42 protein-coding genes (1 of these 42 cut by a window edge) are annotated in these 55,095 nt (G+C 67.2%); 30 read left to right on the top strand and 12 right to left on the bottom strand.

The features are described 5' to 3' along the window. Positions 1-253: 253 nt before the first annotated feature. Together WFK61_RS22465 and WFK61_RS22460 are read right to left on the bottom strand one after the other, a co-directional pair. Positions 254-1,264 carry a DUF2891 domain-containing protein gene (locus tag WFK61_RS22465; protein ID WP_336814291.1) on the bottom strand — a complete coding sequence of 337 codons (1,011 nt, stop codon included), beginning with the start codon at positions 1,262-1,264 and terminating at the stop codon, positions 254-256. Then, positions 1,261-2,187 carry a hypothetical protein gene (locus WFK61_RS22460; protein WP_336814290.1) on the bottom strand — a complete coding sequence of 309 codons (927 nt, stop codon included), beginning with the start codon at positions 2,185-2,187 and terminating at the stop codon, positions 1,261-1,263. The genes WFK61_RS22465 and WFK61_RS22460 overlap by 4 nt, the downstream gene beginning before the upstream one ends. Positions 2,188-2,279: 92 nt before the next feature. Between WFK61_RS22460 and WFK61_RS22455 the strand changes: the two genes are divergently transcribed. Together WFK61_RS22455 and WFK61_RS22450 are read left to right on the top strand one after the other, a co-directional pair. After that, complete coding sequence (locus WFK61_RS22455) at positions 2,280-3,188, top strand: LysR family transcriptional regulator (RefSeq protein ID WP_336814289.1); 909 nt, start codon at positions 2,280-2,282, stop codon at positions 3,186-3,188. 142 nt (positions 3,189-3,330) lie between these two features. Beyond that, positions 3,331-4,101 (top strand): HpcH/HpaI aldolase family protein, encoded by a 771-nt coding sequence (locus tag WFK61_RS22450; protein WP_336814288.1) that lies wholly within the window; start codon positions 3,331-3,333, stop codon positions 4,099-4,101. A gap of 250 nt (positions 4,102-4,351) precedes the next feature. On the opposite strand, the gene WFK61_RS22445 is transcribed toward WFK61_RS22450, so the two are convergent. Further along, entirely contained in the window at positions 4,352-5,323 is a 972-nt protein-coding gene (locus tag WFK61_RS22445) for a Bug family tripartite tricarboxylate transporter substrate binding protein (RefSeq protein ID WP_336814287.1), read from the bottom strand. A 196-nt stretch (positions 5,324-5,519) separates the two neighbouring features. Between WFK61_RS22445 and WFK61_RS22440 the strand changes: the two genes are divergently transcribed. The 4 genes from WFK61_RS22440 (at position 5,520) to WFK61_RS22425 (ending at position 9,957) form a co-directional block, all read left to right on the top strand. Next, complete coding sequence (locus WFK61_RS22440; protein WP_336814286.1) at positions 5,520-6,221, top strand: GntR family transcriptional regulator; 702 nt, start codon at positions 5,520-5,522, stop codon at positions 6,219-6,221. Beyond that, positions 6,211-7,128: a dihydrodipicolinate synthase family protein gene (locus WFK61_RS22435; RefSeq protein WP_336814285.1), complete on the top strand. Its 918-nt coding sequence runs from the start codon at positions 6,211-6,213 to the stop codon at positions 7,126-7,128. The genes WFK61_RS22440 and WFK61_RS22435 overlap by 11 nt, the downstream gene beginning before the upstream one ends. A 172-nt stretch (positions 7,129-7,300) precedes the next feature. Next, positions 7,301-9,034, top strand: coding sequence for an L-arabinonate dehydratase (gene araD / locus WFK61_RS22430; RefSeq protein ID WP_336814284.1), 1,734 nt, complete (start codon positions 7,301-7,303; stop codon positions 9,032-9,034). Further along, positions 9,034-9,957 (top strand): 3-hydroxyacyl-CoA dehydrogenase NAD-binding domain-containing protein, encoded by a 924-nt coding sequence (locus WFK61_RS22425; RefSeq protein WP_336814283.1) that lies wholly within the window; start codon positions 9,034-9,036, stop codon positions 9,955-9,957. Before araD ends, WFK61_RS22425 begins: the two co-directional genes overlap by 1 nt. A 3-nt stretch (positions 9,958-9,960) precedes the next feature. On the opposite strand, the gene WFK61_RS22420 is transcribed toward WFK61_RS22425, so the two are convergent. Together WFK61_RS22420 and WFK61_RS22415 are read right to left on the bottom strand one after the other, a co-directional pair. Further along, positions 9,961-11,355, bottom strand: a complete 1,395-nt coding sequence (locus tag WFK61_RS22420; RefSeq protein ID WP_336814282.1) for a DUF2793 domain-containing protein — start codon at positions 11,353-11,355, stop codon at positions 9,961-9,963. 66 nt (positions 11,356-11,421) lie between these two features. After that, a complete protein-coding gene (locus WFK61_RS22415; RefSeq protein WP_336814281.1) occupies positions 11,422-12,171 on the bottom strand; it encodes an aspartate/glutamate racemase family protein in 750 nt (249 codons plus the stop codon). A 267-nt stretch (positions 12,172-12,438) separates the two neighbouring features. Between WFK61_RS22415 and WFK61_RS22410 the strand changes: the two genes are divergently transcribed. Both WFK61_RS22410 and WFK61_RS22405 read left to right on the top strand, forming a co-directional pair. Continuing rightward, on the top strand, positions 12,439-12,813 hold the full coding sequence (locus tag WFK61_RS22410) for a VanZ family protein (protein WP_336814280.1): 375 nt from the start codon (positions 12,439-12,441) through the stop codon (positions 12,811-12,813). A 172-nt stretch (positions 12,814-12,985) separates the two neighbouring features. Continuing rightward, positions 12,986-14,428, top strand: a complete 1,443-nt coding sequence (locus WFK61_RS22405; RefSeq protein WP_336814279.1) for an undecaprenyl-phosphate glucose phosphotransferase — start codon at positions 12,986-12,988, stop codon at positions 14,426-14,428. Positions 14,429-14,542: 114 nt separating this feature from the next. Here the strand turns inward: WFK61_RS22405 and WFK61_RS22400 are convergent, their stop codons facing one another. Beyond that, complete coding sequence (locus WFK61_RS22400) at positions 14,543-14,764, bottom strand: hypothetical protein (RefSeq protein WP_336814278.1); 222 nt, start codon at positions 14,762-14,764, stop codon at positions 14,543-14,545. 87 nt (positions 14,765-14,851) lie between these two features. Beyond that, positions 14,852-15,247, bottom strand: a complete 396-nt coding sequence (locus WFK61_RS22395; RefSeq protein WP_336814277.1) for a (R)-mandelonitrile lyase — start codon at positions 15,245-15,247, stop codon at positions 14,852-14,854. 224 nt (positions 15,248-15,471) lie between these two features. Between WFK61_RS22395 and WFK61_RS22390 the strand changes: the two genes are divergently transcribed. The 6 genes from WFK61_RS22390 to WFK61_RS22365 all read left to right on the top strand — a co-directional run bounded on the left by WFK61_RS22390 (position 15,472) and on the right by WFK61_RS22365 (position 22,928). Then, positions 15,472-17,001, top strand: a complete 1,530-nt coding sequence (locus WFK61_RS22390) for an ABC transporter substrate-binding protein (protein WP_336814276.1) — start codon at positions 15,472-15,474, stop codon at positions 16,999-17,001. Positions 17,002-17,072: 71 nt separating this feature from the next. After that, positions 17,073-18,686: a serine hydrolase domain-containing protein gene (locus WFK61_RS22385; RefSeq protein WP_336814275.1), complete on the top strand. Its 1,614-nt coding sequence runs from the start codon at positions 17,073-17,075 to the stop codon at positions 18,684-18,686. 328 nt (positions 18,687-19,014) lie between these two features. After that, on the top strand, positions 19,015-20,043 hold the full coding sequence (locus tag WFK61_RS22380; RefSeq protein ID WP_336814274.1) for an extracellular solute-binding protein: 1,029 nt from the start codon (positions 19,015-19,017) through the stop codon (positions 20,041-20,043). 70 nt (positions 20,044-20,113) lie between these two features. Further along, complete coding sequence (locus WFK61_RS22375; RefSeq protein ID WP_336814273.1) at positions 20,114-21,292, top strand: ABC transporter ATP-binding protein; 1,179 nt, start codon at positions 20,114-20,116, stop codon at positions 21,290-21,292. After that, positions 21,289-22,125, top strand: a complete 837-nt coding sequence (locus WFK61_RS22370) for an ABC transporter permease (RefSeq protein ID WP_336814272.1) — start codon at positions 21,289-21,291, stop codon at positions 22,123-22,125. Before WFK61_RS22375 ends, WFK61_RS22370 begins: the two co-directional genes overlap by 4 nt. 5 nt (positions 22,126-22,130) lie before the next feature. Continuing rightward, on the top strand, positions 22,131-22,928 hold the full coding sequence (locus WFK61_RS22365; protein ID WP_336814271.1) for an ABC transporter permease: 798 nt from the start codon (positions 22,131-22,133) through the stop codon (positions 22,926-22,928). Here WFK61_RS22365 and WFK61_RS22360 read toward each other — a convergent pair. Then, complete coding sequence (locus WFK61_RS22360) at positions 22,836-23,888, bottom strand: LysR substrate-binding domain-containing protein (RefSeq protein WP_336814270.1); 1,053 nt, start codon at positions 23,886-23,888, stop codon at positions 22,836-22,838. The genes WFK61_RS22365 and WFK61_RS22360 overlap by 93 nt on opposite strands. A gap of 242 nt (positions 23,889-24,130) precedes the next feature. On the opposite strand from WFK61_RS22360, the gene WFK61_RS22355 reads away from it, so the two are divergent. The 16 genes from WFK61_RS22355 to WFK61_RS22280 all read left to right on the top strand — a co-directional run bounded on the left by WFK61_RS22355 (position 24,131) and on the right by WFK61_RS22280 (position 40,214). After that, positions 24,131-25,837: a class I adenylate-forming enzyme family protein gene (locus WFK61_RS22355; protein WP_336814269.1), complete on the top strand. Its 1,707-nt coding sequence runs from the start codon at positions 24,131-24,133 to the stop codon at positions 25,835-25,837. Next, positions 25,834-27,282, top strand: a complete 1,449-nt coding sequence (locus tag WFK61_RS22350) for an amidase (protein WP_336814268.1) — start codon at positions 25,834-25,836, stop codon at positions 27,280-27,282. The genes WFK61_RS22355 and WFK61_RS22350 overlap by 4 nt, the downstream gene beginning before the upstream one ends. After that, positions 27,279-28,124 carry an amidohydrolase family protein gene (locus WFK61_RS22345; protein WP_336814267.1) on the top strand — a complete coding sequence of 282 codons (846 nt, stop codon included), beginning with the start codon at positions 27,279-27,281 and terminating at the stop codon, positions 28,122-28,124. Before WFK61_RS22350 ends, WFK61_RS22345 begins: the two co-directional genes overlap by 4 nt. Positions 28,125-28,230: 106 nt before the next feature. Further along, on the top strand, positions 28,231-29,811 hold the full coding sequence (locus WFK61_RS22340; RefSeq protein ID WP_336814266.1) for an ATP-binding protein: 1,581 nt from the start codon (positions 28,231-28,233) through the stop codon (positions 29,809-29,811). Further along, entirely contained in the window at positions 29,808-30,455 is a 648-nt protein-coding gene (locus WFK61_RS22335) for a response regulator transcription factor (RefSeq protein WP_336814265.1), read from the top strand. The genes WFK61_RS22340 and WFK61_RS22335 overlap by 4 nt, the downstream gene beginning before the upstream one ends. Positions 30,456-30,517: 62 nt before the next feature. Beyond that, positions 30,518-30,925 carry a response regulator transcription factor gene (locus WFK61_RS22330; protein WP_336814264.1) on the top strand — a complete coding sequence of 136 codons (408 nt, stop codon included), beginning with the start codon at positions 30,518-30,520 and terminating at the stop codon, positions 30,923-30,925. 161 nt (positions 30,926-31,086) lie between these two features. Next, the gene (locus WFK61_RS22325) at positions 31,087-31,740 is read left to right on the top strand and encodes a hydrolase (RefSeq protein ID WP_336814263.1); all 654 of its coding nucleotides are present in this window, start codon (positions 31,087-31,089) and stop codon (positions 31,738-31,740) included. A 2-nt stretch (positions 31,741-31,742) separates the two neighbouring features. Then, positions 31,743-32,579 (top strand): alpha/beta fold hydrolase, encoded by an 837-nt coding sequence (locus WFK61_RS22320; RefSeq protein WP_336814262.1) that lies wholly within the window; start codon positions 31,743-31,745, stop codon positions 32,577-32,579. A 62-nt stretch (positions 32,580-32,641) separates the two neighbouring features. After that, on the top strand, positions 32,642-32,911 hold the full coding sequence (locus WFK61_RS22315; protein ID WP_336814261.1) for a XapX domain-containing protein: 270 nt from the start codon (positions 32,642-32,644) through the stop codon (positions 32,909-32,911). After that, positions 32,911-34,908: an amidohydrolase gene (locus WFK61_RS22310; RefSeq protein WP_442896356.1), complete on the top strand. Its 1,998-nt coding sequence runs from the start codon at positions 32,911-32,913 to the stop codon at positions 34,906-34,908. The genes WFK61_RS22315 and WFK61_RS22310 overlap by 1 nt, the downstream gene beginning before the upstream one ends. Beyond that, positions 34,905-35,327, top strand: coding sequence for a DoxX family protein (locus tag WFK61_RS22305; RefSeq protein ID WP_336814260.1), 423 nt, complete (start codon positions 34,905-34,907; stop codon positions 35,325-35,327). Before WFK61_RS22310 ends, WFK61_RS22305 begins: the two co-directional genes overlap by 4 nt. Beyond that, positions 35,324-36,928 carry an MFS transporter gene (locus WFK61_RS22300; protein ID WP_336814259.1) on the top strand — a complete coding sequence of 535 codons (1,605 nt, stop codon included), beginning with the start codon at positions 35,324-35,326 and terminating at the stop codon, positions 36,926-36,928. Before WFK61_RS22305 ends, WFK61_RS22300 begins: the two co-directional genes overlap by 4 nt. 71 nt (positions 36,929-36,999) lie before the next feature. Further along, positions 37,000-37,965 (top strand): LysR family transcriptional regulator, encoded by a 966-nt coding sequence (locus WFK61_RS22295; RefSeq protein WP_336814258.1) that lies wholly within the window; start codon positions 37,000-37,002, stop codon positions 37,963-37,965. A 114-nt stretch (positions 37,966-38,079) separates the two neighbouring features. Continuing rightward, complete coding sequence (locus WFK61_RS22290) at positions 38,080-38,790, top strand: SDR family NAD(P)-dependent oxidoreductase (RefSeq protein ID WP_336814257.1); 711 nt, start codon at positions 38,080-38,082, stop codon at positions 38,788-38,790. Between the two features lie 13 nt (positions 38,791-38,803). Next, complete coding sequence (locus WFK61_RS22285) at positions 38,804-39,034, top strand: tautomerase family protein (RefSeq protein ID WP_336814256.1); 231 nt, start codon at positions 38,804-38,806, stop codon at positions 39,032-39,034. A 124-nt stretch (positions 39,035-39,158) separates the two neighbouring features. Continuing rightward, positions 39,159-40,214 carry an NAD(P)H-dependent flavin oxidoreductase gene (locus tag WFK61_RS22280; protein ID WP_336814255.1) on the top strand — a complete coding sequence of 352 codons (1,056 nt, stop codon included), beginning with the start codon at positions 39,159-39,161 and terminating at the stop codon, positions 40,212-40,214. Positions 40,215-40,272: 58 nt separating this feature from the next. Here the strand turns inward: WFK61_RS22280 and WFK61_RS22275 are convergent, their stop codons facing one another. The 4 genes from WFK61_RS22275 to WFK61_RS22260 all read right to left on the bottom strand — a co-directional run. Further along, entirely contained in the window at positions 40,273-41,619 is a 1,347-nt protein-coding gene (locus tag WFK61_RS22275) for an HlyD family type I secretion periplasmic adaptor subunit (protein WP_336814254.1), read from the bottom strand. 44 nt (positions 41,620-41,663) lie between these two features. Then, positions 41,664-43,688: a calcium-binding protein gene (locus tag WFK61_RS22270; protein ID WP_336814253.1), complete on the bottom strand. Its 2,025-nt coding sequence runs from the start codon at positions 43,686-43,688 to the stop codon at positions 41,664-41,666. Continuing rightward, positions 43,685-45,523: a type I secretion system permease/ATPase gene (locus WFK61_RS22265; RefSeq protein ID WP_336814252.1), complete on the bottom strand. Its 1,839-nt coding sequence runs from the start codon at positions 45,521-45,523 to the stop codon at positions 43,685-43,687. The genes WFK61_RS22270 and WFK61_RS22265 overlap by 4 nt, the downstream gene beginning before the upstream one ends. A 79-nt stretch (positions 45,524-45,602) precedes the next feature. Further along, positions 45,603-55,095 carry the 3' portion of a peroxidase family protein gene (locus WFK61_RS22260; RefSeq protein ID WP_336814251.1) on the bottom strand. Its footprint extends 35 nt past the window's final position, so only the last 9,493 of its 9,528 coding nucleotides appear in the window; its start codon lies off the right edge, out of view; it ends in the stop codon at positions 45,603-45,605.

Raw genomic sequence — 55,095 nt, 5'->3', positions numbered from 1 at the left:
GACGGTCGGCGGGCCGCGCCTGGTCCGGCCGGCCAGCCGGACCAGGCATACCGCTTCCGCGGAACCACACAACAATACCAAAACTCAAACAGACAATTCCGGGGCTTCGCGCAGCGAAGAACCCGGAACCCGCGACTGGGCGGACCGCTGGCCGTTGAACAGCAGATGTCTCACCCGGTCGTGGGTTCCGGGTTCGTGCCTTTGGCACGCCCCGGAATGACAAAGGTAGTGCCGGATCAAATTGCCTGACCGCCTAGCGTTCCTCGATAGCGAGCACCGCGAAACTCGCAAGCCAGTGCTCGCCCATGTAGTCGCCGGCGATATGCGGCAGCCCGGTTTCGAGATGGAGCTTCGCGGCGCCTGCGATGACCGGGCGCCGCGCGTCCCACTCCGGCAACACCGCAGCCAGCGCGCTCCAGCACCAGGCGCGGCTGAGATTGAGCCCGTCGAGATGCGCGATCTTGCCGTCGGTCCGGTCCGTCACCGTCGCCGGCTTGAACAGGATCGCCGGTTGCTGCTGCGCGATGCGCGGCAGGAAGCGCTCGAACCACGGCAGGAAGCGCTCTGCCGGCAGCAGGCGGCGCATGCATTCGGCCTCGATCAGCGCCGAGGACTGGAAATCGTCGCCGCTCGGCTCGCCCCAGGCCGGGCAATCTTCGTCGGCGCCATACCAGCGCAGCGCCGTCTCGCGCAGCAGGGTCAGGAAGGCGCCATCCCCGCTCGCATCGGCATAGTCCGCCGCCATCCGCAGGCCGAAAGCCGTGTTGAAATGCGTGCCGACCCGCACCGGATAGGTCGCGATTGGCAGGAAATCGCGGAAGCGCTGGGCGAAGGCTTCGGCGAGCGGTTCCAACGCCCGGCTCCAGCGTCCGTCATCGAGCCCCTTCAGTTCGGCAGCGAGCTTCAGGAGCCAGCCCCAGCCATAGGGCCGCTTGAAGCCGCGCGCCGTCGGCTGCGCGAGATAGGCGCATTCGACCGCGACCTTCTCCGGGACGAGCTGCGCGTCGAACAGCGCGACGATATCGGCCGCCGCTTCCATCGTCGGATAGCGCCGCAGCAGGCGCGCCAGCATCCAGTAGCTGTGCACGCAGGAATGCCAGTCATAGCTGCCATAGAACACCGGATGCAGCTGGCTCGGCGTCTGCGCATCCTGCGGCCCGGCCAGCGTATGGTCCGGCTTGTTCGGATATTCGCGGCGGACATGGCCGAGCGCGATGCGGGCGAAGCGTTGGGCGATCTCTTCGGTCAACGTGGGGGTGGTCATGAAACGGCTTTCTCCGGCGTGGCCCAGCGTATCAGGAATGCGATCAGGCGGGGGGTCATGTAGATCGGAAACTGCGTCGCGGCGAAGAAAAGCGCCATGGTCGGCGAGGTCGAGGCGCCGAGCGCCGACCAGACCAGCCCGACATTGCGATTGCCGAGGATCAGGCCGATGCCGAGCCGCTCGGCCAAGGTGCCCGGCAACAGCGCCGCGCCAAGCCCCTGCAGGGCGAGGTTGCAGGCAAAGGCGATGATAACGCAGACAAGGGCGGCCATGGGCTCGGCCTCGATCTGGGCGCGCACCCCGGCCATCGTCGACGTCGCGAAGATCAGGAGTGCGGCCAGAACCAGCCCGTCGACCAGGCCGGCATGGCGCTCCAGGGTTGCCGACGCGCACTGCCTCAAAAGCAAGGCGACACCGGCCGCGCCCGCAGTGAGCACGAACAGTCGCAGCGCCAGCTCGACCGGATCGAAGGCGATGCCGGCGAACCAGGCCGCCAGCAGCGGCACGCTCAATGGCGCCAGCGCCATCGACAACAGCGTGACCGCGAGCGGGATCGTCGCGTCGAGCCCCAGCATCCGCGCCACGGCGGCCGTGCCGCCCGATGGCGGCGCACAGACCGCGAGCACCATGGCGAGGGCAAGCTCTGGGCCGACCCCTGTGAGGTGAGCGGCCGCTCCGACCAGCACGGGACAAACCAGCATCACCATGGCGGGCAAGAGCGCCGAGAAGCGCGGTTGTCGCAGCGTCCGTATGAAATCGGCCGCGTTCACACGGAGCAGCGTGCCGAGCACAATGACGAAGATCGACGCCGCCATCGCCGGACGGATAGCCTCGGCCAGTGCCGGAAAGGCAAGCCCGGCAAGCACGCCCACGATCAGTAGGGTCGGTCCGCGCGGTGCGAAGCGCAGAAGGGAATTCGTCATGCGGCGTCCAGATCGTCGATCGTGTCCGGCGCAAGCTAGGTCGGCCGATTTCATTATTGAAATCGATTTTTGATATCTTCATCATTGTTCGAATGAATTTAGCTGCGATCGACCTCAACCTGCTGGTGGCTTTCGAGGCCTTGATGGAGGAGCGCCACGTCACCCGCGCGGCAAGCCGGATCGGCCTGGCCCAGCCCTCGATGAGCAGCGCGCTCCGGCGGCTGCGCGACCTGTTCAGCGACGAACTCTTCCTGCGCGGCCCCGGCGGCATGCAGCCGACCGACAAGGCGCTGGCCCTCGCGCAACCGATCGGCGCGGCGCTGGAGCAGATTCGGGGCGCGCTTGCCCCCGGACAGAGCTTCGATCCCGCGACCTCGCGGCGGCGCTTCGTCATCGCCGTGACGGATTACGGCGACCTCGTCATCGTGCCGGCGCTCGTCGCCTTGCTGCGCCGGGAAGCGCCGGGCATCGACCTCGTCGCCCGCCCGATCACGGATGCGGCAGCGGCGCTGGCGAAGCTCGAACGCGGCGAACTCGACGCCCTGATCGGCGGCCATCTCCCGGATTCATCGACGAGCCTGCGCCGGCGGCTCTTCGACGAACGCTTCGTCTGCATCCGCGATCAGGGGCACGCTGCCCGCTCGGCCGCTCTCGGCATCGGCGAATACGCCGCCCTGCCCCATGCCCTGTTCTCGGCAGCCGGCGGCGATGGGCTGCCGAGCGCGATCGACGACAGGCTGGCGCGCCAAGGCCTGAAACGCCGGATCGCGGTCACGCTGCCGCATGTCGTCGCCGTGCCCTTCGCCGTCGCCGGCACCGATCTCGTCGCGACCATGGCCGAGCGAGTGGCGCGGCGCTTCGCCGAGAGCGCCGGGGTCGCGGTGCTGCCGCTTCCCTTCGAGAGCCCGGCCTTCGCCATCGACCTCGTCCACGCCCGGCGCGCACTCGCGGACCCTGCCCTGCGCTGGCTCGTCGAAGCCGTCGCGAGAGCGGCCGCCTGATCCGCCCTCGGGCTGCAACCCCGCCATCTCCTGCCGCCGGGTCCCCTTGCCCGTTCGGTATGATCTAACCGAGTCAGTGCGCGCCCGCAGGCTCCGGCCGGCCGGGCAGCGTCGCCAATCCAATCGCCCGAGGGGAAACGCCGTGGATCTGCCTGCCAACGCCTTCAAGGCCGCGCTGAAGCGCGGCGAGCTTCAGATCGGATTGTGGAGCAGCCTGTGCAGCCCGATCGTCTCCGAGATCATCAGCCAGAGCGGCTTCGACTGGATCCTGGTCGATACCGAGCATTCCCCGAACGAACCGCCCGACGTTCTCGCCCAGTTGCAGGCCCTGAAGGGCGGCACCGCGACCCCGATCGTCCGCCCGGCCTGGAATGACGCGGTGCTGCTGAAGCGCCTGCTCGATATCGGCGTGCAGGCCGTGCTCGTGCCCTTTGTCCAGAATGCCGAGGAAGCGCGCAAGGCCGTCGCCGCCTGCCGCTATCCGCCCGCCGGCATCCGCGGCATCACCGTCAGCGGCCGCGGCAGCCATTACGGGCGCGTGCCGGACTATCTCAAGCGCGCCGATGGCGAGATCTGCGTGCTGGTGCAGGTCGAGACCGGCGAGGCGCTCGCCCGCATCGAGGAGATCGCCTCGGTCGATGGCGTCGACGGCGTCTTCATCGGCCCTGCCGATCTCTCGGCCTCGCTTGGCCATATCGGCAATCCCGGCCATCCCGAGGTTCAGGCCGCGATCCAGGACGCGGTGAAGCGCCTGACCGCGATCGGCAAGCCGGCCGGTATCCTGACGCCGTCCGAGCCCGATGCGCGCCGCTATATCGAATGGGGCTATCGCTTCGTCGCTGTCGGCTCCGATCTCGGCCTCGTGGCCAAGCATGCCGACGCGCTGGCCAAGGCTTTCACCGGCCAGCGCTGATCAAAGCGCCGGCTGTTTGAGCACTGAGCAAAAAGCGGTCTCGAACTACGCTTGTCATTCCGGGGCGCGCCGCAGGCGCGAACCCGGAACCCACGACTGGGCTGGACATCGCAAAGCCGGCTGTGAAGGGCTGACCCAGTCGTGGGTTCCGGGTTCTTCGCTGCGCGAAGCCCCGGAATGACAAGGGGGCTCTGGTCGGAAGCAATTACGCAATTGCCCCTGCAGCCTTGGCGGACTCCCGCCCCGGCCCTCACTCGATCTTCACATTCGCCTTCTGCGCGACCTCGGCCCAGCGCTTGGTCTCGGAGGCGATATGGGCGGTGAACTGCTCCTGCGAGGACCCGACCGGGTCGACGCCGAGCTTCCTGAGCTGTTCGATCACCGCCGGCTCGCGCATGATAGCCTGCGTCTCGCTGGAGAGCTTGGCGACGATCTCCTTCGGCACGCCGGACGGCGCAAAGAAGCCGTGCCAGGAGCTGGCATCGTAGCCCGGGATGAACTCCGACAGCGCCGGCAGGTCCTTGGCGACATCGAGCCGCTTCGGCGTCGCGGTGGCGAGTGCGCGGATCTTGCCCTCCTGCACATGTGGCCAGGCGATGGTGATGTTATCGAAGGTGATCTGGATCTGGCCGCCGAGCAGGTCCTGCGTCACCTGCCCGCTCGACCGATAGGGCACATGCACCATGTCGGTGCCGGTCGAGACCTTGAACAGCTCGGCCGCCATATGGGTCGAGGTGCCTGCCCCCGAAGAGCCGAACGAGTATTTGCCGGGGTTCTTCTTCAGCAGGTCGATCAATTCCGGCACGGTCTTGGCCGGCAGGTCGATATTGACCATCAGGATGTTCGGCACGCTCGCCACCTGCGAGATCGGCGCGAAATCCTTGATGTGGTCGAAGGGCAGCTTCGCATAGACGGCCGGGTTGATCGCATGGCTCGACACCGTGCCCATGGTCAGCGTGTAGCCGTCGGCCGGCGCACGCGCCACCGTGGCGACGCCGGTATTGCCGCCGGCGCCCGGCCGGTTCTCGACGATGAACTTGCCGCCGAGCCGCTGGCCCAGCCGGTCGGCCAGGATGCGCCCGAGCAGGTCGGTCGTACCGCCGGCCGCGAAGGGCACGACGATGGTGACCACCTTGCTGCCGGGATAGTCGCCCTGCGCGAAGGCGGGGCCTGCCGCAGCCAGGCAGGCGGCGGCGATGATGGTTCTGCGCGTGATACTCATCGGTTCGTCTCCCCGTCGCGGACAATTCCGCCTGCGCCTCATGACGGGCGCTTGTTCCAAGCGATAACACAGGATCACAGATTTGAAATCTGAAATTTCAGATTGCCGGACACGACGCTTTATGCTGTTTGATGGCCATGGCGCATGAGCTGGCAGCCGCGGTGAAGCGGCCTCAGTAGCGCGCCCCGGAAGAACCATGTTGCAGCCTGCCGTCGAACCCGTCGCTCCCGATCTGCTGCGTTCGCTACGCGAGCATGTCCATGAGCGCCTGCGCCGCGCCATCGTCGCCGGCCGCTTCCGCAATGGCGAGCGGCTGAACGAGCGCCACCTTGCCGAGATGCTCGGCGTCAGCACGACGCCGGTGAAGGACGCGATCCGCAAGCTGGAAAGCGAGGGGCTGGTTCGGACGGAGGCGCGCCGTGGCGTCTTCGTCGAGTTCTCGCCGCGGCAGGCCCTGGAAATGGCGCTCGGCCGCGCCGCGCTCGAAAGCGTCATGGCCCATATCGCCGCGAACCACCTGACCGAGGACGGTGCAGCCGAACTCGGCAAGCTGATCGCCGAGATGGAACAGGCGACCGAGCATGGCGATCTCGAGGACCTCGTCGCGCTGAACGAGGCCTATCACCGCGCGATCCACCGCATCTCCGGCTGCACCTATCTGGAGCGCCGCCTCGACGGCCAGCGCATGTACGACCATGCCCAGCGCATCGCCCTGCATTCCGAACCGGACGAGCGCCGGAGAGGCTTCGAGGAACACCGCGGCATCTACGAAGCGCTTCTGGCGCGCGATCCCGCGCGCGCCGAACTCAGGATGCGCCGTCACATCGTCCGCTCGGCGAAGGCCCATGTCAGGCTGGTTTTCGGCGCGGATGCGGAGGGATTGAATTATGACGAATGACAAGGTCCGCCGCGCACTGCGCGGCATTTCCGGCGTTCATGTCACGGCCTGGAAGGCGGATGGCGAGGCCGACTGGGCGCTGACCGGCAGGATCGTCCGGCGCATCGCCGAGGCCGGCATCCACAACATCGTCTCGGCCGGCAATACCGGCGAGTTCTACCCGATGACGACCGCCGAGGTCGAGCGCTCGCACGCGACCGCCGCTGAAGCCGCGGCCGGCAAGGCGCTGGTCACCGCCGGCATCGGCAGATCCCTGCGCGAAGCGGTCGCGACCGGAAAGCTCGCGGCCAAGGCAGGCTGCGATGCCGCGATGGTGCACCACCCGCTCGATCCCTTCGCCGCGCCGCAATCCCAAGCCGACTACATCCTCGCCATCGCCGAAGCGCTGACGATCCCACTCGTCGCCTATATCCGCTCGGACGCGATCGGCGTGAAGGACCTGATCCGGGTCGCGACCCATCCGAATGTCGCCGGCGTGAAATTCGCCTCGAACAACATGATGCTGCTCGCCGATTGCGTGCGCGAGACGGAAGGCTCTTCGGCCAACTGGATCTGCGGCCTCGCCGAGGGCTGGGCTGCGCCCTTCTATGCGCTGGGCGCCCGCGGCTTCACCTCGGGCCTGATCAATGTCGCGCCGGAACGCTCGCTCGCAGTTTGGCGCGCGCTGGAAGCCGGCGATTACGAGACCGCCCGCCGCGAGGTCGATGCCATTGCCGGCTTCGAGAAGCTGCGCACCAAATATGGCAACGGCGCCAATGTCACCGTGGTGAAGGAGGCGCTGGGTCTCCTCGGCACGAATGTCGGCCCGGTCCGTCTCCCCGGCCTGCCCGAGCTGAACGAGGCCGAGCGGGCGGAGCTGCGCGGCATCGTGTCGAGCTGGGGTGGCCAACGCGCGGCCGCGGAATAACCTCTGTCATTCCGGGGCGTCGCGCAGCGATGAACCCGGAACCCACGACCGGGTGAGCCCTTCAAAGAGAGCGGGGATCGCCTCACCCGGTCGTGGGTTCCGGGTTCGGCCCTGCGGACCGCCCCGGAATGACAAACCGTTGAACCAACAAAAAATCACCGAGGAAACGCCCATGTCCGCCCGCCCCCGCAAGACGCCCGAGACTCTGCGCAGCTGGCGCTGGTTCGGCGCGAGCGACCTGCGCTCCTTCGGGCACCGCTCGCGGGCACTGCAGATGGGCTTCGGCCATGAGGAGTTCATGGGCAAGCCGGTCATCGGCATCATCAACACCTGGTCCGAGATAAACCCCTGCCACACCCATCTGCGCGACCGCGCGGAAGCCGTGAAGCGTGCCGTCTGGGCGGCTGGCGGCTTCCCCATCGAAATCCCCGTTATGTCGGTTTCCGAGCAATATCAGAAGCCTACGACGATGCTCTATCGCAACTTCCTGGCGATGGAGACCGAGGAATCGATCCGTTCCCATCCGCTTGACGGCGCCGTCCTGCTCGGCGGCTGCGACAAGTCCACGCCCGCCCTGATCATGGGTGCCTGCAGCGCCGGCCTGCCCTTCATCTTCGTGCCGGCCGGGCCGATGCTGCGCGGCAACTGGGCCGGCAAGGTGCTCGGCTCCGGCGCCGATGTCTGGAAATACTGGGCCGAGAAGGAAGCCGGCAACATCAACGCCGACCAGTGGAAGGACATGGAGAGCGGCATCGCCCGCTCCTACGGCACCTGCATGGTGATGGGCACGGCCGCCACGATGATGAGCCATGCCGAGGTGCTCGGCCTCACCCTGCCCGGCGCCTCCGCCATCCCCGCCGCCGACGCCGCCCATCCGCGCATGGCCGCGATGGCGGGCAAGCGCATCGTCGAGATGGTCTGGGAAGACCTGACGCCCGACCGGATACTGACCCGGAAGAGCTTCGAGAACGCGCTGACCGTGCATATGGCCGTCGCCGGCTCCACCAACGCAATCATCCATCTCGTCGCCATGGCCGGCCGCGCCGGCGTGCCGCTGACACCGGATGATTTCGACGCCTTCTCGCGCAATGTTCCGGTCGTGGCGAACCTGCGCCCTTCCGGCGATTTCCTGATGGAGGATTTCTTCTATGCCGGCGGCCTGCCAGCCCTGCTGAAGCAGCTCGAAAGCAAGCTCCACACCGATGCGATGACGGTGACCGGCAAGCCGATCGCCGAGACCATCGCGCTCGCCCAGGTCTATGACGACAACGTCATCCGCCCGCTCGACAAGCCCGTATCGACAGCCAACGGGCTGGCCGTGCTCAAGGGCAACCTCGCCCCCGATGGCTGCGTCATCAAGCCTTCGGCCGCCGAGCCGCGCCTGCTCAGGCATTCCGGCCCGGCCATCGTCTTCGAGCATTACGATGCGATGATGCAGGCCGTGAACGACGAGAATCTCGACGTCACCGCAGACCACATCATGGTGCTCAAGAACTGCGGCCCGGTCGGCGGTCCCGGCATGCCGGAATGGGGCATGCTGCCGATCCCGAAGAAGCTCTTGAAGCAGGGTGTGCGTGACATGCTGCGCATCTCGGATGCCCGCATGTCCGGCACCAGCTACGGCGCCTGCATCCTTCATGTCGCGCCGGAAGCCTATATCAAGGGCCCGCTCGCCGCGGTGCAGACCGGCGACATCATCAGTGTCGATGTCGAGGCGCGCAGCATCTCGGTCGACCTCACCGAGGCGGAGATCGCCGCCCGCCTCGCCGTCTGGACGCCGCCCGATCGCGACTATCCGCGCGGCTGGGGCAAGATGTCGGCGGCCCATATCCGCCAGGCCGACAAGGGCTGCGATTTCGACTATCTGGAGGGGACGGCGAAGGTGCCGGAACCCGAGATCCACTGATGCAGGATATCCGCGATATCGAGCGCGTCGCCATCATCGGCGCCGGGCTGATCGGCAGCTCCTGGGCCGCGCTCGCCATGGGCCACGGCCTGAACGTCTCGGCCTACGATCCCGCCTCCGGTGCCGAAGAACGATTCCGCCACGCGGTCGATCGTGCCCGCGGGCAGCTCGCCGAGCTCGGGCTCTCCAATACCGGCCAGTATCAATTCACGGATGATCTCGGCGAAGCCCTGCAAGGCGCTGATTTCGTTCAGGAGAATGGGCCGGAGAACGAAGCTTCCAAGCGCGAGCTGCTCGCCCGGCTCGACGCGGCATTGCCACCCGAGGTGATCATCGCCAGCAGCACCTCGGCCCTGCTGCGCAGCGCGATCGTCGCCGATTGCCGGGACAAGCGCCGGGTCATCGTCGCCCATCCCTTCAACCCGCCGCATCTGGTGCCGCTGGTCGAGATCGTCGGCGAGGACGAGGCAGTCGTGGCGCGCGCCGCCGCCTTCTACCGCAGCCTCGACCGGCGCCCGGTCATCCTCCAGCGCGAGATGCCCGGCCATGTCGCCAACCGGCTGGCCTCGGCGCTCTATCGCGAGGCCGTCCATCTGGTCGAGCAGGGCGTCGCCAGCGTCGCCGAGATCGACGCCGCGCTGTGCAACGGCCCCGGCCTGCGCTGGGCGCTGATGGGGCCGCACATGACCTATCATCTCGGCGGCGGCGAAGGCGGCATCGCCGGCTATCTCGCCCATCTCGGGCCGAGCCAGGTCCGGCGCTGGCAATCCCTCGGCACGCCCTCGCTCGACGCGGACACCCAGCACAAGATCATCGAGGGTGTCGCCGAGGAAGCGGCCGGCCGCACGATCGCGCAGCTCGAGGAACGCCGCGACGAAGGGCTGCTTGCCCTGCTGCGCGCCCGCAAGCTCGTCAGCGAGTGAGCCTCACAATTCCGCGTCGAAGGTGATGGCGTCGAAAGCCGCCCTCACCCGCCCCAGCGCCTGCGCGGTGACATAGGCATAGGCCCGCTCGGCCGACTGCGCGACGACGCCCCGGTCGGTACCCTGCACGTTGATCTCCAGCGACACGGTGGCCGTGACGCTCGGCGTCGCCCGCATCGGCACCGGCAGGATCAGGCTCTCCCGGCTCGCAGCCGCAGCGGCCTGATAGGCATCGATCAGCACCTGTCCACCCTGCTTCAGGTAATAGCGCCGGCATAGCATCTGCTCGAGCGAGAGCGGGCGCGCCGCCCAGCCGGTGGCAAGCCGCCCACACTCCAGCTTGACCCGCACGAAGCTGACGGCGCCCGCGCTCGGCGAGAGCCGCACCAGCAGCACGCCGGTATCGCCGACCGCAGGCGTCAGCGTCACCGAGCGGCGCCCTGCCCCGGCCGTGATCGTGCCGGACTGGCTGCCAAGCGTGACCGCGAGACTGCCGCCGGCGAGATCCTCGACCGAGAGCGTCAACGGCAGACTGGCGAAGGACGAAAGCCCCCAGAGCGCCGGCTCGACCGGCTGGATGATCGCACCCGACGTCAACGTGATGGTGAAGCCGCCGAGCGAGAGGTTCGCGCCGCCCGTCGCCGCCTTCCAGCGATCGAAGCCGTAGACGCCGGCCGCCAGCGCACCGCCCGCAAAGCCGCGCTGGTTGACCGCCATGTCGCCGTTGACCAGCAGGTTCGTTCCCACAGCCCAGAGGGAGCCCGGCAAGGCGACGCTTCCCGAGGCCCGGTCGATCGCCAGCGCATCATGCCAGGCCGAGCCATCGGCGCTGACCTTGACCCGGAAGTCGTCGTCGCCGGCGAGGCCGAACTCGGCCCGGCCCGACCAGTTGCTCTGGAACAGCAGGCTCGCCGTGTTGCCCGCCGCGTTCTTGTTGATCTTCAGCCGGTGGTCGTTGCCGGCATGGTTGAACAGGCTCGCCTCCGAGGACACCGCAAGGCGGTTGGTCGTGTCCGCAGTCGCGTTCACGCCCCAGCGCTCGGCGCCAAGGCTGCTGAGCGGGCTGTCGCGGCGCCATTCCGTGCCGGTCCAGAGATTGTGTTCGGCCTCGTCGATCACCCAGGCCTGCCAGCCGGCGCGCGGGGCGAGGAAGGTCCAGCCGCCATCCTCGAACAGCGCGACCTGATCGGTGCGGCCGGAGAAGGCGCCTGTGCCTCCGGCCGGCACGATATAGGCCGAGAGTTCGGTCGGCGACTCCGGCGGCGCGGTCTGCGTCCGGCTGTCGACAGTGAGATGAATCAGGCCGTCGAGCCGGATCAGGGCGTCGTTATGGGTGACGTGCTTCTGGGCCTGCCCGGCGGCGAGCAGCGGCAGGGAAAGACGGGGCGTGTCGGTCATGGGGCCTCGCGGGCGGGGATTTCGGCGAGGCGGATTATCGGGCGGCTGGAAGGACCGGGGATAAGTTCAGCCGAAGCGGCGCGGCCTCAAGCCGGCGTGGAACCAGTTGATCAGCGAATAGATGTCGTGGACGGGCAGCCCGGTCGCCGCCTGCACATCGGCCGCATAGGGCGGCATGTTCGTGCATTCCAGCACGATCGCGCCGACATCGGGATGGCGGGCGACCAGATCGAGCGCCGCTTGCACAACGTCCTGCCGGGCAAGCTCGACATCCATGTCGTCCTTCTCGGCCTTGATCAGGACGCGGAAGAACTCGCGCCCGTTCTCGGTGCCGGTGACGGGCGTGTCGAGCGGCACGCCGGCCGCCTCCAGATGCTTCGGCGTCAGCGACCCTGCCGAGACGGTGACCACGCCGACGCGCTTGCCCGGCGGCAGCGTCGCCTGCACCCAGGGCACCTGCATCAGCGAGGAGGTCGCGACCGGCACGCCGACGGCGGCGGCAAGCTCGCGCTGGAACAGCGAGAGGAAGCCGCAATTGGTGGTGATCGCCTCGGCACCGAGCCGGACGAGGTCGCGCGCCGCCTCGATGAAATCCGGCAGCAGCCCGGCCGCGCCCTTGAGCACCACCTTCTCGGGGCTGGCGCCGCCGACGACGCGATAGAGCACCGGGAAGGGCCAGGTCGTACCGTTGCCCATGTCCCCGGGGATCCGCGGAAAGCGGGCCTCCAGCATCAGGATGCCCAGGGGAACGCCATAGATCGCCTTCCCACCCCGCGCGATCCGCGCCGTCGCGGGCATTGCGGACGAATCGATCATCGAGCCTCCATCTGCGAATGTGCTGACGGCATGCTAGAGCATCGGCCCGAAAAGTGGCACGCGGTTTTCGGGCAAAGCCGATGCAAGATCAAAGCGCTAGAGGATCAGAGCGAAACGCGGCGCGCTTCGGCTGCAACCTCCGCCGCCGCCATCGCTTCGTCGCTTTTGCGTCGTCATAAGATCTGGAGCCGCCCCGCCCCCGCATGTTTCGTCGGTGCCGGTCTCTATCTTGCGCGCCCCGCCTCGCCTTTCGTCCGGAGCCTGGTCTTGGTCCTTTCGCTCGACACGTTTCGTCGCCTCGCCGGGCTTGCAGGCTGGGCTGCGCTGCTCACGATTCTGTTCTCGACGCTTTCGCCAATCGAGGCGCGCCCGCATATCCCGCTCTTCGGGGCGGATGCCGAACGCTTCCTCGCCTACTGCGCTGCAGCGGCGACCTTCTCCTTTGCCTATCCGCGCCGGCGCTGGCTCGTGCTGGGCGGCATCGTCAGTCTGGCGATCGGCCTCGAATGGCTCCAGACGCTGGAAAAGACCCGCCACGGCCTGCCGCATGATGCCATGGTGAAGGTCGCCGGTGCCGCGCTCGGCAGCATCGCCGCCGCCGCTCTCGACGCGATGGCCCTGCGCCTGCGCAAGCCTGCCTGATTCAGTCCGGGGCAGAGATGTCCGGCAACGGGCTGACGTCTCGGCTGAACAGCCCCGCCTGCCCCGATCCGGCACGCATCGCCACGGCATACGCCTTGCCACTTTCCCTCCGTCGATGACCGCGCACCGGCATTTTGTGCCGCAACGGGACATGCGCAGGCCGGGGGAATGAATGAGCGTCGATCATCTGAGCAGGAGGCCACAGGCCCTGCCCGACCATCGGTCGGGACTCTGGCGCCTTTGGCTCGGCCCGCTCACAGCCATGATCGATGCGGCCATGGTCGCCGGGCTCGTCTACATCGTCTCGTTCGCCTACTTCCTCAGCGCCAACGGCCGGCCGGGCGTGGACCGCGCCACGCCGGAGCTGGCCGCGATGCTGGCGACGCTGTTCGTCTTCGTGAACCTGATGCGCAGGCGCTACCAGATCGCCAACTACCTCTCGACACGGGGCCAGATGCGTTCGGCCTTCGCAGTCTGGAACATCACGGTAGTCGTCTTCCTGATCCTGCTGTTCCTCGCCAAGATCGCGGATCACTATTCGCGTGCCGTCATGGTGGCGACCTATTTCTCCGGCATCCCCGTGATGGCCCTGTCCCGCTCGGCGGTCGTGCGGCTGATCGCGGCTGGCAGCCGCGCCGGGCGGATCACCGCCGAACGCGCCTTCCTCATCGGCCGGGAGGCGAACATCATGTCCTTCGTCTCGCGGCACAAGCCCTGGCACATGGGCTTCGCGGTCACCGATGTCGCCTTCCTGCAATCGTCGCGTGAAGCCGGCGGCGCCGCCCTGGCCTCGGATCTCGCCGCCGCCGTGGCGAGCTGCCGGCTCAAGCGGCCGGATGCCGTCTTCATCGCCCTTCCCTGGTCGGACCAGGAGACCATCTCGGCCTGCGTCGATGCCTTCATGAACCTGCCGGTCGCGATCCACCTCGCGCCGGAACCGATCATGGAGCGCTTCGCCAACGCGCATGTCGTTCATACCGGGACGCTGTCCAGCCTGCGCCTGACGCGTCAGCCGCTCTCCACGGGCGAGGTCGCGGCCAAGCGCGCGTTCGACATCGTGGCCGCCTCCTGCGGCATCATCCTGGCCCTGCCGCTGCTTCTCATGATCGCGCTGCTGATCCGGCTCGACTCGCCAGGCCCGGTGCTGTTCCGCCAGCGCCGCTACGGCTTCAACCAGCAGGCTTTCCGCATCTTCAAGTTCCGCACGATGACCACGGTCGATGACGGCAAGGTGATCGTCCAGGCCAAGCGCAACGATCCCCGGATCACGCGTCTCGGCCATCTGCTGCGGCGCTACAATCTCGACGAGTTGCCGCAGCTCCTGAACGTCGTCGCCGGCGACATGTCGCTCGTCGGACCGCGGCCCCATGCGCTGGCGCATGATATCGAATTCGAGCGCAAGATCGCCAATTATGCCCGCCGCCATAACGTGAAGCCCGGCATCACCGGCTGGGCGCAGGTCAACGGCTTCCGCGGCGAAACCGATACCGACGAGAAGATGGCCGGCCGTGTCGCCTACGATCACTGGTATATCGACAACTGGTCGTTCTGGCTGGACATCACGATCCTGATCCGGACCGTCCTGAGCAGGAAGGCGTTCGCCAACGCGCGCTGACGGCGCGGCCGCTGCGCTGGGCTCATCTTACCGTGCCGCGCGAAACTGCCTGCACCGAAGCGGGATACCGCGCCTGCATCAAAATGAAACGGATGAAGTCAGCCCGGCTTCGGATCAGAAGAAGTGGCGCCACGCCGCCCGGCCGAGCCAGAGGCCCCATCCGGCCACGAGAGTCAGGCCGAGCAGCGCCGCGCCGATCATCAGCGAGCGGCCGATCAGGATGCTGACCACGCCGTCCGCGATCTCCGGCTCGTTATCGTTCGCAGCCTGCGGCCGCCGGCCGAAGCTGGGAGCATGAACAGGTGCCGGAAACCGTGGCACGCGCTCGGGTCGCATGGACATCTCTCGTAAAGTTACGCAAACGTTAAACAGATACGCCTAACAATGATCCATTTCGCAACGAAATAAAAGCCAAGATATCCGCTATCCGCCATATTGCGTATCGGAAACCTGCTCCATCCAGTCGACGACCTTGCCGTCCTGAACCTCCTGGATCGCGATATGCGTCATCGCGGTCGCCGGCGAAGCTCCATGCCAGTGCTTCTCGCCCGGCGGAAACCAGACCACGTCGCCGGGCCGGATCTCCAGGATCGGCCCACCCCAACTCTGCACGCGGCCGAGCCCGGCCGTGACGATCAGCGTCTGCCCGAGCGGATGGGTATGCCAGGCCGTGCGGGCGCCCGGCTCGAAGGTGACGCTCGCGCCCTGGACGCGCTCGGCCGCATGGGCGTTGCAGAGCGGGTCGATCCTGACCGTTCCGGTGAACCAGTCCGAGGGCCCTTTCCCGGAAGGCCGGGAGCCTGCGCGCGTGATATCCAAGGGACCTCTCCTCGCCTCGATCGACAATCGCGGGAACCATGCCGCCACCCGGGCCCGGAATCCAGCCCTGCATGACCACTGTCCGCAGTTGGAGCGACGACAGTGGAAACGCTGATCGCTCACAGATGTTTCGCCGAAACCTGCGCCGTGCATCGCTTGACAGCGTTCCGGGCGGATGATTGCCTATTATGGTCTATATAACATAATTACGGAATAAAAAGACGATGAGGAAACTGCTTGCATTCGTGGGGGTCGCCGCGTCGATCTCGCTTTCGACCATCTCGCCAAGCCCTGCACAGCAGGCCGACGGCATCGTCAATGTCGCGGTGATCGGCGAGCCCGCCTCGCTCGATCCGGGCATCAGCGCGACCGACCTCGTCGGCATGATCTCGCAGCATGTCTTCGAGACGCTCTTCACCTTCGACAGCAAGTGGAACGTTACCCCGCTCCTGGCCGAGGCCATGCCGACGATCAGCGCCGACGGCACGGCCTACAAGATCGCGCTCCGCCCCGGCATCAAGTTCCATAACGGCCGCGAGATGACCGCCGAGGACGTCGTCGCCTCGCTGAAGCGCTGGATGGAGGTCGCCTCGCGCGGCAAGCAGACGGCGCTCTACGTCAAGTCGGTCGCGGCGACCGGGCCGAGCGAGGTCACCATCACGCTGAGCCAGCCCTATGCGCCGCTGCTCTCGCTGCTCGCCTTCAACAACTCCGCCGCCGCGATCATGCCGGCCGAGGCCCTGGCGACGCCGCTCAAGGAGGTGATCGGCACCGGTCCCTACCGGCTGAAGGAGCACAAGCCGGACCAGTATGTTCAGCTCGCCCGCTTCGACGGCTACAAGCCGCGCAGCGAGAAGGCCGACGGCTTCGGCGGCGCCCGCATCGCCAAGCTCGACGAGATCCGCTTCGTCCCGGTGCCCGACGCCAATACCCGCGTCGAGGCGGCCATCGCCGGCCAGTACGACTATGTCGACTCCCTGCCCGTCGAAGCTTTCGCGCGGCTGGAGAAGGGCAAGGCCAAGCCGGCCCTGCTGAACAATTTCGGCTGGCCGATCTTCGTGATGAACAACAAGGAAGGCCCGCTCAAGAACGAGAAGGTTCGTCGCGCCGTCCAGGCGGCGCTGAGCGAGGCGGACATGCTGGCCGCCGGCTTCGGCGATCCGAAATTCTATGCCGTCGACGGCGCGATGTATCCGGAAGGCTATGCCTGGCGCAGCGATGTCGGCGTCAAGGGCAATTACAACATCGCCGACGACAAGAAGGCGGCCGCCCTGCTCAAGGAGGCCGGCTACAAGGGCGAGCCGATCCGTATCCTGACCAGCCGCCAGTACGAGTTCCACTACAAGATGGCGCAGGTCGCGCAGATCTATCTGGAGCAGGCCGGCTTCAAGGTCGATCTCCAGGTCAGCGACTGGGCGACCATGATCCAGCGCAACAAGAAGCCGGAGCTCTGGGAAGTCTTCATCACTCACAGCCCCTTCCTGCCGGAGCCGGCGCTCAACTTCATCCTGTCGAAGACGGCCGGCGGCTGGTGGGATACGCCGGAGAAGGAAAAGGCGCTCGATGCCTTCAACAGCGCGACCAGCCAGGACGCCCGCGTCAAGCACTGGGTCGAATTGCAGAAGCTGATCTTCGAGCAGGCCCCGATCGTGAAGATCGGCAATTTCAGCGCACTCTCGGCCGTCGCGCCGGGTCTCACGGGCTTCACCCCGTCGCCCTGGCCGGCCTTCTGGAACGTCGAGATCAAGCGCTAAACCATAAGCGCCGCGTTTCCCCTGGAAACGCGGCGCTTCAACGTCATCAGCCTCCAGCCTAAAAGCCTGCCATGCCCCTCGCCTCTCTCGCCCTCGACCCCGCCACGATCGCCGCCCGCATCGCCCCGCATGTCGCGGCCTGGAATAGCGAGACCTCGCCGGGCATGGTGATCGCCGTCCTCTCCGGCGGCGCGGTCGTGCATGAGGCTGCCTATGGCATGGCCGACCTCGCCAATGGCATTCCGCTCTCCAGCCGCTCGGTTGTGCGTATCGCCTCGCAGAGCAAGCAGTTCACGACATGGCTGCTGCTGGCGCTGGAGCGCGAGGGCCGCCTCTCCCTGCAGGACGATGTCCGCACCCATCTGCCCTGGCTGCCCGATTACGGTCGGACGATCACCCTGCATCACCTCGCCTCGAACACCTCGGGCCTGCGCGACATCCTCGAGATGATGACGATCGGCGGTGTGCCGATCCTCGCGCCCTCCTCGCGCCGATACGCCTGCGACGTCGTCGGCCGGCAGAGCGAGCTCAATTTCGAGCCGGGCTACGACCTGCTCTACAGCAACAGCAATTTCCTGCTGCTCTCCGAAATCCTGGAGAAGGTGTCGGGCCAGAGCTTCAACGACCTCCTGAAGGAGCGCATCACCGGCCCGCTCGGCATGCACGACACCGCCTTGATGCCGCGCGACGACGTGATCCTGCCGCGGCTCGCCGGGCATCACCGCCGCGGCCCCGATGGCAATTGGCTGAAGGCCGCCTGGGGCATCGCCATCGGCGGCGAAGGCGGCATGGTCTCGACGCTGCACGATATGATCATCTGGCAGCAGAACCTGCGGCAGCCGAAGATCGGCGACGCCCAGATGATCGCGCGCATGGAAGATGCCGGCGTGACGATCAACGGCGTCCCCTCGCCCTATGGCTACGGGCTGGTGCGCGACTACGGCACGCTCGGCGAGGCGGTCGGCCATGGCGGCTGGATCGCCGGCGCGCGTTCGGAATCGGTGCGCTTCAAGGAGGCCGATCTCGGCATCGTCCTGCTCGCCAACCATGACGATTGCGCGCCCTATGTCCTCGCCCGCTCGATCGCCCGCGACCTGCTGGGTGAAGCCGATGAAGGACGAAAGCAGGATTTCGACCTCCCCGTCGGCACCTATCGCGACGAAGCCGGCGACGATGCCTTCCAGATCGAGCTCCGCCAGGGCCAGCCCTATCTGGTGATGAACATGGGCGGCGCGCCACTGCTGCCCGTCGGTGATGGAAGCTGGCAGCCGCAGGCCTCGATCCCGGCTTTCGCGCTGAAGCTGGAAGCTGGCGGAGCCCTCTCTGCCACGCGCTTCGGCCGCACGCGCCACTTCGTTCCGATCGTGCCGACCGCGACCCCGCTCGACCGCTTCGCCGGCAGACGCTTCGCGGCGCAGTCTGGCGCCTTCTGCGGCGAGACCCGCAAGGCCGGCTCGGAATTGCATCTCACCCTGTCCTCACCCGAGGGCAGCCAGCGCGTCAGGCTCGTCGCTCATGGCGATGATTTCTTCTTCGCTCACCCCGTCAGCACCGAGGTTCATGACCAGTGGCGCGTCTGCCCCTGGGTGCTGCCCTGGCTGTTCACCGTCCGCATCACGAAGGATCGCCTGGTCATCAACAGCGATCGCACCAAGCGGTTGGTGCTGGGGGAGGTCGGCCTGTAGGCACTCGGACGCCCCGCCCAAAGCTCCCCCCTTGTCATTCCGGGGCTTCGCGTAAGCGAAGAACCCGGAACCCACGGCCGGGCGAGCCCCTAGCAACCGAACACGTCATACCTCACCCGGTCGTGGGTTCCGGGTTCGCGCCTGCGGCGCGCCCCGGAATGACATAACGCGGACCTGAAAGTATGCCGCCCACCCTAGCTCCCACTCATTCATAACTTCCTGGAATGAAGTTCGGATTCCTTTGAATTTGCAATGAGGGTTGGCACGCGGGAGGCTCCCGTCATCGAGGCCGCGCAGAACGGCCCGCACGAGAATCGGGAGCCATCAGATGAAACCATGGGTGTTCGCCTTGTCGATGCTGGCCGCCAGCGCCAGCCCGAGCGCGGCCGAAGTCATTCACGCGACCTGGGGCGGTGGCGGCGCAGCCGTGCTGCGCGAGCATTTCCAGGTTCCGTTCACCCAGAAGACGGGCATCGCCGCCCGCATGGCCGAGGTGCCGAACACGGCCGGCGCCGTCCGCTCGCCCTCCGCCTCGCAATATAACGTGGTCGAGGTCACCTATTTCGAGGCGATCGGTCTCGCCAAGTCGAACCTGCTCGAAGCCTTCGAGGACAAGGAAATCCCCGCGATCGCCAACCTGCCGAAGGAACTCGTCGTCCGGAACAAGGACGGCAAGATCGTCGGCCTCGCCACGCATTTCGGCTATTACGGCATCGCCTTCAACAACACGCTGGCCAAGGCCTCGGATTTCCAGTCCTGGAACGACCTCACCGACGCCCGCTGGAAGGGCAAGCTGGCGGTCACGCGCCCGGTCTACGCGACCTCCTACGACCTCACCATCCTCGCCCATGCCAATGGCGGCGGCGCGGCCAAGATCGAGCCCGGCATCGAGCCGCTGAAGGCGATCTTCGCCAATTCGCTGACGACCTATACCTCGCTCGCCCATATGAACACGCTGCTGACACGGGGCGAGGTCACGGCCGCGCCGTTCTACTCGACGCGCGTCTGGAGCCTGCGCCGCGACGGCCAGAAGACCATCGAGCTGGCGATCCCCAAGGAGGGCGCGCTGATGCTGCCCTATGTCGTCGTGGTGCCGAAGGGCTCCGCCGAACGGGCGCAGACCATCACCTATCTCAACGAACTTCTGGATGCCGCCGCGCAGACCCGCATCTCCGGCCAGAACGGCTCGATACCCACCAATAACAAGGCCGTCTTGCCGCCCGAATATGAGCAGGATCTCGGCATGACCCGCGAGGCGCTGATGAAGAAGATGTATATTCCCGATTGGAATGTCATCGTCAGCGACTATGAGGATCGGCTCAACCGGGTCGAGCAGATCGCCGCCGGCAAGCGCTAGATTTCAGCGCTGAAGTCGCGATCCGCCGCACACCTCCTCATTCCACTCGCTTACCCGGCGGATTCGATCGATGTCCCCTGCCCAGCCTGAAGCCCTCGCGCAGGCCGCGCCCTCCCGTGCGGCCCGCGGTTCCATCCATGTCGCCGGCGTCGCCAAGGCCTATGGCGCGACGACGGTGCTCTCCGGCCTCGATCTCGCGGTCGAAGCCGGAACCTTCGTCACGCTGCTCGGCCCCTCCGGCTGCGGCAAGACCACCTTGCTGCGCCTGATCGCCGGCTTCATCCAACCCACCGCCGGCAGGATCGCGATCGACGGGCGCGACATGGCGGGGCTGCCACCGCAGCGCCGACCGATCGGCATGGTCTTCCAGAACCTCGCGCTGTTCCCGCATTTCTCGGTCGAGGAGAACGTCGCCTACGGCCTGCGCCTGCGCAACGTGCCGGAGAAGGAGCTGCGCCGGAAGGTCGGCACCTTCCTCGATCTCGTCGGCCTCGGTCATCTCGGCAGCCGTCGCATCTCGCAGCTCTCCGGCGGGCAGAAGCAACGCGTGGCGCTGGCCCGTTCACTGGTGCTCGAACCCTCGATCCTGCTGCTCGACGAGCCGCTCTCGGCGCTCGACCTGCAGCTCCGCAAGCAGCTGCAGGTCGCCCTCAAGGAAATCCAGCGCGAGCTCGGCACCACCTTCGTCTTCGTCACCCACGACCAGGAAGAAGCGACCCTGATGTCGGATCGCATCGTGGTGATGAGCGCAGGCCTGATCCAGCAATACGACACGCCGCCCGCGATCTATTCGCAGCCCGCCAATCTCTTCGTCGCCAAGTTCGTCGGCGAGCTCAACGAGGTCCCCGGCCGCATCGCAGGAGTGACAGGCAACACCATCGAGATCGATGGCCCCGACGGCCGTCATGCCCTGCCGGCGAGCGGCCTGCGCGGCTTCTCGCCTGTCCCCGCCGCGCCTTGCGTGATCGGCCTGCGCCCCGAGCGCATCACGATCCTGCCGCCGGATGCCGATGCCAGCGGGCGCATCACGCTGCCCGGCACCGTCATCGAGCGCATCGCGCTCGGCCCGGTCCTGCGCTTCATCCTGCGCTGCGGCGAGCAGCGGCTCGTCGCGGTGCGATTGGCCAGTGACGGCGCCGCCCTGCCGGAAGCCGGCGCCGCCTGCCGCATCGCCTTCGATCCTGCCGATGCGCAGATCTTCGAACCCCTCGCGGCGCCGGCGGCCGCGAGCTTCGGAGAGAAGCCATGACGGAGACGCAGCCTGCCTCGCCGGCCAAGGCGCTGCTGCTCCTGCCGGTCCTCGTCCTGCTCGGCCTGTTCTTCGCCTCGGTCTTCCAGCTCTTCTCGAACGGCTTCGCCGATGCCGATGGCTGGTCGCTGCGCTATTTCCGCCAGATACTCAACCGCAGCGACTATCAGGTCATCTTCGCGCGGACGATCCTGTCATCGCTGACGGTGGCCCTGCTCTCGGTCGCCTTGTCCTATCCGATCGCGCTGCTGCTCTGGCGGCTCGAACGCTGGCGCAACACGCTCCTGATCGTGGTTCTCGTGCCCTGGCTCGTCAGCCTGGTCGTGCGCACCTATGGCTGGCTCGTGCTGCTCGGCCCCAAGGGCGTCATCAACGGCATGCTCGCCTGGACCGGCATCATCGAGCAGCCGCTGGCGCTGATGTTCAACGACCTCGGCATCATCATCGGCCTGACCCACGTTCTGATCCCCTTCGCGGTGATCTCGATCCTGTCCTCGCTATTGGCGATCGAGAGCAATCTGGAGGAGGCCTCCGGCGTGCTGGGCGCGAGCCGCTTCCAGACCTTCCGGCGCATCGTGCTGCCGCTGTCGCTGCCGGGCGCCTTCACGGCGCTGATCGTGATCTTCCTGGCGAGCATCGGCGCGATCGTCACGCCGATCGTGCTCGGCGGCATGTCACACCAGTTCGTCGGATCGCAGATTTACCAGGAGGTCATGTACACCTTCAATCTGAACAAGGCCGCCGCCTGGTCGATCTGCCTGCTCGCCATCAGCTTCCTGTCGCTGCTCCTGCTGAAGGCCATCGAGCGCCGGCTGATCGGAACCCTGGAGTGAGCGTGATGACGGCAAATCCCAAACTCTCGACCTGGGCCGGCATCCTGCTGCTCATCTCGCTGCCGGCGCCGATCCTGATCATCATCGGCGCCTCCTTCAGCGACACCAGCTATATCCAGTTCCCACCGGAAGGCCTGAGCCTGCGCTGGTATCGCGATGCGCTGTTCGATCCGCGCTGGCCGCGTGCCTTCGCGATCAGCGTCGGCATCGCGGCGGTGACGGCGGTGATCGTCACTATCGTCAACTTCATGGCCGCCTATTACACGCAGCGCCACGCACCGAAGCTCGCGACCTGGCTGGAACTGGCGATCTTCTCGCCGCTGTTCTTCCCGCATGCCGCGATGGGCGTCGCCATGGTCGCGCTCGTCGCCCAGTTCGGGCTGATCGGCACGGCGCCGGGCATCGTGCTCGCCCATCTCATCGTGACGCTGCCCTTCTCCTACCGGCCGATCCATATCGCCCTGCGCAGCCTCGACCCCGATCTGGTGCGCGCCGCCAATGTGATGGGCGCGAGCGAATGGCGCGCGCTCAAGGACATCGTCATCCCGATGTGCCGGTCAGGCATCCTGACCTCGCTGCTCTTCGCCGGGATCATCTCCTTTGACGAGGTCACCGTGACGATGTTCCTGATCGGGCCGAACATCTCGACCCTGCCGGTCCAGATTTTCTCCTTCGTCCAGGATTCGGCGACGCCGGTGCTGGCCGCGATCTCAACGATCAGCGTGCTGATCACCTTCCTCGCGGTCATCATCCTCGATCGCGTCGCCGGGCTCACCTTCTTCGTCCGCCACGACGGCGCCTGACCCGGCGCCGTCGCGCGTGCGCCGCTGCGGCAGGCGCACGGTCAGGCTGTCAGCGGCGCGCGGATCGTCGCCATTGGCGAGCGCGACGATCCGCCCTCGAAGTTCGGCGAGGAAGGCCTTGGTCAGGGGCGAAACCGGCCGGTTGCGCGAGACGATGGCGTTGAAAGTGAAGGCGATGGTCGGCTCGAAACGGCGCGCCACCAGATCCGGCCAGAAGCCCTGATGCACCGTCATCGGCTCGACGATGGCAATGCCGAAGCCGCGTGAGACGAGTGCGTTCGCCTCGACCGAGGAGAACACCTCCGCCCGCATCTTGCGCGAGATGCGCTGCTGCTCGAACACCGCATCGGTCAGGTGCCGCATCCGGCTGTTGCGGGTGAAGGAGATGAACTCCGCGCCTTCGAGATCGCGCGGCACGATTACGTCCCGCGACGCCAGCGGATGGTCCCGCCGCATCACGCAGACCGCATCGGCATGGAAGAGCGGCTCGGTCAGCAGGTCCGGGTGATGGAAATGGCTGACCGAGAAGCCGATATCGACATTCTGGCCGAGCACGTCGCTGCCGACGACGCTGGAGACGTCGAGCGTCACCGAGATCGCCGGATTGGTTTCGGCGAAGGCAACGAGCGCATCCGCCACCAGCGTATGGCCGATCGAGGCCGCCGAGACGATCCTGAGTTCGCCTGAGCGCAGGTCGCGCAGGTCACGCGCGAAGCGCTCGACATCGCTCAGCGAGGCGAAGAGCCGGCGCACCTCCTTGTAGAGCAACTGGGCCTGATGCGTCGGGATCAGGCGCTTGCGCTTGCGCTCGAACAGGGTGAGCGCGAGGTCGATTTCGAGTCCCGCCAGGATCTTGCTCATCGCCGGCTGCGACAGCCGCATCCGCTCGGCCGCGGCCGTGACGCTGCCGGTCTCCATGAACTGGATATAGGCTTCGAGCTGTCGATGGGTGATCCGCATGCAGGACTCCGCCGCTGGCTTCGGATCGAATATAACCAGCAGGCATGTTTTCTAGTCAAAAAGAAATTTGCGGCGCCCTGCCAGCAGCGGAATAGTGCGAGCCGGGCCCGACGGAAAACTGGAAAACACGCCAGAGACCGGAAATGCCTCGCAATCCCGCCACGCTCTCAATCGCAATCGACCACCGACGGAAAACATAACTTCCAGACCTGTTCGACGCGAACATGCCTTTCGAGATGCCAATGCCGCCCCTGCCCGCCGAGACCGAAACGCCCGTCTGGGCAGATGCCTATGTGGCGCACCTGGCCGCGCTCGATGTCGAGGCGCGGCATCGCGAGATGGAGCGCTTCAGCTTCCCCCGCAATATCGGCACCTTGCTGCGCGAGGCGGCCACCGAGACGCCGGAGGCGCTCGCCTGGAATTTCTTCGAAACCGGCGAGACGATCACCTATGCGGCGCTCGACAAGGCTGTCGACCGGATGGCGGTGGCGCTCGCCTCCTTCGGCGTGACGCGCGGCATGAAGGTTGGCGTGATGCTGCCGAACTGCCCGCAGATGCCGATCGTCTGGCTTGGGCTGGCGCGGATCGGCGCGGTGATGGTGCCGGTCAACCTGCGCTATACCGGCCGCGAGCTCGCTTATGTGCTCGGCGATGCCGGCGCCGAAGCGTTGGTCATCCATGACGAATGCGGCCCGCAATATCGCGAGGCGGTCGAGGTGGCCGAAGCCGGGAAGTTCCCGCAGCTCCACCGCATCCTGCGCATGGCCGCCGAGGAGGCACAGGAGAGCCTGTTGCCGCCGGGCGCCATGACTCTTGAGGCTCTCGTCGCTTCGGTGCCGGAAGGCGCGCGGCATGACGGGCCTGAGCCCGCCCATGACGACCTCATGAACATCCAGTACACCTCGGGCACGACCGGCTTCCCTAAGGGCTGCATGCTGACGCACCGCTATTGGCTCGGCGCCGGCTTCGTGAACGGCTTCCGCGATGCCCGCCGCTTCCGGCGCGTGCTCGCCTCGACGCCGTTCTTCTACATGGACCCGCAATGGCTATTGCTGCTGTGCTTCTACCAGCGCGGCACGCTTTTCGTCGCGAAGCGCCAGAGCGCCAGCCGCTTCGCCGCCTGGCTGCGCGAGCACCGCATCCATTTCTGCCTGTTCCCGGAGATCGTCTTCAAACAGCCGGAGACGCCGGATGACGGCAAGACGGAATTGATGCGGGCCAACATCTACGGCCACCGCAAGGAGATCAACGCGGCTTTGCGCCAGCGCTTCAACGCCCCGGCGATGGAGGCCTTCGGCATGACCGAGGTCGGCCCCGGCCTCTACATGCCGCTCGATGCGCTCCACATGGTCGGCTCCGGCTCCTGCGGCATCCCCGCCCCGTTCCGGCAGGGACGCGTCGTCGACGAGGAGGGCAAGGACGTCCCGCGCGGCGAGATCGGCGAGCTGGTGCTCAAGGGCACCGGCCTGATGCTCGGCTACTACAATCGCCCCGAGGCCAATCGCGACAGCTTCTTCGGCGAATGGTTCCGCACCGGCGATCTCTTCCGGCAGGACGCGGAGGGCTATTTCTACATCGTCGGCCGGCTCAAGGACATGGTGCGGCGCGCCGGCGAGAACATCGCGGCCCGCGAGGTCGAGACCGTGCTGCGCAACATGGACGAGATCGAGGAGGTCGCGGTCGTTCCGGTGCCGGACGACCTGCGCGGCGAGGAGGTCAAGGCCTATGTCCTGCCCGCCGCCGGCCTCAGCGGCAGCGACGACCTGATCGGCCGGATCAGCAGGCATTGCGAGGCCAATCTCGCCGCCTTCAAGATCCCCCGCTACATCGCCTTCGTCGACGACATCCCGCGCACCGCGTCGCAGAAAGTCGCGAAGACGGCCTTGACGGCCGGCGTCGCCGACCTGCGTCTCGGCGCCTTCGACAGGGTGGAAGGAATCTGGCGATGAGCATGCCCCTCTGGAGCCGCAGCGCGGCCGAACTCCTGCCCGAGCTGCGCTCCGGCGCGCTCAAGGCCGAGACGCTGATGCAGTCCGTGCTCGGCCAGATCGAGGCCCGCAACGGGCCGGTCAACGCCTTCTCCCATGTCGCGACCGAAAGCGCGCTCGCCGACGCCCGCGAGGCCGACCGCAAGCTCGCTGAAGGCGCCGCGCCCGGCCCGCTCCACGGCCTGCCCTTCAGCGTCAAGGACCTCGTCGCCGTCGCCGGCATGCCGCTCGAATACGCCTCGCATGCCTTCGCCGGACAGGTTGCCGATACGGATGCCGAGGCTGTCGCGCGCCTGCGCCGGGCCGGCGCGATCCCCTTCGCGAAATCGACCACTCCGGAATTCGGCCACAAGGTGCTGACCGATTCCCCGCGCCAGGGCATCAGCCGCAATCCCTGGAACACCGATTACAGCTGCGGCGGCTCCAGCGGCGGCGCGGCCATCGCGGCCGCGATGGGCTTCGGCCCGCTTCATCTCACCTCGGACGGTGCCGGCTCCGGCCGCATCCCGGCCTCCTGCTGCGGCATTGTCGGCCTGAAGCCGAGCTGGGGCGCGGTGCCGCACGAGACCACGACGGACCTGTTCGGCTCGCTCACCTGCCTAGGCCAGATGGGCCGCACGGTCGCCGATGTCGCGCTGATGTTCAACGCGATGAAGGGCCCCGACCGACGCGACCCGCTCTCGTTCGGCGGTTCGGCCGAGCCTGCCCGGCTCCCCGATGATCCCGTCGCAGCCCTCAAGGGCCTGCGCTTCCGCTACGCGCCGCGGACGCTCAACCGCTGGGTCGCCCCGGCGGTCGAGACGGCCGTCGGCGAGACGGTCGAACGCCTGCTGACAGCCGGCGCCGAGCAAGTGGTGATGCTGGACGATATCGTCTTCGACACGCCGTCCGCCCTGGTGCTGATGCGCGCCTACCAGCATGCCCGCTTCGGCGCATTGCTGGACGAGCACGGCGCGCGCATGGACCGCACCGCCCGCCTCGGCCTGACGATGCAGCCGGAAACCCAGACCTATACGCGCCTCGCCCATGCCCAGCGGGCCCGTTCCGAGATCTACCGGCAGGTGGAACGCCTCTTCGACGGCGCCGATATCTTCATCACGCCCACCGTCGCGACGCCGGCCCTGCCCATCGGCCAGCAATCCGACGGCCCACTCGTCGTCGACGGCATCGACCACGGCCCGCTGCGCGACGCCTGGTACCCCTACACCATCCCCTACAACGCGAGCGGGCACCCCGCCCTCTCCGTTCCCTGCGGCATGAGCCCGGACGGCCTGCCGGTCGGCCTCCAGATCGTCGGCCGCTGGCATTCGGAAGCCCGGCTGCTGGCGGTCGCCGCAGCGATCGAAGCCCTGAAGCCATGGGCTGCGGCATGGCCCGCCCTCTCCGGCAAGGAGCAGCATTCGTGATCATCGACTATGGCAGCCGCCCGCCGCTCCCCGCCTTCGGCCCGAAGGGCGCCGAGCATCTCAAGCGCTACCGGCAGGTCTATGCCGCCAGCGAAACCGCGGCCGAGCCGCAGCAGGACCTCGCCGGCTATCTCGCCGAATACGACAAGGCCGGCGTCACGCATGTCTGCGTCAAGGCGCGTGATCTCGAGACGACCTATGGCTGGCGCATCAGCAACGAGGATGTCGCCGATTTCTGCCGCGAGCAGGGACCCCGTTTCATCGGCTTCGCCGGCGTCGACCCCAACAAGGGCATGACCGCCGTGCGCGAGCTCGACCATGCCGTGCGCGTGCTCGGCCTGCGCGGGCTCAACCTGCAATGCTTCGAGCATCATCTCGCGATCAACGACCGGCGGATGTACCCGCTCTATGCCAAATGCATCGAGCTCGACATCCCCGTGAATATCCATTGCTCGATCAATTTCGCGACCTCGACCCTGATGCGCTACGGCCATCCATCCCTGCTCGACGAGGTGATGGTCGATTTTCCGGAGTTGCGGGTCTGCGCCTCGCCGCCGGGCTTCCCCTGGGTGCATGAGCTGATCGGCGTAGCCTGGCGCCACCCGAATGTCAGCATCGGCCTCGTCGCCGTCCGGCCGAAATACCTGCAGGTCGCGGGCTCCGGCTACGAGCCACTGCTGCAATATGGCCGCACCGTGCTCAAGGACCGCATCATCTTCGGCAGCGCCTATCCGCTCGGCCCGATCGCGCGCACGATTGCCGAGATCAGGGCGCTCCCGATCGGCGAGGAGGTGGAGAAGCTCTGGCTCCACGACAACGCCAAGCGCTTCCTGCGCCTTTAGCCACCGCACGCCAGCCGCTGCCATCGGCGCCGGGAGATTGACGCGGGCCGGCTGATCGTGCGGGAACTCTCGCCAGTCCGGTCCGGACGCGATTCAGGGCGAGGCGATGACCGCAGCAACCGAGCGCTCGCCGCTGGCATCCCCGCCCACGCCGCGCCAGAATCTTCTGGCCGGAGGGCTGATCGCGCTGCTGATCGGCGTGCTCGCCGTGACCATCCCCTATGCGCGTCAGCCGACGATCGGCACCGAACCTTTCGTCGCGGCCTATGCCGCGGCGATCTTCATCGTCGAGTTGACCGCGTCCGCCCTGCTCTTCGCGCAGTTCGCCATCCAGCGCTCGCGGGCGATCCTGCTTCTCGCAGCCGGCTTCCTGTTCTCGGCCCTGCTCGCGATTCCCTGGGCCCTGACCTTCCCCGGCGTCTTCACGGCGCTCGCACCGGAGCCGAACCTGCAGGCAACTGCAACGATCGCCGCCCTGCGCCGCCTGTGCTTCCCGCTCTTCGTCCTCGCCTATGCGCTGCTCAGCCGGCGGCCCTGGCCCGGTCCCACGGGGCGCGTCCTCACCGGCACCATCCTCGCGACCATGGTCGCAGCCCTGGCCTGCAGCCTGCTCATCGTCACCAATGCCGCGACACTGCCGTCCTTCATGGTGGATGCCCGCAGCGTCGCCCGGCTCTGGGGCTATGTGCCCGCCGCCGCCGTTGCGCTCTACATCGCCGGTCTCGCGGCACTGGCCGCACGCAAGCGCTCCACCCTCGATCTCTGGCTGATGGTCCTGCTCGTCACGCTGCTGACCGAGATCGTGCTGATCTCCTATTTCAGCGCGGCGGTCAGGCTCAGCGTCGGCTGGTGGGCGGGGCGCATCTACGGCCTGATCTCGGCCGGCATCGTGCTGCTGGTGCTGCTCTCGGAGGCGACGACGGTCCATGCCCGGCTCGCCCGCGCCGAGATCGCCGAGCGCCGGGCCCGCCAGAACCGCTTGACCGCGACCGAGGCGCTCTCGGCCTCCATCGCCCATGAGGTCAACCAGCCGCTGGCCAGCATGGTGACCAATGCCTCGGCCGGATTGCGCTGGCTCGACCGCGAGCAGCCGCAGATCGACGAGATCCGGGCAGCCCTGGAACGCATCGTCGCGGATGGCCACCGCGCCAACCGCATCGTCGCCGGCATCCGCGCGATGTTCGTCAAGCCGACGCAGGAACGGGCCCCGCTCGATCTCAACCGGATGATTACCGTGACCCTCCGGCAGCTCGCCGGCGATGTCCGGCTCGCGCGCGTCGAGGTGAGGACGGCGTTCGACGACGACCTGCCGCCCGTGATCGGCAACGCCCTGCAGCTCGAACAGGTCCTCTGCAACCTGATCGACAACGCGGTCGATGCGATGTGCGCGACGCCCGGCCAGCGCCTGCTGCTGCTGAGTTCGCGGCGCCAGCCCCATGGCGAGGTGCTCGTCGCCATCGCCGACAATGGCAGCGGTTTGGCAGAGGCCGGACGCGACCGTATATTCGAGCCGTTCTTCACGACGAAACCGAACGGCATGGGGATGGGCCTGATGTTCTGCCGCACCGTGATCGAGGCCCATGGCGGACGGCTCTGGGCGTCGGATAACCAGCCGCGCGGCGCGGTCTTCCAGTTCACCTTGCCGGCGACGGCCGGGCTTCCTGCCGGCGAGAGTGCCGCGCCATGACGGCAGACAGTTCCATCGTCTATGTGGTCGATGACGATCCGGCGATGCGCGCCTCGCTGGAAAGCCTGCTGCGCTCGGTCGGCCATGACGTACTCTGTTTCGAGACCGCGCCGGCCTTCGCGGCGGCAATCCGCCCTGACCGGCCGGGCTGCCTCGTGCTCGATGTCCGGCTGCCGGGCCTCAGCGGGCTGGAATTCCAGCGCGAGCTTGGCCGCTCGGCCAACCCGCTGCCGATCGTATTCATCACCGGCCATGGCGATGTGCCGATGTCGGTGGCGGCGATGAAAGCCGGCGCCGTCGAGTTCCTGACCAAGCCCTTCCGCGACCAGGACCTGCTGGACGGCGTCCATCGCGCCCTCGCGCTGAACCGGCAGGAGCGCGCCAGGGCGGCCGCCCTCGCCGAATTGCAGGGCCGCGTCGCGACCATGACGCCGCGCGAGCGGGAAATCCTGCCGCTGGTCGCCGCCGGCCAGATGAACAAGCAGATCGCGCAGGCGCTGGGACTGAGCGAAGTCACGATCAAGGTCCATCGGGCGCAGGTCATGCACAAGCTGCGCGCGACCTCGCTCGCCGATCTCGTGCGGATCGCCGACCGGCTCGCCCTCGATGGCTCCGGGAACAGGCAGGGCGATACCCGGGTATAATTGTCCTCGCCGCGCATCAAAAGCAGGATGGCCGGACCAGATGCCCCAAGGGATCGGTTCGGATGGCCGGGCTTCCGCTGATTGCCATTGTCGATGACGATGCCTCTGCCCGCGCCGCGATGGTGGCCCTGGTCGAGGCTCTCGGCTTCCAGGCCCGCGGCTTCGCCGCCGCCGACGCATTCTTGACCTCCGGCGCGCTCGGCGCGGCCTTCGCCGTCATCGCCGATCATCGCATGCCCGGCATGAGCGGGCTCGAACTCTGTCTCGAAGCGAAGGCGCGCTCGCCTTCCGTACTGGCCATCCTGATCACGGCCTATCCCGACCAGACCACGGAACGGCATGCCCGTCGCAGCGGCATCGACGGCTATCTGCCCAAGCCCTGCAACCCCGAGGCCCTGCTGGCCTCCCTTCGTCCGAAACCCACCGAGCCTCTGCCGGACGGCGCGTCCCGGCGCCCGGCTTATCCCTAGGCAGGGGCTCACCGACACCTCCGGATAATTGCTCCGACGGGTACGCGTTGCGTACCACTGCACATCATCGGGCTTCGGATCGAAACGCCATACTTCACCGGTCCGGCGACCGGGACCCGCCAAGCCCTCTCCGACCTGTTCGCACAAAAGGGGGATACGATATGCCGACCGCCAAAGCCGCTCCGGGCAAGCTCCTGCTGACGCCGCAGGACCACACGCTGATTATGATCGACTTCCAGTCGCAGATGGCCTTCGCGACCAAGTCGATCGACGCCGTCCAGCTGCGCAACAACGCGGCCCTCGTCGCGCATGCCGCGGCCGGCTTCGGCGCCTCGACCATCCTGACCACGGTCGCCGAGAAGAGCTTCTCCGGCCCGATGTTCGAGGAGATCGGCCGCGCCTTCCCCGGCCAGAAGATGCTCGACCGCACCTCGATGAACACCTGGGAGGATGCCGGCGTCATCGCCCGCGTCAACGAGATCGGCAAGGGCCGCATCGTGCTCGCCGGCCTCTGGACCAGCGTCTGCATCGTCGGCCCGGCGCTGTCGGCGATCGACCAGGGCTTCGAGGTCTATGTCATCGCCGATGCCTGCGGCGACGTCTCCGACGAGGCGCATGAGCGCGCCATGGAGCGCATGGTCCAGGCCGGTGCGCGGCCGATGACTTCGTTGCAGTATCTGCTCGAGCTCCAGCGCGACTGGGCTCGCTCCGCAACCTACGACCTGACCACGGGAATCGCGAAGAACTTCGGCGGCGCCTACGGGCTCGGCATCATCTACGCGAAGACCATGTTCGGCGCTCAGGAAGGACACTGACCATGCCATTCGTCACGACGAAGGACGGCGTCGAGATCTTCTACAAGGACTGGGGGCCGAAGGACGCCCAGCCGATCATGTTCCACCATGGCTGGCCACTGAGCAGCGACGACTGGGACGCCCAGATGCTGTTCTTCCTGCACAAGGGCTATCGCGTCGTCGCCAGCGACCGGCGCGGCCATGGCCGCTCGGCCCAGGTCTGGGACGGCCATGACATGGACCACTACGCGGCCGACGCCTCGGCCGTCGTCGAGCATCTCGATCTCCGCAACTCCGTCCATATCGGCCACTCGACCGGCGGCGGCCAGGTCGCGCGCTATGTCGCCAGGCATGGCGAGCCGCAGGGCCGCGTTGCCAAGGCGGTGCTGGTCTCGGCCGTGCCGCCGCTCATGGTCAAGACGGCCGGCAATCCCGGCGGCCTGCCGATCGAGGTCTTCGACGGCTTCCGCAAGGCGCTCGCCGACAACCGGGCGCAGTTCTTCCTCGATGTCCCGACCGGGCCGTTCTACGGCTACAATCGGCCGGGCGCGAAGGTCGACGAAGGCGTGATCCGGAACTGGTGGCGCCAGGGCATGATGGGCAGCGCCAAGGCCCATTACGACGGCATCAAGGCCTTCTCCGAGACCGACCAGACCGGCGACCTCAAGGCGATCGGCGTGCCGACGCTGGTGTTCCACGGCGACGACGACCAGATCGTGCCGATCGGCGCCTCCGCGCATGAGTCGATCAAGCATCTGAAGAACGGCACGCTCAAGGTCTATCCGGGCTATCCGCACGGCATGCTGACCACCCATGCCGAGGTGCTCAACGCCGACCTGCTCGCCTTCGTGAAGGCTTAAGCCCGGCCGATTACCCGCTCCGGGGCGGCCCCGCCGCCCCGGTCGCAGCCGTGGGGGATGCGATGAAGCTCTACCTGTTCTCGCTCGGCGCCGGCCTGCTGGTCGGCGTCCTCTACAGCCTCATGAACGTCCGCTCGCCGGCCCCGCCGGTGATCGCGCTGGTCGGGCTGCTCGGCATTCTCGCCGGCGAACAGATCGTGCCGATCGCCAAGAGGCTGTTCTCGGGTCAGGGCCTCAGCCTCGGCTGGCTGCAGCGCGAATGCGGCGAGCATGTCTTCGGCGCGCTCCCGGCACGCCAGCCCACCGACGACAAGGACAAGGACCAGGCCTGATGAGCCCGACGCGTCGCCAGACCACCTTCGGCGCCGCAGCCGGCGCCCTGACCGGCCTGCTCGGCAGCGCCAACGCCCAAACGCCTGGCCCGCAATCCACCGGCCCTGGAGCCCGCCCGATGACCGCCGATCTCATTCTCCGCAATGGCCGATTCACGACGCTCGATCGCGCCAATCCGACCGCGAGCGCCGTCGCGGTCAAGGACGGAGTCTTCCTCGCCGTCGGCAGCGAGGCCGAGGTTATGGCCCATGCCGGGCCGGACACCAGAACCATCGACCTCAAGGGCCGCAGCGCCTTGCCGGGCCTGATCGACAACCATCTCCACATCATCCGCGGCGGCCTGAACTTCAACATGGAGCTGCGCTGGGATGGCGTGCGCTCGCTCGCTGATGCCATGAACATGCTCAAGCGCCAGGTCGCGGTGACACCGCCGCCGCAATGGGTGCGCGTCGTCGGCGGCTTCACCGAGCACCAGTTCGCCGAGAAGCGCCTGCCGACCATCGATGAGCTCAACGCGGTCGCGCCCAACACGCCGGTCTTCATCCTGCATCTCTATGACCGTGCCCTGCTCAACGGCGCGGCGCTCCGGGCGGTCGGCTACAGCAAGGATACGCCGCAGCCGCCGGGCGGCGAGATCACCCGCGACGCCAACGGCAATCCGACCGGCCTGCTACTGGCGCGGCCGAACGCCGCGATCCTCTATGCGACGCTGGCCAAGGGACCGAAGCTTCCCTTCGAGTATCAGGTCAACTCGACGCGCCATTTCATGCGCGAGCTCAACCGGCTCGGCGTCACCGGCGCGATCGACGCCGGCGGCGGCTTCCAGAACTACCCGGACGACTACGCCGTCATCCAGAAGCTCTCGGACGACAACCAGCTCACCATCCGCCTTGCCTACAACCTGTTCACGCAGAAGCCGAAGCAGGAGAAGGACGACTTCCTCAACTGGACGAAAACCTCGAAATACAAGCAGGGCAGCGATTATTTCCGGCATAACGGCGCCGGCGAGATGCTCGTCTTCTCCGCCGCCGATTTCGAGGATTTCCGCGAGCCGCGGCCAGACATGCCCCCCGAGATGGAGGGTGATCTCGAAGGCGTGGTGCGCATCCTGGCCGAGAACCGCTGGCCCTGGCGCCTGCACGCCACCTATGACGAGACGATCTCGCGCGCGCTCGACGTCTTCGAGAAGGTCGACAAGGATATCCCGCTCAAGGGGCTGAACTGGTTCTTCGATCATGCCGAGACGATCTCGGAACGCTCGATCGATCGCATAGCCGCGCTCGGCGGCGGCGTCGCCGTGCAGCATCGCATGGCCTATCAGGGCGAGTATTTCGTCGAGCGCTACGGCGCGGCCGCGGCCGAGGCGACCCCGCCGGTGGCGCGGATGCTGGAGAAGGGTGTCAGGACCTCCGCCGGCACCGACGCGACCCGCGTCGCCTCCTACAATCCTTGGGTCGCGCTCGCCTGGATGGTCACCGGCAAGACCGTCGGCGGCATGCGCATGACGCCGCAGCGCAACTGCCTCGATCGCGAGACGGCGCTGCGGATGATGACCGAGAAGGTCACCTGGTTCTCCAACGAGGAAGGCAAGAAGGGCCGGATCGCCATCGGCCAGTTCGCCGACCTCATCGTACCCGATCGCGATTTCTTCGCCTGCCCGGAAGAGGAGATCTCCTTCATCAGCGCCGATCTCACCGTCGTCGGCGGCAAGGTGGTTTATGGCGCCCGCGATTTCGCCAGCGCCGACCAGAGCGCCCCGCCGCCGGCCATGCCGGACTGGTCGCCGGTGCGCACCTTCAAGGGCTACGGCGCCTGGGGCGAGCCGGAGGGCGCCGGCAAGAACTCCCTGCGCCGCGCGGCTCTGAACACTTGCGGCTGCGCCAGTTCCTGCGGCGTCCATGGCCATGACCATGCCGGCGCCTGGTCGAGCAAATTGCCGGTCGCCGATCTCCGCAGCTTCTGGGGCGCCCTCGGCTGCGCCTGCTGGGCGGTATGAGCATGGCTGCGACCGATGCCGCCCCACGGACCGGCGCGCTGCGCTGGTTCGCGCTGCTCCTGCTCTGCGCCGCCTATATCCAGGGGCCGCTGACCAAGATCCTCGATTTTCCGGGCGCGCTCGCCGAGATGACCCATTTCGGCCTGACCCCGGCGCCGCTCTTCGCGGTCGGCGTGATCGTCTTCGAACTTACCGCCACCGCGATGATCCTGACCGGGCGCTGGCGCTGGCTCGCCGCGCTGGCGCTCGCCGGCTTCACACTCGCCGCGACCTTCATCGCCATCCGCTTCTGGGAGATGCCGGCGGGCCAGGGGCGGATGATGGCGACGAACAGCTTCTTCGAGCATCTCGGCCTGATCGGCGGCTTCATCATCGTCGCGCTCGACGATCTCGGGCGGCGGAAGGGTGCGGCGACATGAGCACCGAAGCAGCCTCCGGCTTCGCGCCGCTGCGCCAGAAGGTCTTCGCCGTGCTCTGGGCGGCGACGATCATCGGCAATATCGGCTCCTTCATGCGCGACGTCGCCAGCGCCTGGCTGGTGACGGACCTCTCCGGGGCGCCTGCCGCGGTCGCGCTGGTCCAGGCGGCGGCGACATTGCCGATCTTCCTGCTGGCGATCCCGGCCGGCGTGCTCTCCGACATCCTCGACCGCCGCAAATTCCTGATCGCGATCCAGGTCCTGCTCGGCTGCGTCAGCCTCGCGCTGATGGCGCTGGCGAGCCTGGGCCAGCTCAGCGTACCCGCGCTCGTGGGTCTCACCTTCCTCGGCGGCGTCGGCGCGGCATTGATGGCACCGACCTGGCAGGCGATCGTGCCCGAGCTCGTCGGCAAGGCCGATCTCAAGAGCGCGGTTGCCCTGAACTCGCTCGGCATCAACATCTCGCGCGCCATCGGCCCGGCTTTGGGTGGATTGATCCTCGCCGCCTTCGGCGCCGGCATGACCTATGGCGCCGACGTCGCGAGCTACGTCATCGTCATCGCCGCGCTGTTCTGGTGGCGCCGCCCGCCCGGCGCTGACGATGCGCTGAGCGAGCGCTTCGCCGGGGCCTTCCGCGCCGGCCTCCGCTATGCCCGGGCGAGCCGCGAACTCCATGTCGTGCTTTTGCGCGCCGCGATCTTCTTCGCCTGCGCCAGCGCCGTCTGGGCGCTGCTGCCGCTGGTGGCGCGCAACCTGCTCGGCGGGGGCGCCGGCTTCTATGGCGTCCTGCTCGGCGCGGTCGGTGCCGGCGCGATCGGCGGCGCCATCATGCTGCCGCGCCTGCGCGCCCGGCTCGATGCCGACGGGCTCCTGCTGCTCTCGGCCGCCCTGACCGCCGCCGTCATGGCGCTGCTGACGCTCGGACCGCCGCAATGGCTTGCCGTCGCGATCCTGCTCCTGCTCGGCGCGGCCTGGATCGTGGCCCTGACGACGCTCAACGGCGTGGCGCAGGCGATCCTGCCGAACTGGGTGCGCGGCCGGGCGCTCGCGGTCTATCTCACCGTATTCAACGGCGCGATGACCGCCGGCAGTCTCGGCTGGGGGGCGGTGGCGGAGGCTGCCGGCATCCGCGTAACGCTGCTGGCCGCTGCCGCCGCGCTCGTGATCGCAGGCCTCGTCATGCACAGGGTCAAGCTGCCGGCAGGCGAAGCCGACCTCGCCCCCTCCAACCATTGGCCAGAGCCGCTGGTCGCGGCGGAGGTTCCCAACGACCGCGGCCCCGTCCTGATCCTGATCGAATACCGCGTGCCGGCCGCCGACCGCGAGGCGTTCCTGCGGGCGATCCATGCGCTCTCGGTCGAGCGTCGCCGTGACGGCGCCTATGGCTGGGGCGTCACCGAGGACACCGCCGATCCGGAGAAGCTGGTCGAATGGTTCATGGTCTCGTCCTGGGCCGAGCATCTGCGCCAGCATCGCCGCGTCTCCAAGGCCGATGCCGACCTGCAAGGCGAGGTCAGGCGCTTCCATGTCGGGGAGGAAGGCCCGGTCGTGCGGCATTTCCTCCATCTGGAGGCTCCGCCCGCAGCCGTTCGGCAACCGTAACGGCAGGCCGCCAGCGCTTGACAGACGGTCGAAATCACGGAGGCTGAGCGCCAAGAGGCTGCTGGCACCGGATGGATCGCATCGACGCGATGAAGGTTTTCATCGCCGCGCTGAATGAGGGGAGCCTCGCCGGGGCGGGCCGGCGGCTCGGTCGCTCGCCGGCCGCGGTGAGCCGTGCCGTCGCTTTCCTTGAACAGCAGGTCGGCGCGACGCTGCTCCATCGCACCACTCGGGCAATCAGGTTGAGCGAGACCGGAGAGCGCTACGCCGCCGCCTGCCGTCGCGTCCTCGCCGAACTGCAGGAGGCGGAGGCCGTAGGCGCCGGCGAGCGCATCGCGCCGCGCGGCACCTTGACCATCACGGCGCCGCCGGTCAGCGGCGAGGAAATCCTGCGACCGATCATCGAAGACTTCATCGCTGCTTTTCCGGCCGTTTCGGTCGATCTCGTTCTGCTCGTACGCGGCGCCAACCTCGTCGAGGAAGGCATCGACATCGCCCTGCGCATCCTGGAACTGCCGGATTCGTCGATGACCGCGATCCGCATCGGCGGCGACGTACGGCCGGTGATCGTGGCCGCGCCGCGCTATCTCAGCCAGCATCCGCGGATCGGCGAGCCCGGCGACCTCGCCAAGCACAGCATCATCGCCTGCACGGATTTCGGGCGCGACGCCTGGACCTTTCCGCCGCCGAGAGGCGGCTCCGTGCCGCGTTCCGTCCCGTTCAGGCCACGCCTTGTCGTCAACAGCGTGCGGGCCGCCCTGGGCGCCGCTGTCTCCGGGCTCGGCGTCACCCGCCTGCTCACCTACCATGTCGCCGAGCGCGTGCAGGACGGCTCGCTCCAGCTCCTGCTCCGGGATGCCGAGCCTCCAGCCAGGCCTGTCAATCTCGTGATGCCACAGGGGCGCACTAACGTGCCCAAGGTCAGGGCCTTCCTCGACTTCGCCGTGCCGCGCCTGCGTGCGGGTTTCGCGCGGCTTTCAGCCGACTCGGCCGCTATGCGTCCTGAGCCCACACTCTTCCGCACGAAGGAAGAATGACTGCCGGACATCGGGCATTCAGCCGAAAACTGAAATCCCCAAAAATGATCCTCATCAGGCCGGAAGGGCCGGGCAGCGGCCATTCGACCGGCTGCCGCAGAGAAGAGGGTCATCATGAGCAACGAACGAAAGGTCGCCATCGTCACCGGCGCCTCGCAAGGCATCGGCGCCGCGCTGGTGAAGGGTTTCCGCGACCGTGACTACCGCGTCGTGGCGACATCGCGCTCGATCAGCCAGGGCAGCGACCCCGACATCCTGGCCGTTCCCGGCGACATCGCCGACCCGTCGACAGCCGAGGCAGTGGTCGGTGAGGCGTTGGCCCGGTACGGGCGCGTCGACACGCTGGTCAACAATGCCGGCATCTTTATCGCCAAGCCCTTCGCCGACTACACCACGGCCGATTTCGAGGCGAAGATCGCGACCAACCTCGCCGGCTTCTTTCACATGACGCAGCAGGCGACGGTGGCGATGCTGAAGCAGGGCTCCGGCCATATCGTCAGCATCACCACCAGCCTGAGCGATCACGCCATCGCCGGCGTGCCGACCGTGCTCGCCAACTTGACCAAGGGCGGCATCAACTCGGCGACCAAGGCGCTGGCGATCGAATATGCTCAGTCGGGCCTGCGTGTGAACGCGGTCTCGCCGGGCGTGATCAAGACGCCGATGCATGCGCCGCAGACCCATGAGTTCCTCGCCGGCCTGCATCCGGTGAAGCGGATGGGCGAAATCAGGGACATCGTCGATGCGGTGCTGTTCCTGGAGAGTGCGGGCTTCGTCACCGGCGAAATCCTGCATGTCGATGGCGGCCAGAGCGCCGGCCACTAAGGGAGGAAGAATCATGCCGATCGTCACCATCCAGATCACGCGCGAGGGCTCCGGCCCCGGCCGGAGCGCAGCCACCGCCGAGGAGAAGGCGAAGCTCATCGCCGGCACCAGCCAGCTCCTGCTGGACGTGCTCGGCAAGCCGCTCGACGCAACCTTCGTCGTGATCGAAGAGGTCGAGCTCGACAACTGGGGCTGGGGCGGCCTGCCCGTGCCCGAATATCGCAAGCGATGCGCGGCGCGTTAACGACAGGCCGCGATCCCGGGGCTTGCCGAATCCTGCACGGCGGATGCGCTGAGCTTCGCCTTTGAAATCGACGGCCCGGACCGGAGACTGGCACCGGGCCATCCAACCTGCGTGGGGAACCATCATGACCGGCACGACGCAATCGCGGCTGCTCGACCTGTTCGGCATCGAGCTGCCGATCATCCAGGGCCCCATGGCGGTGGCAACGACGCCGCAGATGGTGATCGCGGTCAGCGAAGCCGGCGGCCTCGGCTCGCTCGCCAGCGCACAATATGACGAAGCCGGCCTGCGCGCTGTGCTGGACACGGTGCGCGCCGGCACACGCCGGCCGATCAATCTCAATTTCTTCTGCCACACCACCCCTGCCCCCGCCCCTGATCGGCAGGCGGCCTGGCTCGATCGCCTCGCCGGCTACTATGCCGAGGCCGGGCTCGACCGCGACATGCCGAAGCCCGCGACAGGACGCACGCCCTTCGACGCGACCTCGGCCGGCGTCGTTGAGGATTATCGCCCGGAGGTGGTCTCCTTCCATTTCGGCCTGCCTGCGCCCGATCTGCTCGAACGGGTGAAGCGGACCGGGGCCAAGGTCATCTCGGCCGCGACCACCGTCGCCGAGGCGCGCTGGCTCGCCGAACGCGGGGTCGATGCGGTGATTGCCATGGGGGCCGAGGCCGGCGGCCATCGCGCCGCCTTCCTGACCGACCGGATGTCCGAACAGATCGGCACCTTCGCGCTGGTGCCGCAGATCGCCGATGCGGTCTCCGTGCCGGTGATCGCTTCGGGAGGAATCGTCGAGCGGCGCGGCGTCACTGCCGCCTTTGCGCTGGGCGCCGCCGCGGTGCAGGTCGGCACGGCCTATCTCTTCACGCCGGAGGCCGGCATCTCCGCCGTCTATCGCAAGGCGCTGGGCATGCGCGAGCGGCCGACGGCGATCACCAATCTGTTCACCGGCCGGCCGGCGCGCGGCATCGTCAATCGATTGATGTCGGAGGTCGGCCCGCTCTCGGACATCGCCCCTCCTTTCCCCACCGCCGGCACCATGCTCGCACCGCTGCGGAGCGCGGCGGAAGCGGCAGGCCGCGACGATTTCAGCCTGCTCTGGGCCGGGCAGGCCTTCCCGCTCGCCAGGCCGATGTCCGCGGCCGAACTGACCCTGGCGCTCGCCGGCCGCACGGGATGAAGCCGGTGCAGCCTCGCACGTCGCAGGCGAGATAGCCGGTCAGCCGAGCCCGTGCCGTTCACCGCTCCCGGAAGACGCGCTCCGCGTGGTCCAGCAGCGGCTTGACGAGATAGGACAGCGCGGTGCGGTCCTCGGTCGAGATGAAGACCTCGACAGGCATGCCGGGCAGCAGGCGACGGTCACCGAGCGCGATCGCCGCCTCCTCGATCTGGACCTCGCCGACATAGAAGTTCTGGCCGTTCACCGGGTCCTTCGTGGTTGCCGGCGAGATATGGGTCAGCTTGCCGGAGACCTCCGGCGTGGTGTTGCGGTTGAAGGCAGAGAAGCGCATCCGTGCCGTCTGCCCGACATGAACCTGATCGATGTCGCTGGGCGCGATGCGGACTTCGACGACCAGCTTGGCGCTCTGCGGCACGATCGTGGCCAGCCGCGCCGCCGGGGTGATGACGCCGCCGACGGTGAAGATCAGCAGCTCGTTGACCGTCCCGGCGATCGGGGAACGGATTTCCATGCGCGCCAGCCGGTCCTCGTTGGCGACGCGCCTGTCGCTCAGCTCGGAGACCTTGGCCTCGACCTGGCGCAATTCGCGCTGGGCCTCGGTGCGGGCCGTCTCGTCGATCGCGATGATCTGGAGACGGGCGTCGCTGATGCGCAGCTTGGCGCGGGCGAGCGTGGCATCGATCTCGCCGCGTTCGCCGAGCAGCCTCGCCCATTCGCGGTTGATGTTGAAGACCTTGACGCCGTCGATGAAGCCCTTCTGGAACAGGCTGAGGTACTTGGCGCGCTCGAGATCGACGAGCCTGAGCTCCTCGACCTTCGCGACCTGCCGCGATTCCAGCCCGCGGATTTCCTCACCCGACTGGACGATCGAGATTTCCAGCTGCTCCTTGCGGCTGTCGCGGTTGGCCTTGTTGCCGGTGAAGAGACGGGTCTCGCCCTCGCGGATATGCTCGACCTCGTCGGACAGTGCCGAAATCTCGGTCGGAAAAGCCACGCTCGCCAGATTGTCGCGCTCGGCGATCAGCCGGGCCTTGCGGCCGAGATTCTCGGCCAGCTGCGACCGGATGATCGAGAGCTCGGCCCGGGTCTGGACATCGTCGAGCCGGAAAAGAACCTGGCCTTCGTCGACGCGATCTCCCTGGCGCACGGCGATCGACTGGATGATGCCGCCGTCGCGATGCTGCACCTCCTTCAGGTTCTGGTCGATCTTGACCGCACCTTGCGTGACGACGGCGCCGTTCAGCGCTGCATTCGCCGCCCAGCCCCCGCAGCCGAGAACCAGGAGCAGCGCGACGGCCGCACCGGTGACGACATGGCCGCGCAGGCTGAAATTCAGGCGGCGCGCTTGCGCCTTCTTGTCCGCCTTGCCCGACACGGCGGCGAAATCGTGGTTATGAGCGTTCATCGGCATTGTCCCCTCGCCGGCCGTTCATGCGGCCGGTCTCTGCCTCAGACGTAATAGAGCTTGTGATTGCCGTAGATCTCGACCGAGAAGTCCGTGGCGTCGCTCTCCTCGACATAGACATCGACATAGGTGCGCTCGTTCTCGCCGATCTTCTCGATACGGAAGCGGAACGGGCGATCATCGCCGCTGTCGCCATAGGCCTGCTCGAAGCCATCGGAATCCCCGCCCTGGTCGTCGTCGCCGTCGTCGTCATCGTCGCGCGAACGGAGCTGGTATTGCTTGATGACGATGCGATCGCCGGCCTCCAGATCGAGGATCTGATGGACGAGGTCGTCGGTGCGCGCAGCATCGTCATCCACGGCGAAGACGAAGCGGTCATTGCCGTCACCACCGGTGAGCGTCGCGGCCTTTTCCCCGACGATGAGACAATCATCGCCGCTGCCGCCGAGGATGGCCTCGAAATCGATCACTGTGTCCTTGCCGATCTCGATCCCGACCGCCTTGCCGCGCTTCAGATCGACGGTGACGCCCTGCTCGGTCGCCGAGAGGTCGAGCGTGTCCCACCCTTCCCCGCCGTCATAGCAATCGTCGGCGGCATCGCTGGTCGCCACGACCCAGTCGTTGCCCTTTCCGCCGGACACCTGATCGCTGTCGGCGCCGCCGTCGAGAAAATCATCGCCGTCGTCACCCTTGATCTCGTCGCAGCCTTCCTGGCCGAAGAGCCGATCGGGACCAGCGCCGCCGCGCGCGCTGTCATTGCCGGGGCCGGCGAGAACGAGATCGGGCCCATCGCCGGCATCGATCTCGTCATGGCCGGGGCCGGCGTCGATGATGTCGCTGCCGGGGCCGCCAGTGATGGTGTCGTTGCCGTCCCGGCCATAGATCATGTCGTCGCCGTCGCCGCCATGCAGGCTGTCATTGCCGGCGCCGCCGTCGATGACGTCGTTGCCGGCGCCGCCGAAGACGATGTCGTTGCCCTCCCCGGCATTGATATGATCGTTGCCGGCACCGCCGACGATATGGTCGTCGCCAGCACCGGTCACGACGATGTCGTTGCCGCCGCGCGCATCGATCACGTCGTCGCCGCCAAGGCCTGCGATCTGGTCGGCGCATTCGCTGCCGAGCAGGATGTCGTCGCCCGAAGTACCGGTCACATCGAGGAACTCGAGCACGCGCAACGTCGCCGTCTGCTGCACGAGAGCCTCGCCGTCGCTGATCCAGTAGGTCAGCGTCACCGCGCCGTACCAGCCGCTCTGCGGCTTGAAGACCCAGCCGCCCTCGGTTGCGGTCAGCTGGCCACGGGACGCCTGGATTCCGACGATGGAGAGCGGGTCGGCATCGGCATCCGTCGCGCCGGCCAGCAGCGCGAGGCTGGCGATCATCAGCGTCTGGCAGCCGCCGATATCGACGAGCTGGACGGGGCCGGACACGCGAGGCGCGCGATTGCGCGGCTGTTCCGGCGTATCGTCATCGCCATCACCATCGCCCGGCCCCGGGCCGGAGCTGCCTCCACCTCCGCCACCCGAGCCACCGCCCTCCGATCCGCCGCCTGAAACGGCGGTGAAGACAAAGCCGCGCCCGCCATTGTCGTTATTGGCCGAGAAGCTAAGCCCGGCCTCGAAGATCGGCGAGGGATAGCGCGGCAGAGGCAGCTGGTCGTAGTCGATCAAGCGCGAGTCGATATTGAGGAAGTCCGGCAGCCCCGGCACCGCGACGCCCGGGCCGCCCGTGCCGATCGCCTTGACCCCGGGCGGCTCCTTGCCGAGCGCGCCGGTTTCGTCGACGTCCTTCTCCCCATCCGGCCGCTGCTCCTCGCCTTCGGCGACGCTGGGTTTGCGGGCGGCTTCCCCGGCCTGGGCTTTGTCCTCTGCGGCGGGGGGCGCCGACGCATCGGTCTTCGCCTGGCCGGGGAACAGGCTTTTGAGGTAGAGCACGACCGCCGTGAACGCGAGTGCGAACACGCCTGGCCAGCGCGGCTTCGCGGCGGGCTCCTCCTGCGCCTTCCGATAGATCTGGGCGGCGTCGGGAAGCTGCGGCTCGGTGGGTTTGGCTGCTTTGATCGAGATCATGCCGGCACCCGTCCGTGTAGGGCGGCCGGATGCTCACCGAGACCGACGGCCCGTGGCATGGAAACGCTGCGCTCGGCGCTGGCCGCAGGCGCGGAGGAAGCAGGAGCCGGCGCGCCGGGCGCGGCCGGAGCTCCGGCGCGCTGCTGCATCGGCGCGAGGATCTTGTCGCGCGGGCCGAAGGCAACGAGCTTGCCGCCCTGGATCAGGCCGACATCGTCGACCGCCTGCAGCGCGCTGGGGCGATGCGCCACGATGATGACGATGCCGCCGCGCGCCTTGACCTGCTCGATCGCGGCCGTGAGCGCGGCCTCCCCCTCGCCGTCGAGATTGGAATTGGGCTCGTCCATGATGACGAGGAAGGGGTTGTCGTAGAGCGCCCTGGCGAGCCCGATCCTCTGGCGCTGGCCGGCGGAGAGAGCCGTGCCCTGCGGCCCGAGCTGGGTCTTGTAGCCCAGCGGCAGGCGCAGGATCATCTCGTGGATGCCGGCGGCGGTCGCAGCCTCGACAACCTTGGCGGGCTCGGCCGACTCGGCGAGGCGCGAGATGTTCTCCTCGACCGTGGCATCGAGCAGCGCGACCTCCTGCGGCAGATAGCCGAGATGGCGGCCGATCGTCTCCTCCGGCCACTGTTCCAGCTCGGCGCCATCGAGTCGGACGGCTCCGCGCAGGATCGGCCAGATGCCGGTGATCGCCCGGACGAGCGTGGTCTTGCCGCCGCCGCTCGGCCCGATGATGCCGACCGCCTTGCCGGCCTGAACGTCGAAGCTCGTGTCGCTCAGCAGCACCTGGCCGCTGCCCGGCGCGGCGACGGTGATCTTGTCGATCTTCAGCGACTGGCGCGGCGCCGGCAGCTCCATCGGCTCGACCGCCTTGCTGAGCGCCGTCATCGTCTCGCGCAGGCGCTGGAAGGCCATGCGCGCCGCCACGAACGGCTTCCAGTTGGCGATCGCCTGATCGACGGGCGCGAGCGCGCGGGAGGAGGCGACGGAAGCCGCGATGATCGCGCCGGCCGAAAGCTCGCCCTTGATCGTGAGATAGGCGCCGAGCCCCAGCGTCGCCGATTGCAGCACCATGCGCAGCACGCGCGAGATCGCGCCGAAGGTGCCGCCGAGATCGCTGGAGCGGGTCTGAAGCAGGAGATGCTCGCGATTGATCTCGTCGAAGCGCGCGACGGCGCGGGGCGCGAAGCCCATCGCCTTCAGCACCTCGGCGTTGCGGGCATTGCTGTCGGCGATCGCGCCGCGCGCGACGGCCGCCTGCCGCGTCTCGTTGTTGATGCGGCGCGTCAGCACCTCGCTGAGCAAGGTCAGGAAGGTCAGCACGATGGCACCGGCGAGCGTCAGCCCGCCGAGCCAGGGGTGCAGGAAATAGACGAAGGCGAGATAGAGCGGGATCCACGGAAGGTCGAACAGGGCACCGGGCCCCTGCCCGCCGAGAAAGCTGCGAACGGTGTCGACGTCGCGCCCCCGTTCCATCGCCTCCGCCGTCGAGAAGCCCAGACGCGGCATGTCGATGGTGACGCGGTGGGCGATCGGCGCGATCTCGTTGTCGAACCGCGCGCCGACACGGACCAGCACCTGCGAGCGGATGACGTCGAAACAGCCCTGGAAGAGATAGAGGCCGATGGCGAGCGCCGAGAGCGCCGCCAGCGTCTGGATGCTGCCGCTCGTCAGGGCCCGGTCATAGACCTGCATCATGTAGAAGGACCCGGTCAGGGCCAGAAGGTTGATGAGGCCCGAGACCACGAACAGGAAGATGGCGATGCCGCGCAGGCCGCGCGTCAGCCGGGCGGCGTCGCGCTTGCGGGCGGATGAAAGCGTCTTGGACGGTGCCATTCTGGCCCCCGTAAAATGCTGGTGATGGAGGTGGACGGGTGGGCGGCCCCCTCGGTCCGCCCACCCGCTGCCGGTTCGATCAGACGATGAAGCTGTTGGCCGTCAGGTTGTGACTGCCCTTCAGGTTGATCTGGAACTCGGCATCCGTCGCCGCATCGACGTTGCCCTTGACGATCGTGTACTCGCCATCGGCCCGGGTCTCGTAGGTGACCGTGAGCTGGGCCGCGGTGGTGAAGCTCCCGCCATTGGCCAGAGTGAAGCTCTGGTTGCCGGCCTGGCTGGCATCCGCGTCGATGGCGCTGAGGTCGAGGCGATCGCCCGGCTGGAAGTCGAGGATCGTGTCGCCATCCGCACCCACGGTGCTCAGGAAGCGGAAGGTATCGTTGCCAGTACCGCCCTCCATCACGTTCACCGCGTCGCTGGCCGTGATCACGTCGCTGCCCGAGCCGGTCGCGACATTCTCGACGCTCCACAACGTATCGCTGCCGCTCTGGCTGCTCGCCGCGCTGCCGCGTCCACCAAGGCCGTTGCCGAGATCGACGGTGAGGTTCGCCGTGATCGCCGAGAAGTCGAGCGTGTCGCTGCCGTTGCCGCCGTCGATCTCATCACCGAAATAGGTGTCGTCACCGTCGCCGACCGCTGCGACGATGAGATCGTCGCCGCCGCCCGCAACCACCGTGTCGTTGCCGGCACCGGCATCGATCAGGTCGTTGCCCGCTCCGCCGAAGATCCGGTCGTTGCCGGCCTCGCCATAGAGCATGTCGACACCGCCGCCACCGAAGACCTGATCGTCGCCAGCTCCGGCGAAGACCACGTCACGCCCGTCGCCGGCATCGATGAAGTCGGCTCCGTCGCCTGCCGAGATCGCATCGGCACCGGCATCGCCGATCAGGGTGTCGTCGCCAGCGAGACCGATGAGGTTGTCGGCATTCGCCGTGCCGATCAGGACGTCCGCCGCGGCCGTGCCGGTGCGCAGGGCGCCGCCGGTCGACGGGTTCGGATTGGGCGCCGGCGTGCCGGGGCCGTCATCGTCCTCGTCATCGTCGCCGCAACCGCAGGACGGATCATCATCGTCCTCGTCGTCCTCACCGTCGTCATCCTCATCGTCGTCTTCGTCGTCGTCGTCTTCGTCGTCCTCATCATCCTCGTCGTCATCGTCGCCGGAGCCGACGGGATCATCATCCTCGTCATCTTCGTCGTCATCATCCTCGTCTTCGTCGTCATCGCCGGGATTGGTCGGCGTGCCGTCGTCGTCCTCATCGTCCTCGTCGTCGTCCTCGCCGCCATTGCCGGCGTCGTCCTCGTCATCCACTTCGAAGATGTGCTCGGCCAGATCGGTCAGGCCGGTATTGCGGGCGACGATGTCGGAGAACTCCTGGCCGTCGATGAACTCTTCATAGAAGTCGAAGGCTTCGAGGCGGTCCTTGTAGTAGAACCGATCGGCTTCCTGCAGGCGGTCGAACTGCTCGTGCAGGACGACCCAGAAGGTCTGGCCGACGATGCCGCCATTGACGTGCTGCTCGGCGAGGCCACCCAGCCAGAAATCGACCCGGTCGATGCCCTTCACGGTGTTGCCGTTGACGAGCTGGATGTCGGGATTCGCGGCGACGAAGGCTGCCAGCTTCGCCGGCGTGTCGAGCACGAGGTCGGGATAGGCTTGCTTGAACTGCGCGATCACCGCGTCGCTCAGGCCGTTGCGCTGCTGGAAATCCTCCCAGGACTGGTAGGCCGACATGTTGCCGGCGAACCCGACCGCTTCCCGGACATAGGAGTTCGTCGAGGTCGCGAGGTCGTTGCGGATCTGGTTCAGCGTTCCCAGGCCGACATCGCGGCCGCGGGCCAGGTTGAAGGAGAACAGATCGGCCTGGATGCGGACGAGGTCGTTGCGGACCGCGTCGACGATGTTGAAGTCGACATCCTCGGCCGGCTGCGCCGCGACACCCTGCAGGATCGCGCCGACGCCGTACTGCGCATAGCCGGGCTGCGGGACGTAGCCGGGAGGCAGCGGGTTCGGGAAGGCGGAGGCGTCGTTGGTCGGGTTCAGGAAGGCATCGACGAGGCTGACCTGCTTGGGCTGCCCGTTGGCATCCATCACCGTCAGAGTCTGGCCGATCAGCGAGTGACCGAAGCGGAAGGCCGCCGCGGCGAACTCGTGGCTGACACCGGCATCGGCCTCGGCATTGTAGCCGTCATGGCCATGGTCGCCGCCGGTGCTGCCGTCGCGAGACCGCAATCCGCCGAGCAGGGTGTCGGCGTATTCGTTGAACACGACGCGCTGGTACTCAGCCTCGTTGATGATCTTGGCCGCGTCGAAGAGCTCCTGCTCCGTCCCCTCGAAACCGGCGGCCTCGAGCTGTTCGGCATGGAAGTTGTGGTTCCGCGCCCAGATGGTGTGCATCGAGGTGAGCGCGAAGTTCTCGTTGGTGCGGCCGTCGCCGGCGACATAATGGTCGAGCAGGCTGATGAAGGGATTGCTGTCGAGCAGCAGGGCCTGGCCGGACCCCATGAAATTGGCGGCCAGCTTCGAATAGACCTGCGGATCGAACCCACCGAACTGATCGACCAGATCGCCCGTGACGCCCTCCGAGATCGGATAGTTGGAGTAATAGTCGCGGAAGGCGATCTGGCCACCAGGCAGCGACGGGTCGTGGAAGACCGTGTTGTTGACCCAATGATGCTGGATCGCCTCGCGCAGCGTCGGCAGCAGGCTGAAGGTCGGGTTCGACGGGTCGGGCGCTCCCTTCAGCAGATGCGAGGTCAGGCCGCCATTGCCGTCGCCTTCGCGCAGGAACTGCGTGACGAGGTTGTGCGAGCCATAGGCCTGATTCTGGTCGACATAGGCCGAGGTCTTGTTGAGGTGCTGCGGCACGCCGCCCTCGGTGGCGTAGACCTCGCCGCGGGTCAGGTCGGCCGGGTTGCCCTGGCCGGGATGGCCGGTGCCGGGCGCGCCGATCTGGATCGTGCCGTTGGCGGCATTCTTCGGCAGGAAGTCGAGGCCGTGATCGACATACTGGCCGAACGCCATGAAGAAGATGTTGGCGTCGTTGCCGGCATGCGGCAGGCCTGCCTCCTGCGCCCCCAGAATGTTCGAGATCGCCCGGGGATCGAGCCCGTCATAGATCGGGTTGAGGTCGCGATTGCCGATCGAGGCATCGGCCGCGCCGTAGCGCGCATCCGTCAGCCGGATGAAGGGCGTGTCGGCCTGGCCGGAATGCGGGTTCTCCTCGTTGTTGCCGTGTCCGGAAACCTCGCGCGGTCCAAGCGCGCCTTCGGCATCGTCGTCATCGTCGAACGGCAGCTGGCCGTTGACCAGCTTCTTGAGGCCCTCCAGATCGCGCGCCGTCATCTCGAAGGCGCCGCGCGGCAGCTCCTGCTCCTCGCGGATTACCGGAATCCCGGCTGAGGCGAAGGTGATTGAGTGCGTGCCGTTCGAGAGCGTCGTCGTGCCGTTCGCGTTGGCTGTGCTGGTATAGTCGGCGAGCGAGGTTCCCTGAGCCAGCTCGATCACGTCCTGCGGCCGCAATGTGCCGACGACGGTGTCGTTGCCGCCGTTCGAGCGGAAGACGATGCGGTGGGCAGATTGCAGGCTGGAGATGTCGACCGTATCGTTGCCGGACTCGCCGTTGATGGTGATAGTGCTGAAAGACAGGCTGGTAGGCGAGAAGTCGCCGACCGCCTGGACCGTGTCGGTGCCCTGCCCCGTGTTGATCGTGATCTCTTCGATGTTGTCGAGTTCCGCGATCACGTTGCCGTTGCGGGTGATGACGATCTCCGTTTCCGGACGCAACGTCGCGAGGAGCGCGGCCGGCACGGAGGCACGGGCGTAAACCACGAAGTTCTCTGCGGTCGCGTTGCCGTTCACGACGAAGCGATCGAGGGCGCCGGCGCCACCATCGACGAAGTCGCGGCCGTCGGTGCCGGTCTCGATCACGATTGGCCCCAGCACGAAGGCCGTCGCCGTCCAGTTGATCGTATCGTTACCTGCCCCGGCGAAGATGATGTCGTTGCCGCCGCCGCCGTTGAAGGTGCTGTTGGCGCCGTCGCCGATCAGAATGTTGGCGCCACCGTTGCCGTCGATCGCTCCCGCCACGTCGCGGGTGACGGTCGCCTGGCCGCTGGCCGTCGCCGCTCCGTCGCTCGCGGTGTAGTTGAAGGTGCCGTTGGCGGCGGCGTTGTCCGTCACGGTGACGGAGCCTGGGTTCGCCGCGAGGCTGACGGAGGTCAGCGTATTGCCGGCCACGGCCACCGCGGTCACATCGAGAGCCGTTCCCTCCGGATCGGCGTCGTTCACCAGCAGCGCCCACTCCGGCACCACGAAGGGGGCCGTCCCAGCGTTGGTGAAGATCGAGTCGTTGGTCACACTCGGCGCGTCGTTGACCGGCGTGACGTGGATCGTCGTCGTGGCGACGTTGCTGTCGAGCAGCGTGTCGGCGACGGTGACCTGCACGATCCGGTCGACCGGGCTCGGGTTCTGCGAGTTGTTGCTGAAGGTGACTGCCTGGATGGCCGCCTGGTAGTTGGCGATGCTCTCCACGCCCGTCATCACGATGGTCACAACGCCCGGGACCGAGGTGTCGATCGTGCGGGTGATCGTGCCCGGAAGATCGGTGGGTGCCGCCAGCGAGTCGCCCGGCTGTGCGTTGGTGAGCACGATCCTAGCGGAGCTGATGAGCCCGGAATTCTCGACGATGCCGGGCAGCGACGCGATCGCGACCGCGTTGCCGTCCTCGACGAAGGTCACCTCGTGGTTGATGCTCGCCGCGGCGGCAGGCACTTGGACCGCGATCGACAGGTTGTCGATCGTGACCGAATCCTGGCCCGAATTGTTGTTTGTCCCGCTGACCGTGAAGCGGATGATGCCGTTGGCCGTGAACGGTCCTTCGAGCTGGATGGTCGCCGTGCCGGTGCCCGAATCGCCGTCGATCACCTCGACGGGCGCGAAGTTGACGCCGTCGGCCGCGAAGAAGACCGTGACGATCTCGCCCGCGTCGAAGCTGTTCTCCGCGTAGCTGAAGGAGAGGGTGGCCGCACCGACCCCGCTGAGATCGACGCTGCGCTGGATCGTCGCGTTGCCGAGCCCGGTGTCGTTGTCGTTGTCGCCGAAGCGCAGGGCGCCGCCGGTCATCCGGATCTGACCCGTCACCGCGGTGGCGCTGCCGTCGTCACCGCTTTCGCTCCAGTTCGTCGCCCAGCCGCGCGTGCCGTTCGAGCCCGCGAAGCCGCCGCTGGCGAAGTTGTCGGCGCTGTTGCCGCCGGGGTCGAAGGCGTTGAGCCGGAGCCGGGGCGGGGTCAGCTCGATGGTCTGGTCGGCGAACTGCAGCAGCTCGACGTTACGGACCTTGTCGGTGCCGTCGGAGGCCAGGCCGGCGGTGACGGTGATGTGGCTGACGAGGAGCGAGCCGTCGGCGTCCCGCGTGATGGTGTAGTTCGCGAAGTCGTCGCCGAAGACCGCGGTGTCGATGCCGCCGTCATTCTCCGGGGTGAGGATCTCGCGGACGATGTTGAGCTGGGCAGGGTTGATCGCGCCGGACAGCATCAGGCTGGTCAGCGGCTTACCGACCCAGGAGTCGAAGACGGCGAGCTGCTGGGGAGTGAACTCCGCCCTCTGCTCGGGGGTGAGCACGAGCCGGACCGGATCGCCGAGCTTGTCCACCGTCGCGATTTCGGTCTCGCCGTCGCTGATCGCGATGCGCACGTTGAGCCAGGCGTCGCCGTCGATCACGTCGTCGCCGCCGCGGCCCTCGATCGTGTCGCTGCCGGCGCCGCCGAGCAGGATGTTGCCGTCGTCGAAGGCGACGACCGCCTCGAGATCAACATTGGGGCCGGTGGGAGCGGGCGCGGCCCAACTGCCGAGGATCTCCCTCAGGCCGGTGATGCGATTGACGCCTGCCTGGCTAAGCTGGTGGCCGACCATCGTGTTCTCGGCACCGGCAAGGCCGCCGGCCCCCTCGGCACCGCCCTCCCCGTCTCCCTGGTCGGGAGCGGCGCGGTTGTCGCCCTTCAGCGAGTCGTTCTTGTCCCAGCCCGAGAGCGCTTCCACCGCGTCGAAGCGATCGCGCAGGATGTCCTGCTGGTCGGTGGTGAAGATCGGGACGAGGAGGTCCGAATCCGCCGCCTGCGAATTGCCCTTGTGGATCGCCCAGTCGAAGCCGAGCATGCCCTCGTTGCGCATCACGCTCTCGCCCTGGACCATGATGTCGTCGCCGGATTCGGCGTCGAAATCATGTTCGTCGGTGCCGGCGAACATCACGTCGTGACCGAGGATGGTCGAGTTGAAGAACAGTTCGGAATTGTCGCCGGCCGTCGTGTCGAAGCCGCCCCCGCCCTCGATCCAGTCGTCGCCCTCGTTGCCGAGCAGGAAGTCGCCGCCCTCGCCGCCGAGGATGAAGTCGTCGCCGAGGCCGCCGAAGGCCTCCTTGCCGTCCGGCCCGGTGATCAGGACGTCCTTGCCCTCGTTGCCGAAGATCAGGGCCAGGCCGCTGCCGCCATGGATGACGTCGTTCCCGGCCTCGCCATGCAGCATGTCGACTTCGCCGATATCGGTGCCGCTATTGGTGATGATGTCGTCGCCGTCGCCGCCATGGATCTTGTCGACGCCGTAGCCGGCCTCGATCCGGTCGTTGCCGCCACGGCCCCAGACGGTGTCGTCGCCGCCGCCGGCCACGATGATGTCGTTTTCCGTCGTGCCCTGGATCAGGACGTGATCAGCCGTGTTGACGCGCACCGAGCGCGCAATCTGCACACCCACGGTGTTGTTGGCGAGGAGGACGTCGCCGTTGTTGTCTGTGACGAAGGTGCCGTTGGAGTTCCGCTTATATTCGATCAGGTTGCCGTTGGCGTCGCGGCGCTCGACGAAGGCTGAGAGCGCCTGGAGGAACGGGTCCTCCTGGACGGCCTCCGGGATCCCGAACTTCGCCTGGTCGCGGGCATCCATGTAGATGACGTGATCAGGAACCGAGAAGATGTCGCCCGGGAGAGCGTAACCCGTCTCGCCGAGATCGGTGTTGTTCAGCACCATCTTGGCGAAGGAGTTGTTCTCGAGCTCGTTGAGGAAGTTCAGGCCCTGGACGCGCGACAGATAGTAGAAGCGGTCGCCGTTCTGCAGGTTTTCGAGCTGGAGTTCGAACACGAAGGAGAAGGTCGAGCCGAGCATGCCGCCGAAGGGCATCTTCTTCTCGGCCAGGCCGCCGACCCAGAGGTCGACGAGATTGAGGCCGCCGAGCGTGCCCTCCGGATCGGGATCTTCACCCGGCGTCGTGCTGGTATAGCCGGCGGCCCATTTGCCGGTGGCATTGAGGAAATCGAGGCGGTCGGCCGGCGCACCCTCACCGCCGAAGACGAGCTTCATCGCCGCGTCGCGCTTGGCGTCGACGGTCGTCGCGCCCGTGATCGTCTCGTGCGTGCCATAGGCCGCGATGAAGTTCACGATCGAGGCCGGGTTCTTCAGGTTGAGGGCGAAATCGGTCCAGCTCGTATAGGGATCGAGCTGGCTGTCGCCATTGGCGATCGTCCTGAACTGCGCGCGCGCCTCGTTCAGCGAGGGCATACCGGTGTCGCGGCCGCGAGCGATATTGATCGCCGCGAGGTCGAGCGGGATGCCGACGAGCTGGTTGCGCAGGACATGCGTCACGAACTCGTCGATCTCGTTGCCGACCTGGCTGGTCATGCCGCGCACGATCGCGCCGGCGGCCTTGTCGTGGTCGATCGTCGCGGAGCCGAAGGCAAGCGGGTTCAGGAAGGCGTTGAACAGCTTGAGGCTGCCAGAATCTGAACCGTTGGCATCGACGATATCGACGGTCTCGCGCAGCATCGAATGGCCGAAGCGATAGATGACATGCGCGAACTCGGCGAAGATGGCCGGATTGATATCGGTCGACGGGTTGAAGACGAAGGCGTCCACATCCGGCTGGACCTTGCGGGCGAACTCCTCGAAGACGAGGTGCTGATACTGCATCTCGGTCGTGAAACGGGCCGCCTGGAACAAGCGTTCGCCGTCCCATTGCAAGGTTGCGAGATTGGCAGGCAGCGCGGTGATCGGCGCCTGAAGCCATTCGCTGATGAAGGCGAGATCGCCCGAGGCGAGCACCTTGGTCTTGATCTGATCGACGGTATTGTTGTGCTCCGAGTGGAACACATGGTGCACCGCCGAGAGGCCGATATTCTCGTTGCCGCGCCCGTCGCCGGTGACATAGTGGGCGTCGAGCAACTCGTCGTCATACGATGTTTGCCGGCCACGGTTGTCGAACCCGCCAGAATATCCGACAGCGGAATCACTGTCCTCCTGCAATATCCCACCGATCGAGACCGGAACGGCGGCGTGAGCGATGTCGTCGATGAAGGCATGGCCGGTACGCAGCGCTCCCGTCGTGGGCACGAGTGCGAGAGGATTGCCCTCGACGAGGATATCGTCCCCGCCTCCGAAGGCGCCGTCTCCGCCCAGACCCATCACGATCTGCGGGAAGCCGTGGTCCCCGCGAACAAACTCACCGTATTCGTCCACGGCAAAGAGCGGGATGTTGCCGATATCGGCGTCGGTCAGATCGAAGCCGAGCAGCTTCGCCTGATCCTTGACGTCTTTCCAGGTCGCGAGACCGCTCTCGCCGGAGAGCAGCTTGCCGGTCGCAAGCGGCACGCCCGTCGAGAAATCATACTCGCGCATGAACAGCTGCTTCGACGCCGTCGAGCTGTAGGTCTGGTTCTGGTCGACGAAGGGGGTCGTCAGGTTGTCCGCACCGGGCGTGGTGCGCGTCAACACCATGAAATTGGTGTGTGGCGAGTCCGGCCTGTAGAGCGGATCGTCCGGGCTTAGCGGGATATAGATCGCGTCCCCCTTCTTGGCGACGAGATCGAGGCCGTGATCGAAGAACTGGCCGAACAGCGTGAACCAGGAATTGAAAGGAGCCGACAGGCCTTCGTCCGGCGCGACATTCGGCAGGATGATGGTGTGGGTCGTCTGCTCGAATTCGATGCCATAGTCCTCGGCGAGGTCTATGGTCGCGGCAAGCGCGGTCGCGGCCTGAGCTTCGAGAAGCAGCGCTTCAGCGTTCAGCGGGGCCCAGCTCGGCAGCGGCTGGCCCTGAGGATCGAAATTCGCCGGAGCGTTGGCGATCGCCCGCGCCGCGGCCGCTGCCTTGACGGGGGCGTACTCGTCGTTGATGTCGATCAGCGCCGACCGGAGCGCTTCGCCGCTCAGGCCTGCATGCACCAGAGCCGCGTAGATCGCCGCCGGGTTCGCGAGGGTTTGGTCGACGATCAGGTTTGAGATCAACCGCGGATCGGCATCGACAACGGGGCCGGATGATTCATAAATGTCGCGATAGGATAGCTCGGCCAGATGGATGAAGGAGTTGTCGGCGGCGCCCCATTGGTCGCGGCCCGCGACCATGTTGTTGTAGCTGCCATCGACGGTCCGCAGGCCGTAGGGGGCGAGCGGGTGGCTGATGGCCAGAACCGCTCCATCGTCAGTCGACTGAACGACATCGCCGGCCGCGTTGACATAAATCTCGTCGAGCGGTGTTGGGTCGGAGGAATGCGCTCCGGAATGCGCTTCGGCGATCTTGATCTGGCGGAGG

The organism is Allobosea sp. MMO-172, from assembly GCF_037147855.1.
GTDB lineage: Bacteria > Pseudomonadota > Alphaproteobacteria > Rhizobiales > Beijerinckiaceae > Allobosea.
The sequence above is the reverse complement of the archived record's forward strand: the minus strand, read 5'-3'. Positions and strand labels throughout refer to the sequence as shown.

Excerpts from the sequence above, each read along its gene's own strand:
- WFK61_RS22335 (WP_336814265.1), top strand. The coding sequence starts at position 29,808 with ATGACGGCAGACAGTTCCATCGTCTATGTGGTCGATGACGATCCGGCG.
- WFK61_RS22340 (WP_336814266.1), top strand. The coding sequence starts at position 28,231 with ATGACCGCAGCAACCGAGCGCTCGCCGCTGGCATCCCCGCCCACGCCG.
- WFK61_RS22320 (WP_336814262.1), top strand. The coding sequence starts at position 31,743 with ATGCCATTCGTCACGACGAAGGACGGCGTCGAGATCTTCTACAAGGAC.
- WFK61_RS22275 (WP_336814254.1), bottom strand. The coding sequence starts at position 41,619 with ATGAACGCTCATAACCACGATTTCGCCGCCGTGTCGGGCAAGGCGGAC.
- WFK61_RS22390 (WP_336814276.1), top strand. The coding sequence starts at position 15,472 with ATGAGGAAACTGCTTGCATTCGTGGGGGTCGCCGCGTCGATCTCGCTT.
- WFK61_RS22415 (WP_336814281.1), bottom strand. The coding sequence starts at position 12,171 with ATGATCGATTCGTCCGCAATGCCCGCGACGGCGCGGATCGCGCGGGGT.
- WFK61_RS22315 (WP_336814261.1), top strand. The coding sequence starts at position 32,642 with ATGAAGCTCTACCTGTTCTCGCTCGGCGCCGGCCTGCTGGTCGGCGTC.
- WFK61_RS22380 (WP_336814274.1), top strand. The coding sequence starts at position 19,015 with ATGAAACCATGGGTGTTCGCCTTGTCGATGCTGGCCGCCAGCGCCAGC.
- WFK61_RS22360 (WP_336814270.1), bottom strand. The coding sequence starts at position 23,888 with ATGCGGATCACCCATCGACAGCTCGAAGCCTATATCCAGTTCATGGAG.
- WFK61_RS22365 (WP_336814271.1), top strand. The coding sequence starts at position 22,131 with ATGACGGCAAATCCCAAACTCTCGACCTGGGCCGGCATCCTGCTGCTC.
- WFK61_RS22300 (WP_336814259.1), top strand. The coding sequence starts at position 35,324 with ATGAGCACCGAAGCAGCCTCCGGCTTCGCGCCGCTGCGCCAGAAGGTC.
- WFK61_RS22355 (WP_336814269.1), top strand. The coding sequence starts at position 24,131 with ATGCCGCCCCTGCCCGCCGAGACCGAAACGCCCGTCTGGGCAGATGCC.
- WFK61_RS22435 (WP_336814285.1), top strand. The coding sequence starts at position 6,211 with ATGACGAATGACAAGGTCCGCCGCGCACTGCGCGGCATTTCCGGCGTT.
- WFK61_RS22385 (WP_336814275.1), top strand. The coding sequence starts at position 17,073 with ATGCCCCTCGCCTCTCTCGCCCTCGACCCCGCCACGATCGCCGCCCGC.
- WFK61_RS22265 (WP_336814252.1), bottom strand. The coding sequence starts at position 45,523 with ATGGCACCGTCCAAGACGCTTTCATCCGCCCGCAAGCGCGACGCCGCC.
- WFK61_RS22420 (WP_336814282.1), bottom strand. The coding sequence starts at position 11,355 with ATGACCGACACGCCCCGTCTTTCCCTGCCGCTGCTCGCCGCCGGGCAG.
- WFK61_RS22350 (WP_336814268.1), top strand. The coding sequence starts at position 25,834 with ATGAGCATGCCCCTCTGGAGCCGCAGCGCGGCCGAACTCCTGCCCGAG.
- araD (WP_336814284.1), top strand. The coding sequence starts at position 7,301 with ATGTCCGCCCGCCCCCGCAAGACGCCCGAGACTCTGCGCAGCTGGCGC.
- WFK61_RS22440 (WP_336814286.1), top strand. The coding sequence starts at position 5,520 with ATGTTGCAGCCTGCCGTCGAACCCGTCGCTCCCGATCTGCTGCGTTCG.
- WFK61_RS22400 (WP_336814278.1), bottom strand. The coding sequence starts at position 14,764 with ATGCGACCCGAGCGCGTGCCACGGTTTCCGGCACCTGTTCATGCTCCC.
- WFK61_RS22370 (WP_336814272.1), top strand. The coding sequence starts at position 21,289 with ATGACGGAGACGCAGCCTGCCTCGCCGGCCAAGGCGCTGCTGCTCCTG.
- WFK61_RS22270 (WP_336814253.1), bottom strand. The coding sequence starts at position 43,688 with ATGATCTCGATCAAAGCAGCCAAACCCACCGAGCCGCAGCTTCCCGAC.
- WFK61_RS22425 (WP_336814283.1), top strand. The coding sequence starts at position 9,034 with ATGCAGGATATCCGCGATATCGAGCGCGTCGCCATCATCGGCGCCGGG.
- WFK61_RS22375 (WP_336814273.1), top strand. The coding sequence starts at position 20,114 with ATGTCCCCTGCCCAGCCTGAAGCCCTCGCGCAGGCCGCGCCCTCCCGT.
- WFK61_RS22305 (WP_336814260.1), top strand. The coding sequence starts at position 34,905 with ATGAGCATGGCTGCGACCGATGCCGCCCCACGGACCGGCGCGCTGCGC.
- WFK61_RS22460 (WP_336814290.1), bottom strand. The coding sequence starts at position 2,187 with ATGACGAATTCCCTTCTGCGCTTCGCACCGCGCGGACCGACCCTACTG.
- WFK61_RS22330 (WP_336814264.1), top strand. The coding sequence starts at position 30,518 with ATGGCCGGGCTTCCGCTGATTGCCATTGTCGATGACGATGCCTCTGCC.
- WFK61_RS22455 (WP_336814289.1), top strand. The coding sequence starts at position 2,280 with ATGAATTTAGCTGCGATCGACCTCAACCTGCTGGTGGCTTTCGAGGCC.
- WFK61_RS22295 (WP_336814258.1), top strand. The coding sequence starts at position 37,000 with ATGGATCGCATCGACGCGATGAAGGTTTTCATCGCCGCGCTGAATGAG.
- WFK61_RS22405 (WP_336814279.1), top strand. The coding sequence starts at position 12,986 with ATGAGCGTCGATCATCTGAGCAGGAGGCCACAGGCCCTGCCCGACCAT.
- WFK61_RS22325 (WP_336814263.1), top strand. The coding sequence starts at position 31,087 with ATGCCGACCGCCAAAGCCGCTCCGGGCAAGCTCCTGCTGACGCCGCAG.
- WFK61_RS22280 (WP_336814255.1), top strand. The coding sequence starts at position 39,159 with ATGACCGGCACGACGCAATCGCGGCTGCTCGACCTGTTCGGCATCGAG.
- WFK61_RS22285 (WP_336814256.1), top strand. The coding sequence starts at position 38,804 with ATGCCGATCGTCACCATCCAGATCACGCGCGAGGGCTCCGGCCCCGGC.
- WFK61_RS22465 (WP_336814291.1), bottom strand. The coding sequence starts at position 1,264 with ATGACCACCCCCACGTTGACCGAAGAGATCGCCCAACGCTTCGCCCGC.
- WFK61_RS22445 (WP_336814287.1), bottom strand. The coding sequence starts at position 5,323 with ATGAGTATCACGCGCAGAACCATCATCGCCGCCGCCTGCCTGGCTGCG.
- WFK61_RS22310 (WP_442896356.1), top strand. The coding sequence starts at position 32,911 with ATGAGCCCGACGCGTCGCCAGACCACCTTCGGCGCCGCAGCCGGCGCC.
- WFK61_RS22290 (WP_336814257.1), top strand. The coding sequence starts at position 38,080 with ATGAGCAACGAACGAAAGGTCGCCATCGTCACCGGCGCCTCGCAAGGC.